We start from the raw sequence: 57,671 nt of genomic DNA on the forward strand, positions 1-57,671 counted from the left end.
TTTAAGGCCGGCGCCGTCGATGTACTGGGCAGCCCCATCAAGCACGACTGACCCGTTTTTCAACATTCACCAAACCTGCCCCAAGCACCAACCCCATTCATAAAATCTATGCGAGTCGCCACTATCCCCGCAGCCCTTTAAATATCGCCAGTGTGTTTTTTTGATAATCAAGGGGCCAATCTGTCAACCCCAAAATATAGAAAAAAAATCAAAAAAAACGCCATATATGGTGTGTCAAGGTCTAGCCTAACACTAGATATAGGTATTATTATCTCACCCGTACTAGCCACCACGCACATCCACCACATAACAAAGACAATATTCTCTGGGAGTTAAAATGAGTCAGGATCTCGCCGCACCCGAAGCAACAACAAGAACAAAAATCGCTTTCCAGGATGCCTCCATGGATATCTGGGATAAAAAATACCGCCTTAAGGACAAGCGCAACAATCCCGTTGACGAGACCCTGGCAGCTACCTACTCTCGAGTGGCCAAAGCTCTGGCTTCCGTAGAAAAGGGCAAGAAGAACCAGAATCTCTGGTTTGAAAAATTTCAGTGGGCTCTGGAAAACGGCGCCATTCCCGCAGGCCGTATTATTTCCAACGCCGGTGCCGAAGCGCACAAGCCTGCGACCTCCACCATTAATTGCACCGTATCAGGCACCATTCCGGATTCCATGAAAGGCATTCTGGAAAAGAACGTGGAAGCTGGCCTGACTCTGAAAGCAGGTTGTGGTATCGGTTACGAATTCTCCACCCTACGTCCCAAAGGCGCTTACGTATCCGGTGCGGGTGCGCACACCTCTGGCCCGCTGTCGTTTATGGATATCTTCGACAAGATGTGTTTCACCGTGTCCTCTGCCGGTGGCCGCCGTGGTGCCCAGATGGCGACCTTTGATGTCAGCCACCCGGACGTGCTGGAATTTATCCGCGCCAAGCGTGAAGACGGTCGTCTGCGCCAGTTCAACCTGTCGCTGCTGATCACCAACGAATTTATTGATGCGGTTCGCAATGAGCAGGATTGGCCGCTGTCGTTCCCGATGACCCAGAAAGATCTGGAGAGCTGCGATGTGGATCTGGATAACCCCGAGCAGGTGATCTGGCGCGAAGTGCCCAACCCCGAAGGCTACATCAATAACGATGAGGGCCTAAGTGCCTGTCGCATCTACAAAACCATTCCGGCCCGTCGCCTGTGGGATGTGATCATGTCCTCCACCTACGACTTCGCCGAGCCGGGTTTTATCCTGATCGATCAGGTTAACGAGATGAACAACAACTGGTTCTGCGAACAGATCCGCGCCACCAACCCCTGTGGTGAACAGCCTCTGCCTCCTTATGGCAGCTGCCTGCTGGGTTCCGTGAACCTGACCCTGTTCGTTGACAAGCCATTTACTCCGGAAGCCCAGTTCAACTGGGACAAGTACCGCGAAGTGGTATCCATCTTTACCCGTATGCTTGACAACGTGGTGGAGATCAATGGCCTGGCTCTGCCAGAGCAGCGCGCGGAAATCGCCAACAAGCGTCGTCACGGCATGGGCTTTTTGGGTCTGGGCTCTACCATGACTCTGCTGGGTATTCCCTATGGCAGCTCCGCATCCATTGCGTTCACCGAGCAGATCAGCCGCGAGCTGGCCATCACCGGCTGGAAAACCGGTCTGGAACTGTCCAAGGAAAAAGGCGCCGCACCGGTAATGGATCAGGAATTTGAAGTGACCCCGAGCATGCTGCGTCACCGCCCGGAAATGGTCGACGATGGCATCAAGGTCGGCGACAAGGTGCTGGGTAAGGTATTGCACGCCAAGTACAGCCGCTACATGCAGAAAGTGGCTGAGGAAGAGCCGGAACTGGTAGCCGAGCTGGCCGAAGTGGGCTGTCGCTTTACCCACCACTCGTCCATTGCCCCGACCGGTACCATCTCCCTGTCTCTGGCCAACAACGCCAGTAACGGTATCGAGCCAAGTTTTGCGCACCACTACGCCCGTAACGTGATTCGTGAAGGCCGCAAAACCAAAGAAAAAGTGGATGTATTCTCTTACGAGCTGCTGGCCTATCGCCATCTGGTGGACGAAAGCGCCATGCCGGGCAACCTGCCCGACTACTTCACCACCACCGACGATGTGGAACCGAAGCAGCACGTGGATGTACAGGCCGCGGCACAGAAATGGGTGGACTCCTCCATTTCCAAAACCATTAACGTGCCGACCCAGATCGACTACGACGCCTTTAAAGGCATCTACCTTTACGCCCACGAAAGTGGTCTCAAGGGTTGCACCACCTTCCGCTTCAACCCGGAAGCCTTCCAGGGCGTTCTGGTACGTGAAGAAGATCTTGAGAACACCACCTACAAGTTCAACCTGGACGACGGCACCGTGCTGGAACTGAAAGGTAATGAGGAAGTTGAATACGACGGTGAGATTCACACCGCCGCCAACCTCTACGACGCATTGAAAGAAGGCTACTACGGTAAGTTATAAACCGGGCAAGCTATAAAGCTTGTCCCTGCTAACACTTGCGAACACACACGTAGAGCACCAGAACAAGAGACTAAGACAATGTCAGTAAAAATCGATAAGAAGATCACCGGCTTTGCCGTTAAAAATGAGGCGGATGACGCCGCCAAAGCTGCCGAGGCCGAAGCCGCAGCAGCCAAAGAAATTGAGCACATGCATGAAAATGTAGGCCGCCCCGACGTATTGATCGGCTCCACCTACAAGATCAAGCCGCCCATGTCCGACCACGCGCTGTACATCACCATCAACGACATCGTATTGAATCCGGACACCGACCACGAAATGCGTCGCCCCTACGAGATCTTCCTGAACTCGAAGAACATGGATTACTTCCAGTGGGTAGTTGCCCTGACTCGCGTAATCTCCGCGGTATTCCGCAAAGGTGGCGACGTTACCTTCCTGGTGGAAGAAATGAAGAACGTATTTGATCCAAAAGGCGGTTACTTCAAGCCCGGCGGTCGCTTTATGCCATCACTGGTGGCTGAGATGGGTTACGCCATTGAGACCCACATGAAGACCATCGGTCTGCTGCAAAGCGAGGATATGAGCGAGCATCAGCGCCAGATCCTCGACGAAAAGCGTGATGAATACCTGGAGAAGAAAGGTGAAACTGCCAAAGACGGCGACTTTCCAGAATCCGCCCAGCTGTGCATGAAGTGTCACACCAAAGCCGTGATTCTGATGGATGGCTGCATGACCTGTCTGAACTGTGGCGACTCCAAGTGTGGTTAATCGTCTCTTAGACGCTTAACTCGAAAAAAGGCAGCACTCGCTGCCTTTTTTTATTTATATTTCACAAATAATCCAGCACCATACAAATAGCAGCAGCCAAGGAAACTCAGTACTCTAAAGACTTAAACATAGCCAGACTCTTCTCATATTATGAAAAGCAAACAAAAAAGTGTCTATGCGGTTTATGCGCTCTCCTTAGTAACCAATCTTCTGATTGTTTACGTTATCTATGCTCAATTTAATGGGGTGCAGTCCCTCACCCGCTTATGGAATGATAATGCGACCGGCAACCTGACCAGCGCCACCACTCTGGCTGAAATTGAGCGCAACCTTGGTTATGTCGGCTTTATTCACCACTTCAAAAATTATGTCATCCGGGGCACAGAGGAATACTACGAAAAAGCCGAGCTTAGCTATCAACACACCAGCAATGCCATCACCGCCTTCAAACAGCTCCCCATCAATGACGACGAACATCAAGTCATTGCAATTATTGAGAAAACTCTCAACGACTACCATCAGAAACTGCAACTGATTCACTCTGTCAGTGACGAATTTTCAATCACCGAGCTGGATCAAAAGGTTAAAATTGATGACGCTCCGGCAGAACAGGCACTGAATACATTGCGTTCACACATTCTGCCAAGGCTCAAACAACAGCAGGCGATCGCCGATGACATGGCTGTCGGGCTCAACATCAAAAGTATCTATCTGGCGAGTCTGCTGATTCCAACGATCCTGATTTCCAGCCTTATCACCATTCGTGTTTTTCGTCGCCTCGACGCCACAAGCAAAGAACTCGTCACCATTTTCGACTTGTCACCTGACGCCATCATCTACACGGATATTGATGGCAATATACTCAAGGCGAACAAAGCCACAGCCAATATGTTTGGCTACACCATCGAGGAAATTCAGTCGTTACAACTCGAAGACCTAATCGAAGAACACCTGCGCGACAAACACAGATCCCTTAGAACTGGCTTCAGTCAAAAGGAACAGTCCAGACCCATGGCAGGACGCGAACTCAAGATTCAAGGGGTCCGCAAAGATCAATCACTGATAGAGCTAAGCATAGACATTGCAGCCAAAACCATTGATGGCGATATTCGAAGTGTCTGTGTTGTCAAAGATATCACCCATCAAAATCAGCTTAAAATGGCCGCTGAGAAGGACCACCTGACACAACTGGGTAACCGCCGCTTTTTCGATCAAACACTCAACACCGAACTGAGCCGCAAGCACCGTGAAAGAACGCCACTGTCGCTGCTGATGATCGATCTGGATCATTTCAAACTACTCAATGACAACGAGGGGCACGTAGCCGGTGACATCGCTCTGAAAAAAGTAGCGGACTATCTGCAGCAACAAACCCGCTCCTACGACCACCTGGCTCGCTGGGGTGGCGATGAATTTGTACTGCTTTGCCCTGGATTATCCCGAGAAGATGCCATCCATCATGCCGAACGAATTCGTGCCGGATTTGAAGGCATGCCGATGGACGGCAATATCCGGCTGACCCTCAGTATCGGTGTTGCCAGCGCGTGTGAAGAATCCAGCACCACGTCAGAAGATCTGCTGAATTCAGCCGATAAGGCGGTTTACAACGTTAAAAACAATGGCAGAAATCACGTTAAGCATCACGATCATATCTAGGCTGATATAAGACGCAAACTACGATCAGATCAAAAATCCTTCCCTGTAAATAATTCTATACTGGGCGTATAAGCAATAATGACCGAGGGATTTATGAGCAAACCAACCGAAGCAGAATACAAACAAGCCATGGCTGAAGTAGCCCGTATGCGGGAAGCCGGAGAAGACCCGGAGCATGTAGCCAAGACACTGCTCAATCTCGACTATCGCTTTAAACATCTTGAACACGTCTATGAAGCCCTGGAGCACTGGCTCAATTCCGGTCAGGCGGCCAATTAGCACACCAATCTGATGATGGCACTGGAAAAGTACCGCAGCATCAATCACGTGCTGGGCGAGCGACGAGATGACTATGTTGGTTAATAAGTGCCGGCTAACAGGGATCCCTCGCGGTCGCCCGGGATGACAAATTTGAATTGATGTTATTCTGACGACCCCAGAAAGGAAGAATCTCTGTCTATCCCTGACGATACTCACTGGGGCTCTTGCCGCACCAGCTTTTAAAAGCACTGGAAAAAGAGCTTTGATCACCGTAGCCCAACAGGAAAGCAATGTCGGTAATACCCAGATGCTGATCGGCAAGATAATTAAAAGCCAACTCCGAACGAACCGTCTGTAAAACCTGGGAAAACGGGCTGTCGCGCTCCCCCAACCGTCGCTGCAGGGTGCGGCGGGACACTCCCAACTCTTTTGCCACCGCATCAATTCCGGTCTCACCGGTAGGCAACAATTTCATCAGGCAACTCTTCAGCTCAAGCAGGAACTGGTCACCATCGTCGCCCTCGGACCTAAAGAGATGTTGCACCTGATGGCTTACCGCCTGATTCAGATCGAAACCGGTTTTGGTCAACGGGTAATCAAGTGACTGACTATCGTAGTACAGGCAGCTGAAAGGCTGATCGAAGTGCAAATTGTCACCAAACAGAGTCTTTAACAAACCTGTATCGGCTGGCTTTGGGTAGGTAAAACAGGCCTTCTCAACCCGTATTGGCTGAACGCACAGGGTATCGATAATATAAGCCGAATTGGCCAATACCATGTCGCTCAAAAATCGATGTGAGCGGCTCTCTTGTGAGAGAGGAACCCAGTTGAGGCAAATCACCTCACCCTGCCGCTTCACCTTGACCTCACCGATATCACCGGCAAAGCGCAACAGACTGGGCATCAGATTCAGGTACTCCCGAAACGTACGACAGATGGTCCCCATATACAATTGCAGATTGAGTCCATTGGTGTAAAACACCCTACCCGTATAAAGACCAACATCATCGCTGGCGGATTCCCTCACCAACAGATCATAAAATTCAAATACGCCAGTAATGGGTATGCGGCTCTCTGGGTCCTGTAACTGCGAAGATTCGATACCCACTTGCTGCAACAGATCTTTGGTCGGCAAACCCAACATATTGGCCACCTGAACCAGACTGTTGACGGTAGCGGCATAAACGGACCATTGCGGATTGGGGACAGGCATCGAAAACCCAAAATTGTGACAGGAGGCTGAATTCTAAACCAACGACTGAGGTTCAAGAAGAACAAAATGCCACAGAATCCGGGATTCAAATGTCACTATCCCGCCGAGGTCGCCCATGTCACAGGCCCTATCAAATTTGTGCGTTGCCGGTCTGATGCTATTGCTGGCATCAGTCACAACCGCTGGTGAGCAAGAATCACCTTCGCGCAGCCAAAAACTGGAGGTCTACAGTAAAATGCAAACCCTCTGCGACCGTTGGAGCCGTTGGTACAAACGCGATCGCAGTGAAAATGCCCGGATCAATATGAACATCTCCTGCCGTGATGCCGCCCGCTATGCCAGCAATGAACTGGCCATGACCGTCGCCACTCCCAAACATATTGCGGCCAAGCCCAGCAAACCCAGAAACACCAAACCCAATGCCAGATTACTCAGCGCCCGAAAACTCGAGCGCGATTACACCGGCAAACCGAAATGCAGTCGCTGGCAGGAACAAGTCGATAATATCCAACGCAAACTGCGCGGCGGCTACAGAGAACCCCAGGGCAACAAATTGCGGGAAAAAAGACGCAATCTGTGGCGCCTGCTGCGGGATAATTGTTAAGCCAGCTTAACTATTCGCGTTTTTAGCCGATAACCTGATACCAGTAGCAATGAGTATCAATGGCAGGAACGAACATGAGCCTTTCGAAGCGGCAAAAAGCGTTATTTGGATTCCTATTTATGGCAGCGCTTGTCACTAACGTTTTCGCCATCTATGCCTACGCAACCCACCATACTCCGTCCACGGCAACAGCAACAAAAGCCATGGTCACCACGCCCTTTCACACCACAAAAAAGGCTGCCAACCAGCTCACCATGAACGAGTACACCTTTATTGATGCCGAACAGGACTGTCTGACAAAAGTAAGGGATGGACGCGCCATTGATCAAAGGGCCGCTCTCTATGTGGATTCACGTTCCACCATCAGCGAGCCACGCTTTTCCCGGTATCGGGTTTACATAAAAGACAGTCAGCAGATCAATGACATCTATGAATGCTATGCGGACTTAACCGACAACCGGGTTACCGTGGGCCACATCCGCTCTACCCTTGGCAGTTAATTCCCTACAAGCCCCGCTGCCATTCCTGCCTCAGAGGGATGACACCCGGGCGTTCAATGGCAGTTTGAACCTGATCGAGCAGTGCTTGCTTGTCCTTGCCCAAAACGCCTTTAAGTACCAGATAATTAGAGGCGTGATCACTGCGAAAGATGGTCTTATTCAATTCCAGTTCCGTCAGTAGCACCTGCATTTCACGAAACAACTCCATCTGTTCCAGCTTGCGCCAACGACCATTGAAGGGGGCGGCAAAGCGCTCACTGCCCATGGGAAACTCAACCACCAGCGTCGACAGATAATCCGGTTGCGCGGCGTTCATCAGCCGCGCCGAATTGCGGGCATGCTGCTCACTCAGCTCCGGCCCGCCCAGACCATTAAGAATCATCACCGAGCTCTTCATGCCCGCCTGCTTGATCTTGCTCAGCGCATCGAGAGAGCTCTGGAAGGTTTCACCTTTCTCAATCAACTCGAGCAACTCATCATCGCCGGTTTCACAGCCGACATACATCAGGCTCAATCCCAGATTTTGCAGGACCTGCAAGTCTGCTACGGATTTGTTTTTGAGGTTGCGAGGCAAACAATAGGAGGAAATGCGTTGCACATCGGGAAAGTAGTCATTGATGAGATGCAGAATCTCTTCCAGACGGCGCACGGATAAAGTCATTGCATCGCCATCAGCCAGAAATACCCGTTTTACAGGGTAGCCCGCCTCGGCCAGCGCTTTGAGCTCCTTTTCCAGCTCCGCAATGGGCTTGGGACGAAAGCGCTTCTGTTCCGCCGTGTACATATCGCAAAAGGTGCACTTATTCCACGAACAGCCGTTGGTCACCTGAAGAATCAGGGAGCGGGCTTCACTGGGCGGTCTGAAAACGGGCTCAATATAATGCAAGGGGTACATGCTCGGGTCTCCTGAATCGGCCGGGCGACATGATACAGGATAGCGCGGCTATTTTGCCTTGGATGCCAGTACAAAAGCCTCAAATTTTTTATCGACACCATAGATGTGACGCGTCAGCCACTCCGACAGAAACAGGGATAATGAGGCTCTGAGGGTATCGTCAAAATCCCGGTGGCTGGCCACCATCTGGTCCAGCTCTACCCGAAACTTATTGTGGGCCTCAATGTGAGCGACTCTGTCAGGGTAATCCAGTATCTCCATGTAGGTCTCTTCCAGAGCGAAATGATTCTCGGCGTACTGCTGCAACCGGGCGAAGACCCGGCCATCACCGGCACAGGTTTCAATCTGATCAATCAGGTCAAACAACTGCTGATGCTGGGCTTCCTGCCAGATCAGATCACTGGTTTTTCTGCGTGAGACCATAATGACGCCCTAAAGCATAAACCACTCTTTATCAGTCTAGACCTTCAGGTCATGCCCGGATACAACAACAGCCATGACGCTGGTTTAAGGCAAATCCACGGCAGCACAGCCACTTGATAGACAAGTCATAAAAATGGATAATACTGTACATATATACAGGTATTTTATTGTGACTGCTATTTCCATAATTTCCGAACACGAAGCCAGAGAAGCGCTCAGCCTGCCCTGCTATGGCACCCGGGTACCCGCAGGCTTCCCGAGCCCGGCCGATGACTATATGCCGCGCAAACTCGACCTGAATGAGTATTTGATTCAACACCCGGCGGCCACTTTCTACTGCCGGGTAAACGGCGAATCCATGCAGGATCTGGGCATTATGGACGGTTGTTTGCTGATCGTAGATCGCGCCGAACAGTATCAGAACGGCTCGATCGTTCTGGCCGCGATTAACGGGGACATCACCTGCAAAATTCTCGACACCGGGCAACGCAAACTGCGCAGTGGCAACCCAAAATTCCCCGCCATAGACATTCCGGAAGAACTGGATGTCATTATTGAGGGCGTCGTGATCCACGCCATTAACAGCTATGCTGGCACTGGTCGACTGTAATTCCTTCTATGCCAGCTGCGAGCAGGTATTCCGTCCGGAGCTGCGCGGCAAACCGGTGGTGGTTCTGAGCAATAACGACTGCTTTGTGGTGGCTCGATCACAGCAGGCCAAAGAATTGGGAATCGGCGATCTGGTCAATTTTTTCAAGGTTGAACATATTCTGCGTGCCCATCAGGTAGCCATTTTCAGCAGTAACTACCCCCTATACGGCGACATATCGAGCCGGGTCATGCAGATCCTCAACACCTTTTCCCCCCGTCTTGAGGTGTACTCGATCGATGAAATGTTTCTCGATCTGCAGGGGCTGCAAGACAATCTTATTAACTACGGCCACAGCATCAGGCAAACGATCTGGAAGCAAACCCGCATCCCGGTGGGGGTTGGCATAGCCCCCACCAAAACTCTGGCCAAGCTGGCCAACCACGTCGCCAAGAAACACCGTCAGGCAACCGGAGTCTGCTTGCTCGACACCCCCGACAAATGGCAATGGGTACTCAGACGCCTGCCCGTCAACAAGGTATGGGGGGTCGGATCTAGACTCAGTAAGCGTCTGGCGGAACTGGCCATCTACTCGGCCTGGGATCTGGCCACGGCGGATACCGCACAAGTGGGACGCCATACCAGCATCAATCTGGAGAGAACCATTGCCGAGCTCAACGGCGTTTCCTGTCTGGATCTGGAGGAACTGCCACCGGCCAAAAAACAGATTTACTGCTCGCGCGGGTTTGGCCAGAAACTGAACCAACTCGACCAGATTCTGCAGGCCGTGTCACTTTATGCCCGCCGTGCAGCGGAAAAACTTCGAGGCCAGAGCCATCTGGCCCAAGGGCTTCAGGTATTTCTGCAACCGGTCACTTCCGACATCGGCCAGCCCGGTCGCAGTATGACCATTCGGCTCGAGTATCCGACGGATGACAGCCGCACCCTCACTCACGCCGCCAAACAAATCGTGCGGAACATTTATGCGCCCGGCTATCAGTACATAAAAGCCGGTGTCGGCCTGATTGACTTAATCGACAAAAAACATTTGCAGCAGGATTTTTGGCAGCCCGCCATGTCAGATCAGCTGATGCACGTGATCGACTCCGTCAACAGCCGCTATGGGAAAGGTACCTTGCATCTGGCCTCTGAGGGATTCAGCAAAAAATGGTATATGAAACAGCGCTATACCTCACCGGCCTACACCACGGAATGGCAAGACCTGCCCAGTATCCGGTGCTCCGATTAGCGCTGCGTCAACTGCCGCCGATATTGTCCGGGAGGCAAAACGCTGCCAAGAAAGATAAACCAGCGTGCCAGAAGCGACATTATGGGCCTTGAATAATAATGGCATCCGACCGCCACGCCGTATTACAATGTAATACATCAATTCCAAGGAGATGAGTTTATGAGTATAACCAGTGTCCGCCTGACTGATGATGTAGAACGTCCCCTTGAACACCTTTCAAAGAAAATGGACAGAAGCAAAAGTTATCTTATAAATCAGGCTGTTAGAGAGTTTTTGGCACGCCAATCTATCGAGGAGAGCCGCTGGGAGCAGACTCTTGAAGCAATTGATTCCATCAACAAGGGCAATGCTGTTGATGAAGACGACGTAAATGCCTGGCTAAATAGCTGGGGCACAGAACAGGTAATGGATTCGCCAAAAGTATGAAGTTGGAATATTCGCCTCAATCCATTTTGGATTTGCAGCGCCTCCATGATTTTGTTGCCGATAAAAACCCCTTAAGTGCACGCAAAATTGCTATTGAGATTCAGGAAGCCGCACAAAAACTGAAGAGTTTTCCCCAAATAGGCCTTCCTGTTTCACGTGCTGATGCCTCTAAAAACATTCGCGACCTCTATGCCGGAAATTACACAATAAGATATTTGGTTTCTACAGATGAGGTTATTTCAATTTTGCGCATTTGGCACAATAAAGAAGAGGAAAAGGATCTGTAAATAAGCGGTTACCTATCCATCAACTGTCGCCGATATTGTCCGGGAGGCAAACCGGTCCACTGCTTAAAAGCACGATTAAAAGTACTTTGTTCGGAATAGCCTAACAGCAGAGCAATCTCCACCAGACTCAAGCCCTGCTGCTGCAGATAGCGCGCCCCCAGGTTCTCCCGCAGCCCATCGAGCAGTAACTGATAGGATAAATTGAATTGCGCCAGACGTCGCTGCAGGGTTCTTGGCGACATACTCATGGCGCGAGCCACCTCATCAATCGTGGCGCTGGCTCTGGGGATCAGTCGCAACAACACCTCCTGCAACTGCTGTAAAAACGGCGTCCTGTCGGCCACCACTTCACTGAATGCCTGAGCCTGCTGAATCTGCATGGAGCGCAAACCCGACGGCAAGTCGCCCTGCTCGGTCTGACAGGCCTGTTGATAATCGATGCTGATACCGGGATTTTCCGAACCAAACTCAACCGGACAACCAAAAAAGGCCTCGAACGGAGCAACGTTCTCCGGTCTGGATTCGGTTAAAGCCACCTTTAATAAATTTATCCGGGTGGGAAAGCGCTGTCGGGAAAAACAAACCAGCGTGGCCAGAGCAACCCGGACAAACAAGCCATTGGCATCGCCCAGACGATCCGGCCAGGACAGGGTATAGCAGCCATCAGCAAGCTTCAGCTGACTGAAGCGCACGCCGTAAAAACGCTGCTCACAGCGACTGTAGGTTTGCAAAGCCTCGGCCGGTGTCTCACAGTTGAGTACCAGATAACCCAGCACCCCCACATTGGCCAGAGTGGCTCTGCCGCCAATTTCCAGCCCAAAGTGAGGCTCGTTACTGTAGACCTCCGCTCGCGCCAGCAGCGCTTTCCACTCTTCTACCGGCAGACTGTCACGCCGGGATGCCTGTACCAGATCATTGACCAGAGAAACGTCATTGATGGCTTGCTTATCCAGCCACTCTTTGAGGATCAACGTAAACGCCCCGGACACTCTGATGATCAAAACTACCCCTCCGCACCACAACAAAGTTGGCGTGATATGCCAATATTGGAAGATTCAGGTTGCCTACTATGCCTTAAACGCAACGCGGATTACCAACAACAATCACTCACTGTAACCCTCAAACCGAAACAAGAGACGACCCTATGAGCATTACCGTAACCCCATCAGGGCAGGCCTGTGGCGCCGAAGTGCGCGGCGTTGACCTGACCCAACCGCTGTCCGAAGAGCAGATCACCGAGATCAAACAGGCCTGGTCCGAGCACCATGTTTTGGTGTTTCCCGATCAGGATCTCAGCGATGATGATCTGGAATCATTTACCCGGTATTTTGGCAATCTCGACGATGACCCCTTCTTTCGTCCCATTGAGGGTCGCCGCTATATCGCCGCCATCCACCGTTACGCTAATGAGACCACTCCGATTTTTGCAGAATCCTGGCACGCCGACTGGAGCTTTAAAGAGCAACCACCCATCGGCACCTGCCTGATGGGCGTAAAAATTCCCCCCGAAGGCGGCGACACTCTGTTTGCCAATCAGCATCTGGCCTACAAAAATATGCCCGATGAACTGAAAGCAAAAATTGATGACCTGATTGCCATCCACTCAGCCAAACTCGCCTACTCCCCTGAAGGCCTGTATGGCAACCCGGACCCAGACGCCAGAAGCGGAATGAAACCGATCATCTCCGACGAAGCCTACAAGACTCAGAGTCACCCGCTGGTTATGACCCACCCCGAGAATGGCCAAAAAGCCATTTATGGCTGCATTGGTTATACCCTGGGCATTGAGGGCATGAGCCAGGAAGATGCGGCTGAATTACTGATGGAGCTGCACCAGTGGCAAACCAGCGAAGGTAATGTCTATCGCCATAAATGGCAGGAAAACATGCTGATCATGTGGGATAACCGCTCGGTACTGCACGCCGCCACCGGCGGTTTTGAAGGCCATGAGCGCCTGTTGCATCGCACCACCATCTGGCCGCAATAGGGAATCACGCCATGAGCAACGCCATAGCAGCGATCAGCAAGACCATTTCCGAACGTCGACCACTGCCGGACCTGTGCTGCGATACTCTGGAAGACGGTTATCGCATGCAAAAAGCGGTGACCGCCAGCATCAACGACAATCTCGCGAAAGACCTGAAGGCCGGCGTCACCAATGCCGCCATGCAACAGCAATTGGGGCTCTCTGCTCCCTTGCTGGGTACACTCTACCAGCGCGGCAAGCTTGCCAGCGGTTGTGCGGTGGCGGTAGTCAAAGGCCAGCAACTGGAATTTGAAATAGGTGTTATGGTTGACGATCAGGGGCAACCCACCCATCTGGTCCCCACGGTGGAAGTGGTGTATCTGGCCTTCGAAGATCCCAGCGACTTCAGTATCGCCAATGTCGTGGCCGCCAATCTGGGCGCGGATCGCCACATCATCGGCAATGCCATTCCCTGGCAGGAAACACTGAGTGACATTGTCATCACCGTTTATCGCGACGGTCAGGAAATCGCGACGGCCCGCAACGAGTATTCTTTTGGCACACCGGCTGATGGGGTTCGCTGGATGGTTAATGAAGCCCGGCAACGAGGCCTGTGGCCATCAGCCGATCAGAGACTGCTGATGCTGGGAACCTGCGGTCAGGCAATTGACGCAGAGGCTGGTGATTACCGGGTTAAATTTGAGAAACTCGGTGAGGTAAACTTTACCGTGACGGAGCAATAGAAAGGTGAGCACCGTAGCTAATTAATGAGGTAGATCCGGCCTTATGTGGAAGGATGGAATCATAAAAGTCTTTGGGTGCAAATCAACACCATCTGACAAAGTTTTTTGCTTAAATCATTGCTTAAAACGAAAAAAGGCTAGTAGGTGTTAACCTGCTAGCCTTTTCCTTATATGGCGCACTCGGAAGGATTCGAACCTTCGACCGCTCGGTTCGTAGCCGAGTACTCTATCCAGCTGAGCTACGAGTGCGTGATGGCGCGTATAATATGGATGCCCCCCGTTCAGGTCAAGCAGTAATTTCAAAAAAATGAAGTTTTTTTGAATACTGCCTAGATTCCATACAGACCGGGAGTAATACCACTACAACACGATGATTTTTTAAGCAATTCAATAAGTTAGGTGTATTGAGAACGGGTAGTGGAGGATGACTCATACACACATATCTGACTTATCAAACCTGATCCGCAATCCCCTCCCATCCGGATTTGATGGTTTTAATCAGCTCGATACATTCACTGAAAGCGCTGTTGTCTTCGTCCAGATTGCCGCGAATCAAACGCAGCTGGATGTATTCGTACAGCCGGTCGAGATTTTGCGGGATATCCGACTCCATCTCCATATTGAGTGACTCACGCAGACCTCCGACAATGCCCAGAGCTTTACTGAGAAAGGCACCTTTGGCCGAGATATCACCGCGCTCAGCACAGGCTTTGGCCTGAAGTAAACGCTCTATAGCGCCTTCAAACAACATCTGGATCAGCTCGTGGGGGGAAGCGTTAGCTACCTTGGTTTCCAATTCCAGAGAACGGTATTGCAGGGCTTGATTGTTTGGCATGACTATAGGTCCTGGTTAATCTTTCTTACTGTAGAGTGCGTTCAACACTTCAAATTGTTGCGCAATGTAATCCCGGGTTGAGTTCAGCTGCGATACCAAGATGTCGTTAAAAGCAAACTGTCGGGCCAGCTGAGTCTGAAAGGCCTCAATCCGGTCATCCAGAGCCTGACGATCCTCATCCAGTTCAGCCAGCTCATCCTGCAGGCCGCTTTGCTTGATCCCCAGACCGCCGTCGCTATCAAGGAAATCCTTGAGGAAATCCTCCAGTTGCGCGGCAATCCCTCGACCAAACTCAATTTCGCCCCGGTTACCCAGATTGCCACCCAAAACATTGATGCGCAGATCTTCAACGGGAGTTCCGGTAGCACCAACCAAACGCTGGCCACTGCCCAACGCGGCATAGCCACCGATGGTACCAGCGACACTGGTACCAGACTCGAAAGTAAAATCATCGTCGGTGGTTTCTACAAGCCCCAAACTGCTACTGGCAAAGTTATTGGGGCTCTTCACATGAAAGCTTACGTCATTACCAAAATCAATTTTAAAGCTGCCACCCTCAGTAGAACCGTCATAGGTCACAGTGGCCAGAGTCAGATCTTCACCCCGGACCAAGCCGGCCTCAATGCCAAAACCGTCCAGTGCGCCACTGCCGTCAAAACCGGAACTGTAGACCGCATCACCGGCAAACAGGTTGAGCGGATCCACCATATTTTTTACTTCCAGTGAGGCGCCGCTGCCCACTGTGTCGGAAGTAATGACACCATTTTTGCTGTTGCTCTGAAAGTAGAGATTGTTGGCTCCGTCCAGCTCAACGGTAATATCACCCGCGGCAAAATCACTGCTGGCATCCAGCGCGGCATCGATCTGCCCCTGAATGTAGGCCTGCACTTCCGATATGGTATCCCCTGCTGCGCCATCGGCGTCCAGAGTGATATCAAAGTCGGTACCGGCCATACTCAGAGTAAACGTCGACGTATTGGCTCCCGAAAAATCTTCGGTGCCGGTTAATGCGGTAGCCCCCAGCGCCGTTTTGGCGCCCGAACCATCGGCAACCACATTAAGCGTTTCAGTGGGTCCGGTAGCCACGGTTTTCAACACCAAACCGGTACCGGAACGATCGGCCACCAGATTACCGGCAAGCCCCGGCGTGGCATCAATCTGATCCTGTACGCTTTGCAAAATATCGTCGATGGCATCGGTATTGCCATCACCATCGATATCGGAGGCCGCCGTCCCATTGGCGTCGATCACCAGATCATAGCGGGTCCCATTGTACTCAACACCAAAGGCGCGGGGGTTCGCAGTAAAATCAATGGCGCCAGCGGTGATATCCACCGTACCAGCTCCGGTTTCAGCGCCTTTTCTGGCCGCAATAAAGTTGCTATCAGTGGCAATGGCCGTTTGTAAAGCCAACGCAATATCACTGCCATCATTACTGTTGATAGCCACCGATAAGGTATCAGACGTTACCCCGTTGGCTTCAATGGTAAATTCTGCCGTATCGTTGAGAGTTGAGCTCAACGCATCCGTTACTGATAAGGCGGACAGCTCTGTAAATTCACCGGAACCAGCGGACAGGCCAATGCTGGAGGCCATGGAAGATTCGGCGGCAGACACAATAAAACCCAACTGCCGACCATCGCCGTTTTTCTCAAAACTCATGGTCAGCTTGCCAGTTTCCAAATCGCCCTCAAAAGCGACATTGGCGGTCAAACCTTCCGCTTTGAAATTCGAGTCATCGTTAATGGCAGCCTGAATAGCCTGCGCCAGATCATCGCCACTGGAGTAGCTGCCATTGGCAATCTGGATACTGTTGGAGGTCACCCCATCCACACTCAGGGTAAAATCATCGTTGCCGCCGTTGATGGTCACCGCACTGGCAAAATCATCGGTGGTTTTTAACAGCGAAACGGTATCGCCTGAATGGCCACCCTGCTGCGGTTCACGCAGCCCTAACGTTAACGCGGTAGTGGTATCGGTACTGACAAACCCCAAATTGGAAGAGGCACCGTAACTGCCGGAAGTCAGTTCAAACCGCTGTTCTGCAGCGTTGTAATTCACCTCTACCGATTTACCGGCATCCTGAATATTAACGTCGGTATTGATGGCACTCTGTATGGCTTCAGCCAACTCATCACCCGTGTAGGTACCGCGTGCCAGAGTAATCTGATCGGAGTATTGGCTGTCTACCTGAACTTTGAAACCATCGTTGCCTGCATCAATAACAAAGGGCTCTCCGGAAGTCGACAGGCCAAGCAACTGAGCCTGTTCCGCCACACGGGAAATAACAATTTCGTAGTCACCGGCCTGAGTATCATTGGAGCTGCTGACGTAATCAATCAGCGAGTCTGTCGCGGTGGCACCAATGCCAAACAGGGTACTGAGTGACTCGGCATCGGACTGCAGGGCTGACTGAAACGTGCCACTGTCGAATATCAAAAGGCCGGTTTCACCGTTGGTGGAAATCCCCACCTCGGACATGGTCCTGAAGTCGGTACCATTGAGTGAACTGACCGCAGACGTCAGAATATTTTGCGAAGAAGTAATCAAGCGACGAATGGTATTATCACCGGTAAAAATACTGCCCAAGCCGGTATCGGGGTCAAAGGCAGTTAACCCATTCACGGTGGTTTTGAGTTCATTGTAAGCGTCTACCATGGTCTGCATCCGCTCGGTTACTGCCGCAGTATCCCGCTCTACTGTCAGGGTAACAGGGCCAGCACTGTCCTGCTTGAGGTTGAGCGTCAGACCATTAATTACCCCGGCCACCAGATTCGATTCACGGGTAATATCCAGACCATTCACTTTAAATTCGGCGTTCTTGGCATCCACCGTCTGTAACATGGTGGTTGAGTCGTCATCGAAAGACAGGCTGTCGAGACCATTGGATGGGTTGTTAACCGAGACCGTAAAACCGTTATTTTCACCGGTTTCTTCTGAGGTAAAGAGCAAACGATAGCCACTGCCGGTATCAACAATGGTGGCTTCGATTCCCATATCCGCGTTATTCACCGCATCGCGAATACCGGTAATGGTGTGGTTACTGGCGTCGATATTGAGCTTTCTGACAGCGGCCTCAGAATCGGCTGTAAACGAAAAGCTGGGTGTGCCGGAGTCGTAATCTACATCACCAAAGGTGAACACCAGCTCACCTTCTCCCAAAACGGCGTCGAGATCACCGTACTCGGCAGAGGCAATGGTTTGTGAACGAGCCAGCTGGCTGGTTTCAATGGTGTAAACGCCCGGGGAAGCCAGAGAACTGGCAGTTGCCGTTAAAGCTGAGTCATTGGTCGAGGAGGTGGTATTGGTCTGAAAAGACGAAGTCAGGGTCAGGGCATTGGCGGCGGCACGCAGGGACTCTGCCTGACTGGCGACATTGCCCAGCTCAGACACCTGAGTATCGAGATTTTCCTGCTCGGCATTGATGCGCTTGTCGGCTGATTCACGCTCTACCGCGACCAGGTCATCAATCAATTCGGAGGTTAAAACCCCGGAACCGATACCTACTGATGAAATTGAAGCCATTTAGACCACCACTTAATTAATGCAGCATCCATTACCGCTAAAACTGTTTGCCCCATTCAACTTGTTATCGGCCTACTTGGGGAAAACTTTACGGTTAATTTAGCCCGATGTTTTCACGAAAAATTGATACATATTGGCGAAAACATCGGGATTTTTTTCCTCAAAATCCTGCCAATTAGCCAAGTTTCTAACTCCTTCCACCCCAAACTGGCTATAAAATTTTTCCCTATAGTTTGGATTCTCAAGTGTCATGCCCAAAAAATCCAATTGATACTTTTTAAGTAAAGCCTCAATTTGAGGGATGGTGTAGCGGTGTTCCTGTGCATGAAACAACAAATCCCGGCAAGGGCTGGTAGCGTAAAAGTCACCAAAGCCTGTAACCAGCCTGCAATCAGGTCGGGCCTCTTCAGACATCAAAGCCTTCCTGACGTTCCGGATATTTTCCAGATCCGGCGACATGCCACTGTTAATGTAGGCATTCCTCACTGCCACAACACCTCGACGGGCCGTTTCACTGTAGAGCCCCAGCCGGATAGTCCCTCCAGGCCTGATTACCTCCAACAAAGCCTCCAGACCCGCCTCGGGATTTTCCATGTGATGCAAAACCCCGGCGCATTCAATGGCATCAAACTGCTTGCCAAGCAGGCCAACCTCCATCAAATCCATATGCAGCAGCTGAAGATTGTTTACTGAATACTCATCTGCCTTCATTTGAGCGTAAGCCAGACTCCTTCTGGAGATATCGATGGCTGTCACCTTGACATCGGTTTGCAGCGCGCACATCAGAGGATGCTTGCCGGTGCCACAACCGGCCACCAGAACCTCTTTAATCTTGCCAGAGCCTGCGACCCGCTCCTCCTCAGAGAGCACCTGCTCCATTCGCATAATGTAATCAACCCGCCCATCCGGAACAGACAATTGACGCCAACGTGGATAGGGGTTTTCCTCATACTGCTCCCTCACCTTGAGAGAGATGGAATCAGCAATACTGCCAACACTGGATAGGGATTTTAGACACGCCCGTTCTTTTTTCTCTTCAAGAATTGCCGTATAAAACATGCCATTCAGGCTCTCGGGCCACAAATCTTCGGTCAAGCTCGACAGGGTTTCGTAACTATCAAAATCCCTGACCGGCTTGTACATAGCAAGCAACAGCAGCAACCCCTCAACAACAATCGGCTTAAACCCTTGCTGTGCAACCTGTTCTTTCAGCAAGCCTTCCAGCTCAGCAATCAACTGAAGCTCATCAGACTCCACCACATGAACGTATTCGTTCCACTTATTCTGCCAGGCAATGGCCTGAACCAGAGGCACATAATCATCGGGAAAATCCATCTTAACCAGAGCATCAAAAAACACCTTTCTGCGCACCGCCACCAACACAGGCTCCAGCTTGGCGCTGCGGCAGTAATCTTTCTCCAGAACTTTTATCAGCAACTGATCAGACGCCAGTTCAACAATATCCGGCTCATTTTGCCCGCCATATTTGAGAGCCAGAAGCTGGGTACCCAGCTTGTGAACCTTGCCAGCCAAAAGCTCGTCGTCCCAAAACGACAAAACATCTTTTTCCACCATGGGCGAATAATTCAAGCAGTTCATTCTGTCCAGACAGTGACGAACGATATTTCTGATTGAATCGGACATCCTCAGCGGTTCCGCTAATTCGTGAGACCGCACATAAGCACTTGAAAGATCATTGTTTCGATGCGCCAGAATCACTTCGGCCATCAATACTTGCTGCCCTTCCAGGTCATTTGCGGCAAGGTTTCGGGTATCACTCAGGACACGTTCAGCATCCACGAGCCTGCCAGCATTAATCAGGCACTCGAGATATTGAATCGCATACACAAAACCCAATTCACTCTCAGGCCAGCCCTGCTCAAGAATTTGAGCCGCCTGCAGCCATTCTCTGGCTTGCGCCTTTACCGTTGCCTGCTCAAGCAAAAGCGCCGACGAAGAGCTGTGCTGGGTTAAATTTGTCATGCTTAAACCTCGAAAGGGACAGTGTCACATTAGAAACAAACAACAAAATGCAAATATTGGGCCACCAGACAAACAGGCAAAAAAAAGCCCGCTTTGTAAGCGGGCTTTCTGATTTGAGATTGGAATAGTTAACTTACTTTATTCCATTAAGCTTGCGCACTAAACAATCTCAATGGCTCTTCTTCGTTTAGCCTGGCCGCGAGTGTCAGGGCCACCTCATTGGGAATCTGCCTTACAACTTCTTCAGTATTTCTGTCGACAACCGTAACGACTGTCTTACTTACCGAATCATCGTAGGCAAAATACAAATCCCTCTGAGTTGATTGCACGTAATCATTTAGCTTAGATACGGCTTCATCAACTTTGGCCTGATTCACATCAACCTGATCAACCTGGGCTGCCGCTTCAGTTTCCTGTTGCGGCAACTGATTGCCGGTTGCCTTCTCAACAGCAGCAGACTTGCTCTGATTCAGAGCTGAAGAAGCAGTTCTCACACCGGCTGTCAGTGCGTTGCTTGAATTAACTTCATTCATAACTCTTTCCTCTGCTGGTTGCTGGAGGGGCTTGGTTTCAACATTATAGCCTCAACCTTAACCTCTCCATTTTACCCTTCTCTATCACGTTTGTGGAACCCGGTTCTCACCGGGCCCACTGTTTCTGCTGATTATTACTGCAGTAGTGACAGAGCCTGCTGAGGCAAGGCATTGGCCTGTGCCAGTACGGAGATACCAGCCTGCTGCAGCACCTGCGAACGGGACAGGGCAGCGGTTTCAGCCGCAAAGTCCGCATCCTGGATTCGACTGTTTGCAGCAGTCAGGTTCTCAGAAGTGATCGCCAGGTTAGAGATGGTAGATTCAAAGCGGTTTTGAATCGCACCCAAGTTGGCTCGCTCACCGGAGATAGATTGCAGCGCGTTGTCGATTGCAGTCAGGGCTTCGTTAGCACCTTCGAGAGTGGAGATATCGATTTCATCGATAAAGATACCACGCTCGGTCGCACCGAAGGAGCCCTGAGCAAAGCTCAGACCAGCCAGTGCGGAAGCACCGTTACTACCCGCTTCTACTTCAATCTCACCAGAGCTGCTCAGCTGCACTGAAGAGTAGGTAGTAGCCGCAGTATTGGCGTAATTCAAAGAAGCATTATTGCTGATATCGGCTTCGTTGATGCCGTCCTGACCAGCACTCAGACCGATGGCATTACCAAAGTTGGCCACACCTTCGTTGTCGATCGCTACAGAGATGTTACGACCATCTTCAGCAGTCAGGGTAATGCTCACACCGTTATCTTCAGCAGTTACACCGGTTTGACCCGATACAGCGTTGATGGCATCGATGGCAGAACCACGGTCCTGATCGGCATCACCGGTCAGAACAACACCGTTGGTCTGTACACCGTTGATGTAAACGCTACCGGAAGAACCTGCGGCAGCCACTGCGCCTGTTCCGTCACCACCAGTTACCACAGTTTCGTTAACTGTAGCAGTCACACCAGTACTGTCGCTGGCACGGTTGATGGCCGCAGCAACTGCGATACCGGAGGCAGACGCGTCACTGGACTCGGCGGTGGTATCGGATGCTGTGTCATCAGATGCCAAAGAGGCACCAATGGCTGTTCCGTTAATAACCAGGTCACCATCATCCAGGCTATCCACAGTTACCGCACCGGCTTGGGCTTCACTGCCGTCTACCGCAGAACCACTTACGGCGAAAGTACCGTCAGTCAGACGAATCTGGCTACCGGAACCAGTGGCTTCGTCAGTAAAGGTCAGGGTGCCATCGGCATTTGCCACAACGGTGGAGGCATCAAACGCTGCACCAATGGCTTGTACCTGATCTTCAATTTCAGCGGCCAGGTCGGCCAGAGTGTTATAGCTGCCATCAGAAATGGTGATGGTGTTCTCGGTAGTGCCACCGTCAGCAGAGTAGGTAAAGGTGTTATTACCTTGCGCTGCGCTGATCGACAGAGGATCGGCATTACCGTTGGAGTCAACAAAGGTACCTGCAGCCAGTGTTCCGCTGCCGTCAGCCACACTGAAGGCACCGGTTGTTGCAGTACCTGCAGTCGCAGCACCGTTAACACCAGCGGTTGAGGTCGCAGTCAGATCATCATCAGCCGCCACAATTTCATCAGCGGTAGCGGTAGACAACTCAACGGTACCACCGGAATTAGAGCTGATTACAACCTGATCACCAACAGCTGTGGCAGTAATGCCGGAACCAGCCAGAGAAGTATCCGCGGCGTACTGGATAACGGCGGCCAGTTCTGCAGCGTTAGTTGGTGGGTTGGCTGATGCAGGATAGCCACCATCGGCAACCGCGGCAGCAGAATCCAATTCCAGATCGGCTGCGCCAGCACCATCCACATCAATACCAATGGTATCGGCACCACCGGCACCGGCAGTCAGAGAGAAGCCAGACAGGAAGGCTGACACATCGGTAATAACGCTATCGCCGTTGGCCAGTTGCTGTACTGAATTACCCTGATTAGCTACCTCAATGGTGTTGGCACCAGTTGAGGAGTCGGCCACCACTACGCTACTGGCAGCACCAGTGCTCTGGGAAGTCAGCAGCACATTCAGGCCATCTTCGGAGACCGAAGCTTCAACGGTACCCGCCAGACTGGTAGAACCAATCGCGGTATTCAAGGCCGCAGCAAAAGTAGCCGCATCGGTATAGGTCGCACCACCAATGGTGATGTCCACCGCCGAATTACCATCAACAGCAATACTTAGCTCATCCAGGTTGTTACCGGTATCAGACACCAACGCGTTAACGCCGTCGAAGGTAAAATCAATGGTTGCAACACCGGCCGTACCGTTATCCGCCGCAGAACCACCATCGGTAGTCGTTACAGCAGTTGGGATGGCAATGTTACCGGAAGAACCGGTTCTTACAGACACAGAAGACGCATCACCGGTAGTTGCCGAGGTGAAGGTCAAGCCACCGGAACCGTTATCGGAAGCAGTCACCAGACCGTTCAGAGCACTGCCGGAAATGGCGTTATTCACCGCATCAGCCAATTGGGCCGCGTCGTCGTACTCACCCGCGCCGGAGCCGGCATCGTAGGTAGAGCTCAGCTGAACCTGAACAAAAGAAGCACCATCGACAGAAATTTCGAAGGTGTTATTGGTGGCATTCACCACGGTGTTGGCAGCAATATTCATGTCACCGGTAGTAAAAGTACCGGAAGTGGCGGCTGTCAGAGAGCCAGCTTCAACACTGCGCGCAGAACTGTTAACCAGGGCTTGACCGGCTTGGTAGTCGCCTACGGTCAGACCTGCGTTGGCAATATCATCATTACCGGTTCCATCACCACCACTGACACTGATGGTACCTTCACCACTCAGAGTGAAACCACCGTAGCTGGTACCTTCAGACAGACCAGTAGCCGCTTCAAAATCTGCAGAAGTACCGGACAAACCGCTGAAGCTAACGTCGATATTACGACCATCAGCCGCCTTCAGAATCACACCGCTGGACTGACCACCATCTTCAGCGATCACACCGGTTTGATCCGACTTGGCATTAACCGCAGAGATAACCGCATTACGGTCATCGTCAGAACTTGCACCACCCGTGGAGATATTAATGTCTACACCGTTCAGGGTTACGGTACCGCTCTCTGCACCCGCTGTCATGGCAGAACCGGTAGCAACGGTTTCGTTTACCGTAGCAGTCACACCGGTTTCATCAGAAGAACGGTTGATCGCTGCCGCCTTGGCGATGGCAGAGGATGCCGCATCAACGGTAGAAGCGTTGTCATCCTGAGAGCTGGATGGGGTAATCGCCACACCATTGATGATCAGGTCACCGTTGCTGATGGCAGAAGAAGTACCGATAGCACTTACGCCAGCAGTTTCAGAAGAACCGAGAGTGTCAGCGGTCATCTTGCCAACGGCAACTTCAATGGTTTCACCGGAGTTAGCACCAATCTGGAATTGAGAGGTGAAAGAACCGTCCAGCAGGTTACGTCCGTTAAAGTTGGTCTGTTCAGCAGTACGGGTGATCTCGGAGATCAGCTGCTGGGCCTCAGCGTTCAGAGCCTCACGGTCGGAGTCACTGTTGGTGCCGTTAGCAGACTGCAGTGCCAGCTCACGGATACGCTGCATGTTGTCAGTCATCGAACCCAGAGCACCCTCGGCGGTTTGCGCCAGAGAGATACCGTCACCGGCGTTACGAATAGCCACTGCCAGACCCTTGGTTTGAGATGTGAAACGAGTTGAAATCGCCAGACCCGCCGCATCGTCCTTCGCACTGTTAATACGCAGACCAGAGGACAAACGCTCCAGCGCTTGAGCTTGGTCAGACTGCGACGTATTCAAGTTACGTTGAGCCGTCAGCGAGCTGATATTAGTGTTAATAATCTGAGGCATGATAAATGCTCCCTGTTGGTTTTTAGCGTCGGGCCCTGGCGAATGCACAGGACTCGTTTTTTCTGTTCTACAAACGGGTTAACGGCAGGGTATGGAGGGGCTTTAGGTTTTTTTTAAGAAAAATTGCTTAAAAATCGACTCTATTGCTTTTTTTATGAGAAAGAGCCCATCAGGGAAACATAAACAACTGTTTTCAAAAACATTTTTAAATAGCCGGCTTTATGGCAACGGCCTTATCCTTGAAAAAATCAACGCTTATATAAATAAGAAGAAAGAAAATTTAACCAATAATTTCCTAAAGCCTGCCCCCCATCAGTCGATAAGCTGTTTATCTTGGATAACACCTTATAAAACTCAGGAGACTGTCCCTATGTACCGACAAAACGCCATGCAGCAGTACCGTCATGCCCAGGCATCGGCAGCCATTGACAGCTCTCCTTATAAGGTCATTTCCATGCTTATGCAGGGCGCTCTGGATCGCATGGTTTCAGCCAAAGGCTGTATCGCCAACAACGATATTGCCGGTCGCAATCATTTTATTGGCAAAGCCGCCGACATTATTGACTGCCTGAAAAACTCACTGGAACACAAGCACGACGAAGAGATGACCAACAACCTGGACAATCTCTACGATTACATGGCTCGCCGCCTGTTTCATGCTAATTTGAAGAACTGCCCGGACACTATTGATGAAGTTTATGGTCTATTGGATACTATTTACGATGGCTGGAAAGAGCTGGAAGACAAGCTTCCGGATGCCGGTGTCAGTGTCGCCAGCGTCGAGCGCCAACCACTCCCATTGAGCAAGTGAGAACGTAGCCATGATTGGTGAACTGACCGAACAACTCGAAACCGCGACCCAATCGAAAGACTGGCAGCAGGTTGCAGACCTCGACCAAAATCTCAAGCGCAACGTTGGTCGCAAGGTTGAGTTGTGCAAAACCCCTGAGGAAGCGAAAGCTCTGATGGATGATTTGCAAAAACTGATGTACGCCTATCATCTCAGTATTGAGGCCTGCGAGAAGGACAGTGCTGAACTTAAGCAGGATAATCAGAGCCTGCACCGTGGACTCCAAGCCAGCAAGCAGTATCTTTCTATTTAGCGCTTTGGGATTAACAGATCCTTCGCTACGCTCAGAATGACATGGCTCTGGTTTCCCGGATCCCTGTCTTTCTGGCGACCACAGGGAGGAAGAATCTATCTCCATCCAGTCAAAAAAGCGGCAACTCTTTTCCCCTCTCCTCCAAATCGCTCAACATAATATTCTCAACACACTGATTTAAAACAACTTTTCCCATCTGGCCCGATCTATGCATTTTACCGCTTGGATAATTTTCTCAAGCGGATAGAGCCATGAATACTCAACACGCAGCAGCGTTAACATCAACTGAAACTCCTGTAACGCTGGGCAAGAAAGAACAACTACAAATCGCGCAACTACTCAGCGACGCCATCAACCTGTATCAGGAAACCCGATCTGAAAAGTTGAGCGTATCGGAAGTAGCGGATCTGCAGGAACGCAGTATTGATTTAGCCGAAGAAGTATTCGCTCTCGACCCGACCAATATCGAAGCACTCAATGTTCTCGCCAGAGTCCGTCTGGACCAAAATCATCTGGTATTGGCGGAAACGATTGCTCAGGCCGCGCTTGCCATTGATAAAAACTCAGCCACATCCTGGTACAGCTATGGTCAGGTGCAACTTGCCATGGGTAATCTCAACAACGCTGAGCAGGCATTTGTAAAATGCATCAGTCTTGATGCCACTTTCTTCAGGGCTCATACCTCCTATGCATTCACCAAACTGAATAAAGGCGAGATAGCCGCGGCTTTCCAGCACTACACCAAGCTGGCCAAAATCAAACCGGAAGATGATCACATCCGCTCCAAACTGTTTGAGTGCATGAAACAACTCAAAGCAGATTACGACAACGAGCATTTAGGTAAAGCTCTGGTTGATTACCTGAACTGGAAAGACGTTAACTATCAGGACCTAAGTAATATCATCGAGTCTCTGTTAGTGCATCGCTACAAACTGGATTCCAGTGAAGCACAGGTGGACTTATCAAAGCTGTGTCAGGACAAACTTTACAACGAAGGTTTACGTAAACTCTTTTTCTGCAACCCCAAAATTGAAGAGCTCAATCGTGATCTGCGTGGTTACTTCCTGACCCTCGATAATCAACTGGCTGGCCCGGACGAGATTCACTTGATGTCTTCTCTGGTTTATCAGCTCTATAACAATGAATACGTACTGAGTTATACCGAGAGTGAAGCAGCCCAACTGGAGATCATTTGCCAACAATTAAGCAAAGCCGATCTGGACAGCCTGCAACAGCAGCAGACAAATCTGCTGAAGGCCCTGCTCTACCGACCACTGAAGAGCACCTTGTCGCGGATGCAAATCATAGAACTGCTGTCACGTAGGGATAAATGTTGGCAACCAGAAATATTCCAGCTAATCACCTGGCTCGACAAACAGGAAGACGGGGAGTCAACTGCAGGTATTCTGGTTCATGAAGACATCACCAACCAGACGTCCAAAGCGGTAAAAGCCCAGTATGAAATCAACCCCTACCCTCGCTGGTTGAGCCTGGATTTTCTGACGCCCACCACTTACGGTGTGGCACTGGAAAAAGCTTTGCCTTTGCATAAGGCGGACAAACACTTTTTCTCCGATTCGCTGGATATCCTGATCGCTGGATGCGGCACAGGCCGCCACGCCATTCAGGTAGCCCGCTACTTCCGTGGCGTTAATGTCACCGCCATCGATGTCAGCATGCACAGTTTGTCCTATGCCAACACCATGGCAAAAAAATACAAGCTGGATAATATCGAGTTTATTCAGGCGGACATTCTCAATCTCGGCAACTTTGATAAGCGTTTCGATATCATCGAATGTTCCGGTGTATTACACCATATGGCGGACCCTCTCGAAGGCGCTCAAATATTAAAGAACCTGCTCAAGACACACGGCCTGTTAAAGGTTGGCCTGTACAGTGAGCGGGCACGCTCCGAAGTGGTTGGCTGCCGTAATTTGATCAGTGAGCTCTATCCGGAAACCAACAGCCGGGTCATCAGAGACTTTCGACGGGAGGTACTAAAGAATGCCAACGGCTTTCCGCAAATTGTACAATCAGCCGACTTCTACAGCATGAGCGGTTGTCGAGACCTGTTGTTCCATGTTCAGGAACACCGCTTTACCCCAACCTCGTTAAAGCAACTTATTGATAATCTGGGGATGGAATTCCTTGGCTTTGTTCAGGTGCAGAGTGACTACCTGAAGGCCTACGATGAGCGCTTCCCTCTCGATCAGGCCCGTACCGATTTGGCCAACTGGGAGCAGCTTGAGGATGATATTCCGCAAATTTTCTCTGCCATGTATCAGTTTTACTTGAAAAACCAATAAGAGTGGAACTATATTTCAATCGATTTGTCATAAAAGGGACACACAAATCGAGTAATGTCGATAAGGATAGTTAAGAAAGAGGTAAAGAAAATGGAAGATTATTTAGAAGATCTGTTAGAAGAGAGTGAAGTAGACTTTGACGATGAATCTTACGTAGATGATTATTCGGAAGTCTGAGTAAACTCAGGAAGAAACAAAGCCGGGAAACAGTCCCGGCTTTTTATTGTCTTCAATTTGTGTACCTGGAGAGAGATCCTTCACATTCGTTTATTGTCATCCAGACCCAACATCCGTCCACGCCACAAAAAATATCATTCTGACGACCGAAGGAAGGATGAATCTCTCACTTACAGGCTATTAAACAACGACAACCCACTGATCCGGGCATAGCTTTGCTGTGCCGCTTCCAGCACAAAACTTTCAAAAGTCAGCTGACTGACCGCCTCGGCATAATCCAGATCACGCAACGTTGACAACAGTTCCGTGGTGACAATTTCCACTTCTTCATGAAGTGCCTGAGTCGAATCAATGGTATTGAGGCGTGCACCAATTTGAGAGCGCGTTTCCAATATCGACGTTTGAGCATGATCAAGATTGGCAATGGTGGTGCTGATCAGGTTTTGATAGCTCTCCTGATCATCAGGTGACAGAGTCAGACTGCGCATGCCATCAAGAAAACGGTTAACCGTTGTCAGAATATCCTGAGTATCTTTGGACTCCACAAGATAGCTGTCTCCCGTAGCCGGGACACCAGACAATTTGATGCTGATACCATTAAACTGAATGTCACGACCGCTGGTGTAAGGGACATTGGATTCTATTACGCGACCATCTGACTTCTGAATAATGTTGTAATTCAGCGACGGCGATTTGCCGAGCAGGGTCATATCATCCGGGTTTTGAAACTCGATAATATAATCTTCCGGATAAAACTGATTGAATTCTTCCTGGTCGTAAACGAATCCCGTAGAAATAGTCGCTGGTGGATTGCCTCGATTATTGGGATTATCAAAGGCCTGAAACGTTGGATCCGCACTGGAAACATTGACGAACACTTCCTTACCCGAATCGTTACTTGGAATGTATGTACTCGCAGCAACCTGTACAAATCGTTGTCCTTCATCACCCTGATAAGTGTAGTTGCCACTGCCGTTATCCAGAAAAGGAACCGTACTGCCCTTGAAACCGGAAAACAAATATTCGTTACTGGCATCTTTGGTATTCATCAAATCCGCCAGTTCAGTCATCCGGACTTCCACTTCAGCGGCAATAGCCCGACGATCATCGACGGTCAATGCACCATTATTCGCCTGAATCGCCAGTTCGCGAATCCGGATAATGGTATCATTAGCACTGTCGAGGACACTTTCTTCCAGTTCCAACCGGCTATTGAGCAGGTTGATGTTGTCCATATATTGTTCACGAATATTGTTTTCCTGATTCAGTTTTTGAATCTGGCTGGATGCCACCGGATCATCCGAAGGCGTCAATATTCGGGTACCTCTGGAAATTTGTTCCTGGGTTTTATTAACCTGACCAGACAAGTCAATAATCTGCGAGGTACCAGTTACAAATGATTGCAAGGATGAAATACGCATAAAAATTTCTCCTTAGAATGCCGCCAACAGAGTATCGAACAGATCTCTGGCAACACTGATAATTCTTGATGAGGCGTTATACGCCAGCTCATAGCGAATCAAATTGGCCGCTTCTTCATCGAGGTTGACCCCGGCAATGGAATTTCTTAATGCATTGGACTGCTCGAGAATTTCACCCGCCGCTTCACGATTGATATTGGATTCCGCGGTAATGGTGCCAACAAATTCAACCAGATTACTGTAGGACTCCTGAAACGATGCATTACCCCCAATTAACTGCATCGATTCCACTTCAACAAACTTCAATGCATTGCGGTTATCACTGACACCATCTTCATTAAAATTGACAAAGAACTCATCCCCCACATCCGGATTACCACTGATATCAAAGGTGTAACCAAGATAATTGGAAACCGCCTCTGTTCCGGGGCGAAAAACATTGCCGGCATCGATGGCATCGGTGGTCATGGAAAAGTTTTCTTCCAGTGTCACATTGACTTCACCGGATATGGTTACACCATTGACCATGCCGAAATCTTCACCGCGAACCACACCTTGCAGCTCAGCCACCTGCATACCCAGTGGATCACTGCCCTGAATATTGTTTACCTGAATTTGGGCCCGTTCCATATTGACAGCATCGGGCCCGGTAATGGCAAAGCTGCCATTACCCAATCTAACCTGGCTGCCCAGCCCGCTATTGGAATCGGTAATCAACAGAGACGAGCCTGACACCTCAACACTGACATCAGAGCCCGTGGCGCCATCGATTGCCGCTGCAAAACCAATCAGGTTGCTATAGGTTCCTGCCGGGATCTGATAAGTGGTAAACGTAGTTCCGCCATCAACCGAAATTTCAAAACTGTCATTAACTCCGGTAACGACAGTCAAGGGCGCAGGATTACCATAGGCATCTTCAAAGTTACCAATATGATCAACATTGAAAGAACTGGTTGTAGCGGTGCCCGATGTTGCCGGCGGAAATGGTACAGAAGTAACCGGGCCAGAACTGCCCATATTGGTATTGGCCGCAAGCGGTGTCGTACTGTCGGTAGTAATCAGTACGGATCCCAACGGATTTGACGAGGCAATGATAATTTGCCCACCATCTTCAAAAGCTGTAACGCCTGACCCAGCCGGTGACGCCGCAAAGCTGGCATTCAACAGGGATACCAGCTCAGCGGTATTGGTTGGTGGATTACCTGGGCCATTAACGTATCCCGGTGCATCAAAATCCAGTGGCAAAGGTAAGGTGCCGACACCATCTACATTGAGACCAATATTTTCATCATCGGCAATACCCAACCCGATAAAACCAGCCGGATCGGTAATCACCGCGGTGCGCCCCAGATGAGTCACCAAATCATCCTGAGGATTGGCCTGAATGGGGTTGACAGCCCCCGGTCCAAATATCAGTGCTTCACCCAGATTGTCGGCCGTTACCAGCACACTGCGTCCATCATCACTGACGGTGGCAGTCGCATCGTAGGCAACCAGCGCAGTATTCAGTGCCGCGGCAAATAACGTTGGCGAGGCATAGCTGCCACTGGGAACGGTAATATCGGCGATTGGAGAAGCGTTAACACTGATGGCAAACGTGTTGGCACCCGGCGCAACAACCAAAGGCAGCGCCCCATCAAATTCAAAGTCCACCTCGGCCTGATCAAATGACAGCGGACTGGGCGCCGTACCATCAGTGAAGCTGTAATTATTGGAAATACTCAAGCCGCCGGTACTGGAATCAGCCAAATAGGTGTAGTTGGTAATCTCCAACCGGCCCTCAGAGGAGACACTGGCAATGACTTTATCGGCACCATAAAAGGCATCCAACTGACTTTGCACCACATCCACAATGTCCTGAGGATCGGTGTAGACACCACTGAGGTTAATGGTCACCGGATTATTGGCACCAAAAACTCCGTCATTCAAATCAACGTCGAAGCTGTGAGGGCCGCCGACTGAAAAGTCAGCACCATTGGCAATATTGACACCGGCTGTAACCGAAGGAAATTGATAAGCGCCGTCAAGCCTCACAATATCACTGGGCTGAACCACACCTTGCAATGCGGCCGCTGACAACCCGAGGGGATCGCTACCGACCAGATTACCAATCTGCATTTTTGCCAAGGGGCCATTATCATTATTGACAAACTGCAAGGTGCCATCATCGCGGAATTCAACACTCACTTTACCCGGCACATCAAAAGCGATATCGATTTGATTTTCCAGATAACTGATCAATTCTTCCGGTGTTTGAAAAATTCCGGACAGCTCTATTGTCTTGGGGTTACTTAAACCATTTGGTCCATCAAATAAATCGATATCAAAACTGCTGAAACCACCGGCACTGAGATCCACGCCACCGGTAACCACTCCCGTGGTCAGAAGGGTCGGTTTCTGATCGCCTTTTATTTCAACAAAATCACCTTCCGCTCCCTGCATCTCAAACTTCAGATCCGCACCGGTAGACGCTTTGATTGTAATGCTGTCACCATTACTGACCGCAGTAATATTCTGCTGCTGAAGAGCCCCGCTGAAATTGATGGCATCGGCAATCATGTCGTTGGTAACCGGGGTTGGCACAGCACTTGGCGAAAACAGCAGTCCCAGCTCATTGCGCAAATTGACGCCATTCAGCAGTAAATTAAAATCCTGTAATTGGCCCGGTCCATTGTCGGATACCCTGATCTGGGTTTCCGTAGAAGCAATGGCCGTGACGCCATCTCGCGACGATAACTGAAAGGCTATTTCTTCAGCAGAATCGCCGGCATTAACCACCACATTGGGCTGATCAACCCTAACGCCAGTAACAGGGTCGGTATAGGTGACGGTTATTTCTTCCGCTAAATAGGTATTGGGGATGCTGATCCCGGCTGTTCCGAACACCACCTCGGATTGGCTGGGAATACGATTGGCATTAAAGCCATCGCTCACCATCACCGTCTGACCGGGTTCCGTTGGAAATATCTGATTGGTTTGCCCCGGAATAAAGGTTTGCCCCTCAAAAGGAGGCGTCAAACTTTTGGGGTTGTTGGGATCACTGACATCCAGCACATCATAGGTTGTTGGTGAAGTAAACTTCACCATAACCGGTGGATTCAGAGCACCATCAACCGAAAAAGCAGGTAAACGCTCTCCCGTTAAAGGGTCAATGGTTTGCAGCACATCACCTTGAGAAATCTTGCCGGTCCCGGTATTGGCCAGGTTGTTGACTGTGGATACCGGTGAAGCAAATGCCAGCACTTCAGGGGACGTTGCCACCACATCAACATTTTGTGAGGCAAAACGGGTGGGCATTATGCGGTAGCGATCACCGTCCTGAAACGAACCCTGTTCCAGAGTGATGGAAAACCCTTCGTACTCGATACTGGTAGGTCTTTGCGCCGACAGACCGCCAGATTGAACCAGCTCACCGTCGGAGTTCCTGACCAGCTCGTAACCGTCGGGACCGGAGCCGGTCAAACTGAGTGTATAATCGCTGTTGCCCAAGGCCGTCGCATCGGTAATCGCCACACTGACAACCCGATCCGGCGGATTGGCATTCAGACTGCTTGGGACGGCGCGATCCAATGTCGCCTGTCTTAAATTGATATCATCAAACAACGGCACACCGTAGTTGCCATTCAGATCCAACCCCACCGATTGTTGATAATTCATGGCTTCGGTAAAGGTCAAAGCGATTCGACCCAGTTCATTAAAGGATCGATCGAGCACTTCATTACGGTAGTTCAGCAGCCCACCAAGACGACCACCAGTTATGCTGTCTGTGACAATTTGACTGGAGCCATCATTCACAAACACCAGATCATAGCGGGTCGGATCGGTTTCACCATTCACCGCCTGCATTTCACTGGCGACCTGACCCACAACCAGTGGCTGGCCATTACCGATAAAGACATTCACCGCCCCATCGGCTTGCTCAAAGGTGGTTACTGATACCAACTCGGACAGCTGGCGCAAAGTTTCATCACGTTCATCCAGCAAATCATTGGGAGGATTACCCGCCCCCTGAGAAGTGGCATTGACAATCGCCTTATTCAGACCAGCCAGACCATTGGCCAGCGAGGTAACCATACTGGCGGTGGCTTTTAGCTCCTGATTAACAATATCATTGGTTTCATCAAAGCGACCGTACAAACTGGAAAAGCGCTGTGCCAAAACCTCGGACTGCGCCAACACCAACTGCCTGACGGGGATGGACGTCGGATCGTCCGTTGCGGCTTGCAAAGAACCAAAAAAGTTACTCAAACCATCCGATAAACCAATGGCTTCGTTGGACAACAGGTTATCGATTTCACCCACCTTTTGGGCAAATGCATCTAACTCGTTAAACGCGGTGGAATCAAGGCGTATTTGTGACGTGAGAAATTCATTGGCAATGCGTTCAATGGACTGAACATTAACCCCGGTGCCCACATAACCAGAACCGGAATAAATGGCCGGATTGGTACCCACATCAACACGCTGACGTGAATAACCTTCCTGATTGGCATTAGTGATGTTATGGCCGGTGGTACTGATTTGCGCTTGGCTGGTTTTTAAACCGGATACCGCAATACCTAATAAGTCCGCACCCATGGGGGTTTCTCTCTTTGCAAAGTTTTTGCTGCGTCAAATAAACAGCGAAATCATTTCTTCAAATGAAAATTGCAAAAAGTGCGCCAAGAATAATTATAGGTTTATCATTCTGATGACTTTCTAAATACTATCATTCTGATGACCGAAGGGAAGAAGAATCTCCAAAAGATCCTTCACATACGTTCAGGATGACATGCAGGAATTATCACAAACTCGCTAAATTGACAGTTTTGCCATGAAAGATATTGGTAATCTTTTTAGCGTAAGCCGGGTCTGTGGCATAACCGGCATCTTGCAGCCCCTGAATGTACTCTAAGGGTTCGGATGCCTTTTGCAACGCATCTTTATATCTTGGATTAGACTGCAGAAAATCAACGTAATCGGCAAAACTTTGCCCGTAAGATTCATAGCGGCGAAATGCTGCCACCTCAGGTTTGGGCAAACCATTGCGATATTCCAAGGTACGCACCTGAACACTGTCGCCATCCCATCGACTGTCAGCCTTGATGTTAAACAGGTTAAAACTGTTTTCACCACGGGTATTGTGGATCACATGCTTGCCCCAGCCGGTTTCCAGAGCCGCCTGAGCCACCAGAATCTTGGGATTAACACCGAGTTCCTCTGCGGCTTTTTTAGCGTGGGGCATGACCGCCTTAACAAACTCTTCCGGTGTCTCAGCCAGAGGGGCTTTGATTCCAACCGAGGTAACCTCTTGCAAATACTTCTTGGCTTTAAATGGTTCGTCAAGCTGCCCCAGCTCACCATTATTTTTCGCCTGATCAGCAGAACCGTAATTGCGTCTTAACTGGCGAACCAATGCATCAGCCAGTCCGACACCCTTGCCTTCGCTTAATGAAAGCGCCAATTGGTGATCGAGCATATCGCGATGAAAATTCATCTCGGAGCTATTGAAGATACTGTCTTTTTCAAAGACGGCATTGGCCTGGCGCATACTCTTGAGCATGCTGTGCATTAAAATGGATTCGAACTGCTTGGCAATCTGTTCAAGGGCCGCATCTTTATCTTTGGCACCAAGACGTCGAATTCCCTGCAGACTGTTGAGGTCCGTATAGTTGGATTGTGCCTGCTGCAGGGCCATACCTGCTTTTTGATCCATCATAATAATTCCAACGTCGGGAATGGCCTTTCGCAAACCCTGGGCAGACTCCGCCTCTGTATTCGAAGCCTGGCCAGGGGTGCGAAAAACGTTGTTAAACTACTGAATTGCTATATCACTATCAACTCGGCCTGTAAGGCGCCGGCCTGTTTCATGGCCTCCAGGATGGCCATCAAATCGCCGGGCGCCGCGCCAACCAGATTCACCGCCCGGACAATATCATCCAGCGTTGGACCCGGTGAAAACTTGAACATGGGGTTCTTCTCTTCATCAATCCCCACATTGCTTTCCGGTAACACCACCGTTGTACCATCTGCCAGAGCATCCGGTTGACTGACTTGCACCGCTTCATCCACGGTTACCGTCAGGCTGCCATGAGTAACGGCTACGGGTTTAACCCGGACATTCTGCCCCACCACGATGGTACCGGTGCGGGAATTGATAATAACCTTGGCAGCCTCTTCGCCGGGATCTACTTCGATGTTTTCCAGCAGTGACAGAAAATTAACCTTGTGGGCCGGGTTAACAGGGGCATCGACCATAATGGAAGTTGAATCCATGGGCCGTGCCACATCGGGGCCTAGCAATTCATTAATGCTTTGAGCAACACGTTTGGCCGTCGTAAAATCCGAGCGGTGCAAATTAAAGACAATGGGTTTGCCATTGGAAAAATTATCGGGCACCGAGCGCTCTACCACGGCACCATTGGGAATGCGACCAACACTGGGGACATTGACCGTAATTTTGGAACCGTCAGCACCCTCGGCACCAAAGCCACCCACAATCAAATTACCCTGAGCAATGGCGTAGGTATTACCATCAATCCCTTTTAAAGGTGCCATCAACAAACTGCCGCCACGCAGGCTTTTGGCGTTACCGATGGACGAGATGGTCACGTCAATTTCCTGACCAGGTTTGGCAAAAGGCGGCAGTTCAGCATGCAGAGAAACCGCCGCAACGTTTTTAAGCTGCATCCGGGCACCCTCGGGAATGGTGATGCCAAATTGCTTCATCATGCTGTTAAAAGACTGGGTCGTAAACGGCGTCTGATTGGTTTGATCACCACTGCCATCCAGTCCAACCACCAGGCCATAGCCCACCAGCTGATTGGATCGAACACCGGCAATGGATGCCAAATCTTTGATACGCTCTGACATGGCCGGTGTACTCATCAGCCCCAGAGCAATTGAGACAATCGTCAGAATTTTTTTCATCTTCACACACTCACTTCCGACAAATTAGAACGGCCAAATTGGGCTGTTAAAGAATCGGGTTAACCACCCTGCTGCTGTATTGTCAGCCAATTGTCCGGTGCCACTGTAGGTAATGCGCGCATTGGCAAGTTTGGTAGACATAATCTCATTATCCGGAGAAATATCATCAGGGCGAATGATGCCGCTGATGCGGATGTATTCATCACCACGATTCAACGTCATCCACTTTTCTCCGCGAACGACCAAGTTACCATTCACCAGTACTTCGGAAACCGTCACAGTGATACTGCCATCGAGCTGGTTACTCTGATCGGCGTCTGCCTCTCCGGTAAATTCCCGGTTCTGTTCCAGATTGGTAGCCAAACCTAAATTGCTGAACGTAGGATTGGAACCCAGCAAGGTATTGCCTGCACTGTTTTCATTAAAATCCAGTTCACTTTCCTTGGTCATGGATACATTGGTTGTCTTGGTCGAGGAGGTTCTTTCATTGAGAACAATGGTAATAATGTCCCCTACTCTGTGTGCCTTACGATCTTCAAACAGCGACATGCCGTAATCCGGCCTATAAATAGCACCTTCATTGGCTCTGGGAACCGCCATGGCAGGGTCATAAACCGGAGCGTAGCGCGGGTCACCCGGAACCGGAGGTTGCTGAATCACACAGGCACTCAGTGATGCTACCGCACCCACGACTGCCAGATTTTTAAATAATTTGGAGAGCATATCTATTACCTCTAACGCTTCAGCAACCGGTTACATCATTACAGGGTTTGGGTAATAAACTGCAACATGGAATCGGCCGTCGATACGACTTTCGAGTTGAGCTCGTAAACCCGCTGGGTGGTGATCATATTCACCATCTCTTCAACAATATCCACATTGGAATTTTCCAGTGTGCCCTGCAGGATTTCGCCCATGCCATTTTCACCGGGCGTACCATTGATGGGATCACCACTGGCGGCTGTTTCCAGAAACAGGTTGCCACCGACACTTTGCAGACCGGAAGGATTAATAAAATCCACCAAATCAAACTGACCGATTTGCGTCGGGTTTGGATCACCTTCCTGATAGGCGTTGACGATGCCATCGGTACCAATGGTAATTTTGTTGGTGCCTTCCGGTACATTGATGTTGGGTTCCATCAACAGGCCACTGGAGTTCACCAGATCGCCATCGGAATTAATTTGCAACTGACCATTACGGGTGTAAGCGGTATCGCCATTGGGCAACAACACCTGCAAGAAGCCGCGACCATCAATCGCCAAATCCAGCGCTTGCTCGGTGACCTGCAAAGTCCCTTCGGTAAACTGTTTATTGGTACCCGCCACACGCACACCCACACCCAGCTGCAAACCGGAGGGTAATTCATTGTCGCGGTTGGTCTGACCACCCGGTTGGCGCTGAATCTGATACAGCAGGTCTTCAAACACCGCCCTATCGCGTTTAAAACCCACCGTCGAGGCATTGGCCAGGTTGTTGGAAATGGTGCTCAGCTGTTTGTCCTGAGCGCTTAACCCGGTTTTACTGACATATAGTGCGGCGTGCATAGGTTCACCTCATCAAGTGAAAATTAGGATTGAGAAAGCAACTTGGAGGAAGATTCCGAGTTCTTCTCAACCGTCTGCATCATTTTTAATTGCATTTCGTATTGGCGTGACAGGCTCAACACCTCGGTAAATTCATGGATGGTGTTGACGTTACTGCCCTCCACAAATCCCGGCGCCACAGTGACATTGACATCCACCGGCGCAATGCCACCATCTTTCAGGCGAATCAGGCCGTCCTCGCCCTTTTCAATATCTTCCCAAACCGGACGGACCAGTTTGATCTGATCTACCTGAGCCAATTCTTCCGGTCCATCACCGAGAATCTGAACACTGACAATACCGTCGTTGGAGATCATTATTTTCTGATCCGGTGGAATCGAGATTGGACCTCCCGTGCCAATAATGGGCAGGCCTGTGCTGGTTCGCAGAATACCGTTGGCGTCTACCGACAAATCACCGACTCGGGTGTAGGCTTCCTGGCCCGCGCGATCCTGAACGGCAATCAGACCCTCCCCTTCAATGGCAATATCCAGATCACGGCCGGTTTCAATCAACGGCCCGGGTACAAAATTGGTGGCCGGATTTTCGGTCATGGCGTAGGCGCGGGTAGGATGCCCGTCGCCGTAATAAACCCCCATACTGCGTGCCTGAGCAAAGTCAGCACGGAAACCCGTGGTATTGGCGTTGGCCAGATTATTTGAGTGCGCTGCCTGGGCCATCATGTTGTTCTTGGCCCCGGTCATTGAGATATATAGCGCTTTATCCATGACGATCTCCGGTTCAAATTTTCAGGTGCCGGTTTATTGTCACCTGAGAGTTCTACACAGAGAAAATGCAAGGGATGTGCCAGAAACAATCGATAGAAAAGGGAGGATAAAGGGTAAGAGATCCTTCACTTCGTTCAGGATGACATGGCGCCACTTCGTTCAGGATGACATGGCGTCACTTGATTCAGGGTGACACGGATTTGCGCCACCATAAACCTGACATCCTCCCTGTCATCATGACGACCGCTGCTAACGTCATCCTGACGACCAAAGGGAGGAAGGATCTCTATTTATTAACGAAGATTAATAATGGTCTGGGTAGTCTGGTTAGCCGTCTCAATGGTCTTCGAGTTTGCCTGGAAGTTACGCTGGGCAATAATCAAATTCACCAATTGTTCGGACAGATCCACGTTGGACTCTTCCACCGCGCCAGACTGAATCACACCCAGTGCCGCCGTGCCGGGTGTACCAATGTTCGGCACACCGGATTCAAAGTTCTCAGCCCACATGGTATCACCCACCGGCTGTAGACCCTGAGAGTTGGCAAATTCAGCCAAGGCAATCTGTCCCAGCGTCTGGGCCTCACCATTGGTAAAGCGGGCAAAGATGATACCGTCGTCATCAATGCTGATGCCGGACAAACGACCGGTAGTAAAGCCGTTTTGGTCCACATCATTCACGGCAAAGTCGCTACCGAACTGTGTGGTGCCCATCAGATCAATGGCAAAGTTGGAACTGCTTGGAGGCTCAGGGATGGGCAAAGTACCTCCCTGCAATTGATTCTGTGGACCCAGGGCACCATTCGGCTGACCATCAGCATCCAGTGGTTCCCAGTTGGAGATCAACACCTCATCGGACAACAGCGTATTGGCGGTACCATCCTGGTTAAAGAACAGGTTAAAGGTCGCGCGAGTCGGCAGAGTATTGTCTGGTGGCGGCAGGGTGGTGATTGGATCACCCACATCGGCACCGTCAATCAACACATGCATCTGCCAGTGGTTCTGCGATGTGGTTGGATCGGCCGGATCGTAAGGTTGTTTCACAAAATACTGGGTCGCGATATGGGAGTTACCCAGACTGTCGTAAATGGTAACCGAAGTCGCATGGTTGTAGGTGGTCTGATCGTTCGGATCAAACTGGTTGATCACGAATGGCTGGAAAGTGGTTGCCGTAAACGGACCAAACAAACCAATGGCCGGAGGCGTCGGATCGGTAGCGGTATAGCCCTCATCCAAGACAATATCGATGGCGCCACCGACAATCACCGCACTGGGGTTGCCATTCACGCCTTCGGCGCGGTTATTGGCACCATCTGCGCCCTGATACAGCGTGCCCACCAGATTAGGCACCGTATTCAAACCCAACACATCGTTGGTGACATTGGTAATCCGTACCGAGTGGTTGATACCGGGTTGTCCGGTTTCAAAATAGATCTGGTTGGTAGCCGCATCCAGAGCCACAGTCACATTACCAACACCGGCGGCGGTATCCACTGCAGCCTGAACGGCCGCCAGAGTTGTAGCTGGATCAGGAGCAGCACCCAGATCGGCAGCGCCACCCATGGCCGTTTGAATCGTCAGCAGATTGAGAGTATCCAAACCACCCCCCACATTGTCCAACAGAATACTGCCGGCGACACCCGTGGTTGCGGTCGAGAAACTCAAGGCAAAATTGGTGGGATCCATATTAACGATCACATCACCAGGCGCTACCGTTGCGGCGTCTACGGCTGCCTGAATCTGAGCTTGCAATTGGGCTGGCGTCACCGCTGAGCCATCAACAAAACCGGTCAAATCGACGTTGGCCACTGCTGGGCCCTGGATGGTTAAATCAAAAGTCGTGGTCATGGCGGTTGACAGGACAGTGTCCAGAGTCGTACCAGCCACGGGGGTACTGCCGTTCAGAATCAAATCGTTATTAATACCACCGAGGTCCACCGTAACAAAACCCTGACCATCGACGGACAGATCCAGAGTCGGCGACGGAACTTGAGTCCACCAGTTTTCAGAACCGGTCACAACGGTACTGGCATTCGGGGTCTGAGCAACAGTGGCCGTTGCCGTGCCATTGTTAAGAGGATCAGCCTCCAAAATACTGCCAACGGTGGAGGTATCCCCCTGAATGGCAATGGAGTCGCCGTCGTCCGTACTGCTGAATTCAAACACCAGATCATCACCCACAGAGGATTCCACGGCCAACGTACCGGTTGCAGCATCAAAAGTGGCCGAGACACCGGGCAAGGTAGAAGTGGTCAGCGCATTGATTTGGGTTTCCAGATCCTGCAGCGTGTCACCAGTCAGGGCAACATTATTCAGTGTAACCACACTGTTACCGTTGATGTTGGTAAAGCTGGAGAGAGTTGCCATGGTAGTGGCCGTAGCCGAAACACCGGACAGTGCATTCATCTCGGAGGCCGTTTCCGCTGCAGAGTTACCCTCAACGGCGCTGTAAGTCACCACGTTGCCATCGGGATCCGTGATATCGATTGATTGCAAAGGGTAGCCATTGTCTACGGCTGCCTGACCACTGCTGTCGGAAATACGCCCACCGCCTACAGGCAAACCCAGAACCGAGGCTGCATCACCACCTCGATACAAGGCATTGACCAGATTAGGTGAACCACTGGCGCCCTGCAGCCCCAGAATATCGGTGTTTACTACCTGTGTAATTTGAATGGTATTGGTGGCACCGTCGTTGTTGGTTTCAAAGTAAACCCGGCCGGTAGCGGCATCAACGTGAACGTCCGCCAGATCGGAACCCACTGCGGTATCCAAACGCGCATTCAATTGAGCTTCCAGCTGCGCCAAAGTCGCCTGCGGCCCAATATCGCCAATAATGACCCGAACCGGAGCGGTGCCATTTACAGAGATTTCAAAACCGGCACCGTCGCTGCCGGTATTCTGCAGACCCAATGGCGTAGTCAAACCGAGAGAATCCGTACCCGCCAGACTGTCAATGGATAGAGTCTGGGTAGCACCGGTAGCAATCGTCTCAAAGCTGATGGAACCTGAACCCGCCGGGAAGTTATTGTTGACCGCCTGAATCTGACCGGCCAGAGCGGAACCGCCAATCAGGACATTCAGTTGGGTAACCAACTGGTTTACGTCATCGTTATTCAGACCCGGGGTTACCGCATCGGCAGCAATGGCTGCCGCTTCGATATCCAGAGTTACCTGAGTACCATTGGCACTCAGAGTCACCGTGCTGGCACCACCGCCAGCAATGGTGGAAACCACAGTGGCATCAACCGTGGCCGAACCCGACGCAGAAGCCGGTGCCGGTGGGTCAATTGCGGTGAAATCCGGTGTTGGTACTGTAAACACGGTAGCGGCCTGATCGGTGACAGCCGGTGAATTGGTATTACCGTTAGTGACACTCACTTGAGAGGACTCACCGGAAACCAGCGCTTGAAATTCCAGGTGGTAATCACCGCCACCGTCATCCACAGCAACCGCAATCACATCAATAGGATCTTGCGAGGAGTTAACCGTTGGTGAAAACAGCTGAGAGTTAATCACACCAGCCAGCGTGCGCAGGTCATTAAAGGTATTAATGGCAGCCGGCGCACCAGCCGCATTATCCAGCTGTACCGAGACGGTACCATTATTTGATGTGGCACCACTGAGCTGCACATCGAAGGTGATTGGGGTCTGGGTAAAATCGTTAACCAGTGGCAGGTTAAAACTGCCTGACAGCAAAGTAGAGGTGGTGTCATTGAGCAGTCCCACCTGACTGACACCAATGGCATTGCCGTCGGTGACAAAGGTGGTGCCGGAGCGCTGCAGTACTTCCTCGGTTGCATCCAGGTTCAGGGTGGATTCAACCAATGTGGTTTGTCTTGGCGGTTGGTTGCCCGTCTGAATCTGCAGATCGCCCAGCACGCCCCCGACTACACCGTTGGCATCCGCCTGAAAACCCTGCAAATTAGCGCCAACGTTATTGACGATAAAGCCGTCTTTATCCAATCCAAGCGTACCGGCGCGGCTGAATACCTGATCACCACCATTATCCAGAACAAAGAAGCCGCTACCACTGATCGCCAGATCCAGAGAGTTTTCGGTAAAGGAAATATTGCCCTGAGTAAATTGTTGGGCAACGTCCTGCAGCCGGACACCACTACCGATGGTGTTGCTGCCAGCCCCCAGAATCGTGGTGGCATAAACATCACCAAATTCAGCCCGTGAGGCCTTAAAACCGACCGTTGAAGCATTGGCAATGTTATTACCGGTGATCTTCAAGTCGGCATTTGACGCCCGAATACCACTGAGTGCTGTATTAAATGGCATGTTACTCTCCTGCTTCTTGTTTTATCGATGCAAGCTCTGGCTGCACCTCACAAATTCTTTCTATGTCATCCTGAGCACAGCGAAGGATCTCCTGAAGACTCTTCCGCCCTGCGGTTGTCAGAATGACATTGTTGAATACTTCACTAATTAAATTGCTTGATTTGCGCCATGCTAACCGGGCCGACACCCGCCAGATTCAGGGTCAAATCACCGCTGTCTTCTAACGTCACGCTGTTGACGTTGTGGCTCAAAGCCATATCCAGTTGCGTCATATCGCCGCCAAGGTTTGCTGAAGCCTCAAAGGTATAGGTACCCGCTGGAAGCCCCTCTTCATGACTGGACTGCCAATCGATCAATTCACCGTTGACCTCCATGTTGTAGCCGTCCCAACGGAACAACATGTCGCCCTTGGGCTGGAACCCAAGAGGTACAGACTCAACCAGAGATCCTGCGTCACTGTAGATATTCAACGTCATGTCGGTGGTGGAGGCAGGCAATTCAACACTGCCGGATACCACATTATTCAGTCCCAGACTGGCGGTATCACCGGGAACCGTCACCGCGCGACCAACCAGTGAAGTGGCCTGTAAGGTTTGCCCGGACATCAGGTTATTGCTCAGTTCTTCAAAACTGTTGGCTAACTGATCCAGATTTTCTACCTGAGAAAACTGAGCCAGTTCCGCCACCATGGCACTGTTTTCCTTGGGGCTCAGCGGGTCCTGGTTTTCCATCTGCGCCAACATTAATTCCAGAAAAGCATCTTTACCCAGCTCATTGCTTTTGGGAGCTTCTTTGGTTTTGGAATCAATGGTGAGATTTTCAAAACCACTGATGGCACTGATATCTGTCATGACTCAAACTCTCCGTTATTGACCCAGGGTCAGCACTCGCTGAACCATTTGCTTGGCGTTATTCATCACTTCCACATTCACCTGAAAAGATCGGGAGGCGGAAATCATGTCTGTCATTTCTTCCACTACGTTGACATTGGGGTAATAGACATAACCCTCTTCATTGGCCATTGGGTGATGAGGTTCATAGCGTGGCTGCAAAGGGGCATCGCTTTCCACAATCCCCATGACTCGAACACCGGCTTCACTGTCAGCATTAACCTGAGGCGCACCGAGATCCATAGCCTTGTTGTAAGTCGCTGCAAACACTGGCTTACGGGCCCGGTAGGTTTCATCGATACTCGAACTGGCGGTTTGGGCATTGGCCAGATTACTGGCCGTGGTATTGATGCGCACACTTTGAGCGCTCATACCCGAACCTGCGATATTGAATACATTTCCAAGTGCCATTGTGTAATCCTCTTAATGCCCTGCTGTTAATCTTTATTCGCCACGCAGGGCAGTTTTAAGCCCTTTGAACTTGCTGTTAAGCAACGTGAAACTGGTTTGAAAATCCAGAGAGTTTTCCATGAACTTGGCGTGTTCTACGTGCTCTTCCACTGTGTTGCCATCGATGGCTGGCTGCTCTGGCGTGCGATACAACAGACCACCATCATCTTCCAGCAGTCCTTTGGCTTCGCGGTGACTGTTATGAGTCGTAGCCAGCTCCAGCGGTTTGCCATGAGCATTCATCTTGTTATCCAACGCGGTTTTAAAATCCATATCACGCGCCTTGTAGTTAGGCGTATCCACATTGGCCAGGTTATTGGCAAGGATGGAAGCTCGTTTGGCACGAAAGCGCATAGCGTCTTCGTGAATACCCAAAGCATTTTCAAAATTGATAGCCATTTTTCTGTCGCTTGAACCCTAAAGTTTTCGTTTCAGGACAAGAAGCAACAGCTATGCCAAAAAAATAAAAGAACCGTAACAGGCTGTTTTAAAAAGAAATTAACGATCTTATCGAGATCAGCCAAAGCGGCAAACGATTGCCGCTTTCGCTGGCAACAGTAACGTCAATCAAGGGAATACAGCGAGCGGCAAACGATTGCCGCCCAACAGCACGAGGTGAAAAAGTTTGAAGAAAAACTTTCAGAAAAGAACGCCAACTACTTGGCGCGATACATGATTCCAGGCTTGCAATGAACCATTTCAAACAACTCAGCCGCACCGGCCAAGCCTTCAGATGAACCCAGAATCAACATACCTCCGGGCTTCAGAATTTGATGCATACGCCGCAGAATATCTTCTTTCAGTTCCGCCGAAAAATAGATCAATACATTGCGGCAGAAAATCATGTCGAATTTGCCCAGGGTACTGAAAGAATCCTGCAAATTGAGTGAGCGAAACTGAACCCGGTTTTTCACTGCCGGCTTCACTCGCCACATATCATTGGGCAATTTATCGAAAAAAGCATCGAGGCGTTCCGGCGTCAGACCTCGCAGCACCGACATCTTGTCATACTCGGCAGATTTAGCCTGCTGCAGGATGGCACTGGATAAATCGGTGGCAACAATATCAACCTGCCGCGGCAAATTCCCCATGGACTGCCGCCTGAATTCCTCTACCGTCATACTGATGGAATAGGGTTCCTGACCGGATGAACAAGCTGCCGACCATATTTTGACAGGTCCAATCCCCTTCTCTGCCATAACCTCTTTCAGCAGAGTAGATTTCAAATAATCATAGGGGTAGGTATCACGAAACCAGAAGGTTTCGTTGGTCGTCATGGCATCAATAACCTGCTGTTTGAGCGCTGCATTGCGGTAGCCACCCATCATGGTTACCAGCTCGCCCAAACTGGCGATATTGTTGTCAGACAGAATTCGGCGAATCCGTGTGGTTACCAGATATTGTTTATTTTCAGCGAGAGAGATGCCACAGGCATCCTTGAGAAACCGACGAAACTGCTCAAACTCAGCGGGATTGAGATTGCCTCCGATGGCACTCGAAGTGGATCGAGCAGTTGCCTTAAAATCTGTGGCCATGAAACCCCGCAAACAATATCAGATACGATACAGAAACATCTAAGAGATCCCTCGCTAAGGCTCGGGACGTTATTGCCGGGCTGTTAGCACGACAATAGCGATTATAAAGCTTTTTTAAGCTTTACTCTTCCTCTTCTTCCACAATCGCCTCACCCGTCATTTCCAATACGCGCTGATTCACTCGTTTGGCCAATTCATCGGGATTAAATTTAGCGAGAAATTCATCAGCGCCTACTTTTTTGACCATGGACTCATTGAATACCCCGCTCAGTGACGTATGCAGCACAATGTACAAATCCTTGAGTCTGGCATCATTGCGAACCTCAGAGGTCAGGGTATAGCCATCCATCTCCGGCATCTCAATATCGGAAATAACCATAATCAACTCAGAGTAAGGGTCTTTGCCATCTTCGACCATTCCCTGCAGATACTCCAGAGCCTCACGACCATCCTTTTTCACCGTGGTCTGGATTCCCAGACTTTCAACCACACGCTGAATCTGTTTGCGGGCAATCGTGGAATCGTCAGCGATAAGAATATGACGCTTCACAACGCGCTCTGCGATACCGTCCTCAATCAATTCCTCACTGACTTCTTCATTGATCGGGCTAACTTCAGCCAGAATCTTTTCAACATCGATAATTTCTACCAGATTGCCATCCACCTCTGTCACCGCCGTCAGGTAGTTCTCTCTGCCAGCACCACGTGGTGGTGGATGAATATCGCCCCAGTTCATATTGACGATCCGCTCAACACCACTGACCAGAAAACCCTGAGTAGAACGGTTGTATTCGGTAATAATGACAAAACAGCTTTCTAAAGCCTCTAGCGGCTGACGCCCTATGGCCAAATTCATATCCATAATGGATATGGTCCCGCCGCGGATATGGGCCACCCCTCTTACCACAGGGCTGCGTTTCGGAATTTCATTCAAAGGTGGGCACTGCAGTACCTCCTTCACCTTAAAAACGTTAATCCCATAAATTTGCTTACCACCCAATCGAAACAGCAATAGTTCCAGGCGGTTTTCACCCACTAATTGTGTTCGCTGGTTAACGTTGTCTAATACGCCAGCCATGCATCTCCCCTCTACCGTATTTAAAACCTGCCTGATTTTGTCGGCACGCTGTTTGCTTAATCAGTTTCAACCTAAGTTAGCGGCCAATAGATCTTGCGCTTTAGCATATCCTAACAAGTGCCGCCAAATTCATCAGAAGCTTTAAATAGCATAGGCCAAATAAGATGAGAATAAGTAATTTTTGCCGTTTATTGGTTTTCAGCCTGTTTGTGGCTGTAAACGCCGGTGCACAAGGCCTTCAGGACCTCAACCAAATCAGCTTCAATGTTAAGCAGAAACTGTTGCGGGAACTGTCAAACCGATACCCGCAGGCAAAATTTGATATCGAAGTCAGTCGCCTTGATCCCAGATTAAGACTGGCACAATGTGACGAACCTTTGACACTCAACAACAAATCAAGAAGTCAAAACGCCAGTAACATGACAGTTCAGGTGGTCTGCCATGGCTCAACGCCCTGGAGCCTTTACATCAGCAGCCGGATACAACAATGGATGCCTGTGGTTATCAGCCGTCGCGATCTGATCAAAGGGGTACACCTGACCGAGGCAGACCTGACAACTGAAGTGCGTGACATTCGTCGTATGAACTCCGGCTTTATTACAGACAAGAACCAGATTATCGGCATGCAGGTCAGGCGTCCACTGAAAGCCGGTGAAGGTCTGCGCTCCAGCAGCCTGGCCCCGCCGCTTCTGGTAGAAAAGGGGGATCAGGTAACCGTGATCGCCTCGAGTGGTAATTTCTCCGTTAAAATTGCCGGCATTGCCCTCACCAAAGGTAAACTGGGCGACCAGATTCGCGTACAAAACACCGCAACGGAGAAAGTTATAAAAGCCAGAGTCATAGAAAAAGGACAGGTTAGCGTCACCCTGTAGGCTTTTTAGACAATTCCTGTTCAGAAAAGCAGCAATTCAATCAATATGGCAAAAACCGGAAAAAAAACCGAAAAAATATTAAAGTTATACCTATAGGTGCCGACAACCTCTATGAGGGTACCTGTAACTTAAGCGAACAGGCTGCAAGGATCCTATATGGATCAACACAAAAACTGGGAAACGAAAGACTATGATTATTGACTCCAACTCGGGCATCTACTCCTCTGGAGGAGGCGCCAAAAACAGAACCAATGCCGCGGCCAGTGGCAAAGATGGATCCACCAGCGCTCCAAAGCCTGCGGCATCTGCCCCAGCTAAGGACGTATCTCTGAGCAGTGAGGCTCATACATTGAATCGCCTGGAAGCACAAATAAATGCATCACCGGATATTGATGCCTCTCGCGTAGCCCAAATCAAGCAAGCCATTGCCGATGGTACGTTTGAAATCAACGCCGAACGCATTGCAGAGAAGATGCTGAATCAGGACGACTTACTCGGCAGCTAAGCCCTGCCCACTGTTTGTTATTGTTATTGCCTTCTGTTGGCTCAGGAATTGGCGGTAAATCCCAGTACCGCAGCAGCCCACAACCAACAGAACAGGACTGAGATAGAGCATCTCAGAACCAGAAACTGGAGGTACCCATGTCCAAGACCCCAAATTGCCGGGAAGTACAGACCCTGATTGCTCAGGACTGGCAAATTGCCCAACAATTGCAGCAACTCCTTTGTGAAGAGCATCAAGCCCTGACCAACCGCGATCAGCAAGCCATTGATCAATTACTGGCTGATAAGCAGCAACTGATGCAAACTCTGGAATCCAGTTCCGCAACACGCCGGCAGTGGCTGCAGGCGCAACACCCGGATTTGGGTAACTCCCAGGAACAGCAAACCGAGCTGTGGGAAAACTTTATCAGCCAACTGGGCGGGCCTGCACTGCTTGAACAATGGCAGCGCTTCAAGAAAACCATTAGCCTGTGCAAACAGGAAAATGAAAAGAACGGCAAAATCATTGCCCGCAGCCATCAGACCGTCAAGCAGCTGCTCAACATCATCCGCGGCCAACGAGTTGATGCGCCACGTCTCTATACTGCCAAAGGCGACACCCGGGTTCAGCACTATAGCCAATCCGTTATCAAAGCATGACCCCAGCTCCTCCAGATGACTCCAGCGGAGAAGCCGGCGAACTGCTGGGCGAAACCACTGAAATATACAGAACGCTGCGAGCGCTGCAGCTTTCCCGCAGTCTGGTCACTTTGAGAATCGAAGGCGACAGTCAAATTTACAGCACCATGATCCTGCTGTGCGATCTGGATAATCGTCAATTCATCATGGATGCCATTCGCCCCGAATCAGGCAATCAGCGACTTCAACAGGGTGTCAGTTTTGCTCTGACAGGTTTTTATGAAGGCATTCAGGTCGTCTGTAAAGACAACCGAATTTCCACAACCAACCCCGAGCAACTGGACAACGCATTCAGCGTGCCATTTCCGAAGTTCGTTTACAGAAAGCAGCGACGTCAAGCTTATCGAACTCATCTTCCCGGTCACCTTGTTCGGGAAATTCATCTCAGCGGCCAACACCGCGAAAAGCCTCTGACAGGGCAAATTACCGATATATCCAGCACGGGCATCGGGTGCGAGTTCAGTGGGAACATAAAACCGGAATTAAAAACCGGAGAGATCTTTGACAATGCCACCATCAATATCAATGGTGAACTGATATTGTCCTGTTGCTTGATCGTCCGCCAACCCCGTCACATTGCCCGAGCCGAAATCACTCAATGTGGCTTGGCCTTTGACAATCTAACTGGTCCAGAACAAAAAAAAGTGGAGCGCTATATAGCCCAACTGCAGCGTCAGGCACGCAGGCGGGAGAGAGAATCATAGAGGACGCTACCCAAAACCAACTCCGCCTCGGGCGCACCTAAAAAATCACTGAGGTCCTGAGGCCGGTCGATATCCCCCAATGCCGGCATCAATTGATACGGCCAAGCCAGTTGCTGCAGTCGCTCCAGAGTTTGATCCAGCACCCGATCAGTACCCCACTCAATGCCTTGAAACAGGCTTGCACTGAATCGCCGTAAAGCAATCAACACGTAACCGCCGTCATGAGCTGGCGTCAGAACAACCTCAGAACCTTTAAGCAAATAATCAGCAACTTGCTGTAAATGCCCAACACTGAAGTAAGGGCAATCACTGCCAATCAAAATCACCTGCTCGTACCGCTCGAGCAGGGTTTCAAAACAATGGCTCATGCGCTGACCAAGATCATCACCCTGTTGCAGTTGAGCACCTTCATAAAAATCTGACACCGGATCCTGAGGCAAGGATTTTTCACTGAACCACAACTGATAATCCCAATCACGGGTGGCTGACAGAGTTGACCGGGTAAATTCCAGTAAGCGAATGTGTAATTGCACGCTTTCCTGCTCTGACAAGTCAGGTTGCATCCGGGTTTTAACACGGCCGGGAACCGGCCTTTTTGCAAATTGAACAACGCAACTGGAAGTCATAATACCATTCTATTAACGATAACTTTTTTTGAGTTCGGCCGGATCTGCGCCCCAATAAAACCGCCAGCGCAGCCACCACATCAGCCTAATCGTTTTGAAAATACCGTTTTCCTCCCAACGTCGACTGGATGTTGTAACCCGGTGACGCGCCACAAATGGCCGCCTTGACTTCAGGCGCCGGCACAGATCGATATCTTCCATCAACGGGATCTCTGCAAAACCCTGCAATTCCATCCAGACATCGCGGCGAACAAACAGGCACTGATCCCCGGTAGCAATCGCGGAGATCTGAGAACGACGATTCATAAACCAGGCCACCACTGTCAACATCCAGTGCGAACCTGAAAGACTGACCGGAAAAAATCCCCAGGGTGCCTGCTTTGACTGCCAGTCGGCATAATCCACTAAAAACTGGTCCGGCAACCGGGTGTCCGCATGAAGAAATAACAGATACTCACCTGACGCCATACGGGCACCGGCATTCATCTGCAAAGCCCTGCCAGGGGGACTCAAAAAAATCTGATCTGCCAATCCCGACGCCTTACTTACGGTGTCATCCGCACTGCCACCATCAACCACCACAACCTCAACGCCGCTGATCCTTAATGGCTGCAACAAAATCAGGGTGGATTCAATACCATCGGCTTCATTCAAACAGGGAACAATAATACTTAAACTCACGCGGACAGAGCCCCACCACAACTGCTTCCCTGCCCGGCAGTACAACCATAACAATGCTCGCCCACCACAATCGGCATACCCTCAAGATCGCGTTCCATCAAATCCCGTAAATGAATACGTCGGCTATCCGATGCGATCAGCTGATCCACTTCCGTCAACTGCATGGGCCAGTGCAACATCTGATTGAAATCGCAATCATAGACATGCCCCTGCCAGTCCACACTTAATAGTGAGCGGCACATAACACTGCTCATATTGTCTGCGCTGTAGTTGTTCTTCAACAGCGTCAGATAATCATCAAACTGATCGTGGGCCAGCAGCACACTGCCAAATCGGCTTATAGGCATATTGGTGATGGTCAGCAGTTCATGGAATATAATGTCATAACGCTGCGCCAACTGTTGTTTATAGTCTTTTTGCAGCTGCTCTTGTGGAGGCGGCAAAAAAGGTCCGCCGGGATTGTAAACCAAATCCAGGACCAACTCGCTGTCTCGACCATACCCCAAAGCATTGAGCCGCTGCAGCGCTTCAATCGAAGCTTGATAAACCCCCTTGCCACGCTGCTGATTGACATTATCCTCTTCGTAACACGGCAAGGATGCGACAATCCTGACTTGCTGTTGCGCCAGAAAATCGGCCATGCCCTCATACCCCGGTTCCAGTAGAACCGTTAGGTTACAGCGGTCAATAACCTCACAGCCTCTCTTTCTGGCCTCCGCAACCAGATACTGAAAATGGGGATTCATCTCTGGTGCCCCACCGGTCAAATCCAGCGAACGGATTCCCTGCCGATCTATAAATTCCAGCACCAAATCAATGGTGGTCTTATCCATCAATTCAGTGCGTTTGGGACCGGCATTAACATGACAGTGAGTGCAACTTAGATTGCACAGATACCCGAGATTCACTTGCAAAGCCGTCAGACGATCACGTCGCAGTCGAGGAAAATCGCTACTGCGCAACAACGGTTCGGTATCTCTCATGATATTTCCTGTCAGACAATTGAATCTTTATTGGTTGTAGAGTCTACCCGAGCAGAGTCGTTCAGAAAATCCATTCGGCAGTTCACAAGGGGATCTGCTACAATGCCCCGCCATTGGCGTCAGCCAGACTTTCATGCCAACGCAAAGGATGTCATTGCGCCAGCATGCAAGTAGATGTGCAAGCAAGAGCGCATAAAAAAGTCCCCGTAGCTCAGCTGGATAGAGCAAGCGCCTCCTAAGCGCTAGGTCGGACGTTCGAATCGTCTCGGGGACGCCACTCACTCTAATAACTCGCCGATTCCAATGAACCTGTTACTGCTGACACCAGAAGATCTTTGCCCATCCCGGGGCATTCATCCCATGGCCAAAATACAGGACCGGCGAGCACGGCACCTGATACAAACCAATCGAGTCGAATGTGGTGACACCGTCAAAGCCGGGATGATCAATGGCGATATGGGGATTGCCACCATAGTAAGCATTGACGGTACTTGCCTGTCACTGGAGCTCAATCTCAATAAAGCGCCACCACCACCGCTGCCGGTGACGCTGATCATGGCATTACCTCGCCCGAAAATGCTCAAGCGCACTCTGCAAACCATTGCCACCATGGGCGTGAAAAAACTCTACTTCATCAACAGTTACCGCGTAGAAAAGAGTTATTGGCAAAGTCCCTGGCTGGATGCCATAAAGATTCAGGAGCAATTGATTCTGGGGCTGGAACAAGGCTGTGATACCCAGCTGCCACAAGTCATACTGAACAAGCGTTTCAAGCCCTTTGTAGAAGATGACATGCCGGCCTTGTGCCAAGACCGCCGGGCCCTGGTGGCCCACCCATATACAACCACACCCTGCCCCGCGGCTTCTTTAGAGGATACGCTGTTGGTCATCGGGCCGGAAGGTGGCTTTATCCCCTATGAGGTGGATAAATTACAACAGGCAGGTTGCGAGGCCATCCATCTCGGGGACAGAATCCTGCGCGTTGAAACGGCAGTGCCGGTGTTACTGGCCAAACTCTTCCCCTGACCGTCAAACCTCTTTTAAACCGTCAGCTTGTGACTGCAATAGCGCCTGAAAGTCTTGTTTAGGAATTGGCCGCGAGAAGAGGAAGCCCTGATAATAGTTGCAACCAAAGCCATCCAGGATAGCCAGTTGTCCCTCGGTCTCAACACCTTCGGCGATCACATTAAGGTCGAGCATCGCCCCCATCGCCACAATCATCTCAACCAGAGAGCGATCGTTGAAATCTTCTTCGATATCCCGCACAAAGCTGTAATCAATCTTCAGGTTTTCAACCGGTAGACGCTTGAGATAGCTGATGGAAGAGTAACCGGTACCAAAATCATCCAGTGAAAAACTGATATTAAGATCCATCAGTTTCTGCATGGTCTCAATAGAGTTCTCAATATTGTCGATGGCAACGCTTTCAGTCACTTCAAAATCGAGCATCTGTCCATCAATGCTTTCTTCTTTCAGTATGCGCTCAACACTCTCGGTAAAGTTGGCATCCAGTAACTGACGTGGACTGATGTTGACACTCAGGCGCATGCCCTCATGCCACAACCCGTGACTCTGCAACATTTTGATGGTCCGGCAACCTTCCTGAATAACCCAATAACCAACATCAAACATCAACCCCGAAGATTCCAACTGGGGAATAAATTCCCCGGGTGATACCATGCCCCGCTCCGGATGTTGCCAGCGGATCAGGGCCTCTGCACCTTTGATATTTTTGCTCATGGCACAATATTTTGGCTGAAAAAACAAAACAAATTCGGAGTTTTCGTAAGCTTTATGCAGTTCGGCCTCCAGCACCAACTGGCGACTGACTTTTTCCGACATGGCCACATTAAAGAACTCGACCGCATTACGCCCCCGTCCTTTGACCTGATACATGGCCGTATCGGCAAAACGCAACAACTCATCGGCCGACGTCTTGTCTTCTTCGTAGATCTTTACCCCGATACTGCAGGAAACGTGCAAGCGTATGTCTTCATGGGGATAGGGCTCACTGACGCTGAGCCGCAACTTTTCGGCAACTTCACCGGCTTTCAGGCAAGCTGTTTCAAAATCATCATCAAGGACCGTCAATACCACCACGAATTCATCACCACTCAGGCGTGACACCACATCTTCTTCACGAACGCCGGCGCGTAAACGGGCAGCTACCTGTTTCAGCAGCTCATCACCAACGGCGTGCCCCAAGGAGTCATTGATACTTTTGAAATGATCGAGATCAATAAACAGTACCGCACCAAAATAATGATGCCGCCGCGAGCGCATGATTTCATTTTCAAGTCGCTCCACCAGATTTCTGCGATTGGGAAGCCCGGTCAGAATATCGTGGTAGGCCATATAGGCCATGCGCTCTTCCACTTCACGGCGGTCGGAAATATCATTGAGCACCATCAGGATATAGCGCTGTCCCGACATGGTAATGGGCGTCGAGTGACACTGCAGATACAACACCTTACCCCCGTGACTGGAGAAGTAACCATCAAACTCCATGGCGGCGGGTGAATCCTTAAGACTGTTGTCCAGTAACTGACGCTTCAGCTCCTGTTGCTTGTCGAAAAAGAAATCGAAGTCGGAAGTAAACAGGTTCTTACTGGTTATCTCATCGGCAGAAAAGCCGCAAAACTGCTCAAAACTGGGATTGGCATAGGTAATGTCCCCTTGAATAGTCCGCACCGCAATCATGGCGGGCATTTCATGAAACATTTTGCGCACCAGCTCTTCACTTTCTCGCAGGTTTTGCTCAGCCTCAATACGCTTATCCAGAGTAATTTCGACGGAATCCATCAGGTCATTGACCGCCTTAGACAGACGGGTCAGTTCGTTCGGGCTTTGCGGATCAACAATGGTCAGGCGCTTTTCACCTGGATGATCGGGCTGAATCTCGCTGATTTCCTGACTCATTTGCACCAGCGGTTTTGCCAGCAAACGGTAGAAGGCAAAGAACATCAAAAATACCAGCACGAAATTCCGGAAAATACCCGAGATCAACACCAACACTGATCGATCATAAAATCCGGCCAGTGCCAAATCCACATCGACGTGAAAAATCACCTGACCAACTGCCCCTCTGCCGTAATCAGGTATATTCAAATCCGCGGTGTAAATCCGCTTGTTGTCCTGCTGAAGAATGTTGGTGAGCCAACCGGTTGAAGACTGCTGCCGGGGTTTGGTCCCCGATGCCAGGGTATTACCCAGTTCATCTTTGATGGCCACCTGATAGACAAAATCATAAGCCAACAAACTGTTCACCACTTCCAGAGACAGATCGTCATCCAAAGTATGTACGGCACGCGAAGCCGGTGGTTCAATCACTTCGGCAACCCGATCAAGCACCAGATCAAGGTTATCGGACTGAGCAATGTAATCGAAATACAGCTGGATAAAGCTCATGCTCAAACCCAGCACAAAGGCCAAAGCCACGCCAACCTTGGCCAACCGAAACGAAATCCCCGATAAACGTCTACTCACCTAGTGTGTCTCTGTCTGTTTGTTTGATGTGCTGCCACTTTATTAATTATTGTTCGCAAACAACCAACTTAAAGGATAGCAGTGTTCAGTGATTGTGCTTTTCCATCGTTTGTATCGCATCGCGGTAAAGCTCCGCCATGTCCCTGGCAAAGCAACAGAAGATTACGTCAATATTGGCGTTTTCTTCGAGAAAAATCTGTACAGTGGTTACCGCCACAGTAACCGCCTGATCAGCCGGGTAACCGTAAACCCCACAACTTATGGCAGGAAACGCAATGGATTGAAAGCCTTGTCGCGCTGCCAGCTCAAGACTTTTGCGATAACAACTGGCCAGTAATTCAGGCTCCTGTGACATACCGCCCTGCCAGACCGGCCCAACCGTGTGATAAATGGCGTTGGCCGATAACTCAAAACCGGGCGTTGCTTTGACATCGCCGGTGTCACAGCGGCCAAGATTCCGACAGGCCTGAGGTAAATGGGGACCTGCCGCTCGATGAATGGCGCCATCAACGCCACCACCACCGGCCAGAGCGTTGTTAGCGGCATTGACAATAACATCCACATGCAACCGGGTGATATCACCTTCAACAACTCGCATTCCCATCATCTCGCCTCTTTATTATTGATGTGCTGGCATAACTGTCAGGAACAGGCTTTGCATCACTTAGTGCAGGGTGCGCAAATTTTGACTCAGAATCGCACCAGACAAAGTAACTCAACAGGTTATCAATTATAGCTTGAGTATCTTGTTAAATGGGGCCTCTAACCCACTAAATTCAAAAAGAAATTGGATTTGTATCAAAAAAACAACTACACCAATAAGGAAAGAGGCCGACAACCTGTAAAGAGGCCCTGCACGGATGCCCGTAGACCATCGACTTTGGATACGGAGTACAGGGGAGACTCCCCTGAAGACAAATTGTCGAAATGCGGGCCCCTTATTGATCAATGAGGTAAACAGCCATGGGGATTTGTGCTGAAGAATTGCGAGCCTATGTTGTAGCTCCATGCCTTGAACACCTGGGGGAATGGTCCAAAGCGGCAGAAAACCTGCTTCTGGGCACCGCAGCCCTGGAATCGTCTATGGGGTTTCATCTCCATAACCATGGACAGAGAGGTGTTGGCCTGTTTCAGATCCTGCCAGAACGCCACACTGAAATCTGGGATCACTTCCTGATCGGCGATGCAGATATGGCCTCAAAAGTCAGAGGTCTGGCCAGCCAAAGAGAGTTTCTGGTTCACCCCCACGCGGAACTCGCCACCAACCTCAGCTACGCCACTGCCATTGCCTGGATGATCTATAAATACAATCGAATCACTCTGCCCGATGCCTCAGACACCGAAGGGCTGGCAAAAGCCTGGATCAAGGGCTACCACAATGGCGATGCAGAAGAAACTACGTCCTGTCACCTGTTTGTCAACGCCTACCAACGTCACGTCAGCAGCACGGCTTCAGCAGCCTGAGCTCAAGCTAATGGCATCAATGTTTGCTGTTGTTATCGGAGGTTCGACGACCACAGTTGGCCCGCCGATCAGGCTGGATAGAGGAGCCTCGATACTCACTGCGGCGATCCAGATTAAGACGACGTTCATTATGGCGACGCTCATGATGAGCACCATCTTCAGACATTTTCTGAATCCAGCAAACGCCACCGGAATCTTTTATGGCCTTTTCATAGCGCTCGGCCTCTTCGAGGTCGACCCCTTTCTTGATGACGACGGGTTTGCCACAGGACAAACTCTGCAACACCCCATCAGACATATGAAATCGCTGCTGTAACTGCTTCCTAGCAATTTCCGCTTCAACAATATCGGTAAACTTGTCGATATAGACAACTTCGTAGCGGCTATCCATGAACATGGCCTCTTTAATTAATCCCATCCTTATGGAATAGCATTA

Annotated in this window: 50 protein-coding genes and 2 tRNA genes (1 of these 52 only partly in view); 23 read left to right on the plus strand and 29 right to left on the minus strand. The window is 50.4% G+C overall.

Annotation, left to right across the window (positions count from 1 at the left end):
- The 5 genes from ACPXV9_RS06035 to ACPXV9_RS06055 form a co-directional block, all read left to right on the plus strand.
- A protein-coding gene (locus ACPXV9_RS06035; RefSeq protein ID WP_423895479.1) for an ATP-binding cassette domain-containing protein crosses the window boundary here: on the plus strand, positions 1-51 show its 3' portion. Its footprint begins 993 nt before the window's first position; the window shows 51 of its 1,044 coding nt (coding positions 994-1,044); its start codon lies off the left edge, out of view; its stop codon occupies positions 49-51.
- Between the two features lie 286 nt (positions 52-337).
- The gene (locus tag ACPXV9_RS06040; protein ID WP_423895481.1) at positions 338-2,473 is read left to right on the plus strand and encodes an adenosylcobalamin-dependent ribonucleoside-diphosphate reductase; all 2,136 of its coding nucleotides are present in this window, start codon (positions 338-340) and stop codon (positions 2,471-2,473) included.
- 78 nt (positions 2,474-2,551) lie between these two features.
- Positions 2,552-3,241, plus strand: coding sequence for an NrdJb (locus tag ACPXV9_RS06045; protein ID WP_423895483.1), 690 nt, complete (start codon positions 2,552-2,554; stop codon positions 3,239-3,241).
- A 150-nt stretch (positions 3,242-3,391) separates the two neighbouring features.
- Positions 3,392-4,897, plus strand: coding sequence for a GGDEF domain-containing protein (locus ACPXV9_RS06050; protein WP_423895485.1), 1,506 nt, complete (start codon positions 3,392-3,394; stop codon positions 4,895-4,897).
- A 93-nt stretch (positions 4,898-4,990) separates the two neighbouring features.
- Positions 4,991-5,176, plus strand: a complete 186-nt coding sequence (locus ACPXV9_RS06055) for a hypothetical protein (protein ID WP_423895487.1) — start codon at positions 4,991-4,993, stop codon at positions 5,174-5,176.
- A gap of 178 nt (positions 5,177-5,354) precedes the next feature.
- On the opposite strand, the gene ACPXV9_RS06060 is transcribed toward ACPXV9_RS06055, so the two are convergent.
- Positions 5,355-6,371, minus strand: coding sequence for an AraC family transcriptional regulator ligand-binding domain-containing protein (locus ACPXV9_RS06060; protein WP_423895489.1), 1,017 nt, complete (start codon positions 6,369-6,371; stop codon positions 5,355-5,357).
- 115 nt (positions 6,372-6,486) lie between these two features.
- On the opposite strand from ACPXV9_RS06060, the gene ACPXV9_RS06065 reads away from it, so the two are divergent.
- Together ACPXV9_RS06065 and ACPXV9_RS06070 are read left to right on the plus strand one after the other, a co-directional pair.
- On the plus strand, positions 6,487-6,975 hold the full coding sequence (locus ACPXV9_RS06065) for a hypothetical protein (RefSeq protein ID WP_423895490.1): 489 nt from the start codon (positions 6,487-6,489) through the stop codon (positions 6,973-6,975).
- 119 nt (positions 6,976-7,094) lie between these two features.
- Positions 7,095-7,475 carry a hypothetical protein gene (locus ACPXV9_RS06070; protein ID WP_423895492.1) on the plus strand — a complete coding sequence of 127 codons (381 nt, stop codon included), beginning with the start codon at positions 7,095-7,097 and terminating at the stop codon, positions 7,473-7,475.
- A gap of 4 nt (positions 7,476-7,479) precedes the next feature.
- Here the strand turns inward: ACPXV9_RS06070 and ACPXV9_RS06075 are convergent, their stop codons facing one another.
- Both ACPXV9_RS06075 and ACPXV9_RS06080 read right to left on the minus strand, forming a co-directional pair.
- Positions 7,480-8,370: a radical SAM protein gene (locus tag ACPXV9_RS06075; protein ID WP_423895494.1), complete on the minus strand. Its 891-nt coding sequence runs from the start codon at positions 8,368-8,370 to the stop codon at positions 7,480-7,482.
- 48 nt (positions 8,371-8,418) lie between these two features.
- Positions 8,419-8,793, minus strand: coding sequence for a hemerythrin family protein (locus tag ACPXV9_RS06080; protein WP_423895496.1), 375 nt, complete (start codon positions 8,791-8,793; stop codon positions 8,419-8,421).
- Positions 8,794-8,962: 169 nt separating this feature from the next.
- On the opposite strand from ACPXV9_RS06080, the gene ACPXV9_RS06085 reads away from it, so the two are divergent.
- The 4 genes from ACPXV9_RS06085 to ACPXV9_RS06100 all read left to right on the plus strand — a co-directional run bounded on the left by ACPXV9_RS06085 (position 8,963) and on the right by ACPXV9_RS06100 (position 11,344).
- The gene (locus tag ACPXV9_RS06085; protein ID WP_423895498.1) at positions 8,963-9,403 is read left to right on the plus strand and encodes a LexA family protein; all 441 of its coding nucleotides are present in this window, start codon (positions 8,963-8,965) and stop codon (positions 9,401-9,403) included.
- Entirely contained in the window at positions 9,381-10,631 is a 1,251-nt protein-coding gene (locus ACPXV9_RS06090; RefSeq protein WP_423895500.1) for a Y-family DNA polymerase, read from the plus strand. The genes ACPXV9_RS06085 and ACPXV9_RS06090 overlap by 23 nt, the downstream gene beginning before the upstream one ends.
- 159 nt (positions 10,632-10,790) lie before the next feature.
- On the plus strand, positions 10,791-11,057 hold the full coding sequence (locus tag ACPXV9_RS06095; protein ID WP_423895501.1) for a CopG family ribbon-helix-helix protein: 267 nt from the start codon (positions 10,791-10,793) through the stop codon (positions 11,055-11,057).
- Positions 11,054-11,344, plus strand: a complete 291-nt coding sequence (locus tag ACPXV9_RS06100; protein WP_423895503.1) for a type II toxin-antitoxin system RelE/ParE family toxin — start codon at positions 11,054-11,056, stop codon at positions 11,342-11,344. Before ACPXV9_RS06095 ends, ACPXV9_RS06100 begins: the two co-directional genes overlap by 4 nt.
- Positions 11,345-11,352: 8 nt before the next feature.
- On the opposite strand, the gene ACPXV9_RS06105 is transcribed toward ACPXV9_RS06100, so the two are convergent.
- Entirely contained in the window at positions 11,353-12,345 is a 993-nt protein-coding gene (locus tag ACPXV9_RS06105) for an AraC family transcriptional regulator ligand-binding domain-containing protein (RefSeq protein ID WP_423895505.1), read from the minus strand.
- Positions 12,346-12,488: 143 nt separating this feature from the next.
- Between ACPXV9_RS06105 and ACPXV9_RS06110 the strand changes: the two genes are divergently transcribed.
- Positions 12,489-13,331: a TauD/TfdA dioxygenase family protein gene (locus ACPXV9_RS06110; RefSeq protein ID WP_423895507.1), complete on the plus strand. Its 843-nt coding sequence runs from the start codon at positions 12,489-12,491 to the stop codon at positions 13,329-13,331.
- An 11-nt stretch (positions 13,332-13,342) separates the two neighbouring features.
- A complete protein-coding gene (locus ACPXV9_RS06115; RefSeq protein ID WP_423895509.1) occupies positions 13,343-14,053 on the plus strand; it encodes a hypothetical protein in 711 nt (236 codons plus the stop codon).
- 172 nt (positions 14,054-14,225) lie between these two features.
- On the opposite strand, the gene ACPXV9_RS06120 is transcribed toward ACPXV9_RS06115, so the two are convergent.
- The 6 genes from ACPXV9_RS06120 to ACPXV9_RS06145 all read right to left on the minus strand — a co-directional run bounded on the left by ACPXV9_RS06120 (position 14,226) and on the right by ACPXV9_RS06145 (position 24,768).
- Positions 14,226-14,302 (minus strand) — tRNA-Arg (locus tag ACPXV9_RS06120).
- Between the two features lie 202 nt (positions 14,303-14,504).
- Positions 14,505-14,888 (minus strand): flagellar export chaperone FliS, encoded by a 384-nt coding sequence (gene fliS / locus ACPXV9_RS06125; protein ID WP_423895510.1) that lies wholly within the window; start codon positions 14,886-14,888, stop codon positions 14,505-14,507.
- 15 nt (positions 14,889-14,903) lie between these two features.
- A complete protein-coding gene (gene fliD, locus ACPXV9_RS06130; RefSeq protein ID WP_423895512.1) occupies positions 14,904-18,413 on the minus strand; it encodes a flagellar filament capping protein FliD in 3,510 nt (1,169 codons plus the stop codon).
- A 99-nt stretch (positions 18,414-18,512) separates the two neighbouring features.
- Positions 18,513-20,396 (minus strand): class I SAM-dependent methyltransferase, encoded by a 1,884-nt coding sequence (locus tag ACPXV9_RS06135; RefSeq protein WP_423895514.1) that lies wholly within the window; start codon positions 20,394-20,396, stop codon positions 18,513-18,515.
- Positions 20,397-20,542: 146 nt separating this feature from the next.
- Complete coding sequence (locus ACPXV9_RS06140; RefSeq protein WP_423895515.1) at positions 20,543-20,929, minus strand: flagellar protein FlaG; 387 nt, start codon at positions 20,927-20,929, stop codon at positions 20,543-20,545.
- Positions 20,930-21,063: 134 nt separating this feature from the next.
- A complete protein-coding gene (locus ACPXV9_RS06145; RefSeq protein WP_423895517.1) occupies positions 21,064-24,768 on the minus strand; it encodes a flagellin in 3,705 nt (1,234 codons plus the stop codon).
- Between the two features lie 370 nt (positions 24,769-25,138).
- On the opposite strand from ACPXV9_RS06145, the gene fliS (ACPXV9_RS06150) reads away from it, so the two are divergent.
- The 3 genes from fliS (ACPXV9_RS06150) (at position 25,139) to ACPXV9_RS06160 (ending at position 28,177) form a co-directional block, all read left to right on the plus strand.
- Positions 25,139-25,579 (plus strand): flagellar export chaperone FliS, encoded by a 441-nt coding sequence (gene fliS / locus ACPXV9_RS06150; RefSeq protein WP_423895519.1) that lies wholly within the window; start codon positions 25,139-25,141, stop codon positions 25,577-25,579.
- Between the two features lie 10 nt (positions 25,580-25,589).
- Entirely contained in the window at positions 25,590-25,871 is a 282-nt protein-coding gene (locus ACPXV9_RS06155) for a hypothetical protein (protein WP_423895521.1), read from the plus strand.
- A gap of 251 nt (positions 25,872-26,122) precedes the next feature.
- The gene (locus tag ACPXV9_RS06160) at positions 26,123-28,177 is read left to right on the plus strand and encodes a methyltransferase domain-containing protein (RefSeq protein ID WP_423895523.1); all 2,055 of its coding nucleotides are present in this window, start codon (positions 26,123-26,125) and stop codon (positions 28,175-28,177) included.
- A 347-nt stretch (positions 28,178-28,524) separates the two neighbouring features.
- Here ACPXV9_RS06160 and flgL read toward each other — a convergent pair whose 3' ends face one another.
- The 13 genes from flgL to ACPXV9_RS06225 form a co-directional block, all read right to left on the minus strand.
- Positions 28,525-29,775, minus strand: coding sequence for a flagellar hook-associated protein FlgL (gene flgL / locus ACPXV9_RS06165; RefSeq protein WP_423895525.1), 1,251 nt, complete (start codon positions 29,773-29,775; stop codon positions 28,525-28,527).
- Between the two features lie 12 nt (positions 29,776-29,787).
- Positions 29,788-34,353 carry a flagellar hook-associated protein FlgK gene (gene flgK / locus ACPXV9_RS06170; protein WP_423895526.1) on the minus strand — a complete coding sequence of 1,522 codons (4,566 nt, stop codon included), beginning with the start codon at positions 34,351-34,353 and terminating at the stop codon, positions 29,788-29,790.
- A gap of 205 nt (positions 34,354-34,558) precedes the next feature.
- Positions 34,559-35,473, minus strand: a complete 915-nt coding sequence (flgJ, locus tag ACPXV9_RS06175; RefSeq protein WP_423895528.1) for a flagellar assembly peptidoglycan hydrolase FlgJ — start codon at positions 35,471-35,473, stop codon at positions 34,559-34,561.
- Positions 35,474-35,580: 107 nt separating this feature from the next.
- A complete protein-coding gene (locus ACPXV9_RS06180; protein WP_423895704.1) occupies positions 35,581-36,684 on the minus strand; it encodes a flagellar basal body P-ring protein FlgI in 1,104 nt (367 codons plus the stop codon).
- 24 nt (positions 36,685-36,708) lie between these two features.
- A complete protein-coding gene (flgH, locus tag ACPXV9_RS06185; RefSeq protein WP_423895530.1) occupies positions 36,709-37,407 on the minus strand; it encodes a flagellar basal body L-ring protein FlgH in 699 nt (232 codons plus the stop codon).
- 38 nt (positions 37,408-37,445) lie between these two features.
- Positions 37,446-38,231 carry a flagellar basal-body rod protein FlgG gene (gene flgG, locus ACPXV9_RS06190; protein ID WP_423895531.1) on the minus strand — a complete coding sequence of 262 codons (786 nt, stop codon included), beginning with the start codon at positions 38,229-38,231 and terminating at the stop codon, positions 37,446-37,448.
- A gap of 23 nt (positions 38,232-38,254) precedes the next feature.
- Positions 38,255-38,998 (minus strand): flagellar basal body rod protein FlgF, encoded by a 744-nt coding sequence (locus tag ACPXV9_RS06195; protein WP_423895532.1) that lies wholly within the window; start codon positions 38,996-38,998, stop codon positions 38,255-38,257.
- A gap of 293 nt (positions 38,999-39,291) precedes the next feature.
- Entirely contained in the window at positions 39,292-43,284 is a 3,993-nt protein-coding gene (locus tag ACPXV9_RS06200; protein WP_423895534.1) for a flagellar hook-basal body complex protein, read from the minus strand.
- Between the two features lie 143 nt (positions 43,285-43,427).
- The gene (locus ACPXV9_RS06205; protein WP_423895535.1) at positions 43,428-44,135 is read right to left on the minus strand and encodes a flagellar hook assembly protein FlgD; all 708 of its coding nucleotides are present in this window, start codon (positions 44,133-44,135) and stop codon (positions 43,428-43,430) included.
- Between the two features lie 15 nt (positions 44,136-44,150).
- Positions 44,151-44,585: a flagellar basal body rod protein FlgC gene (gene flgC, locus ACPXV9_RS06210; protein ID WP_423895537.1), complete on the minus strand. Its 435-nt coding sequence runs from the start codon at positions 44,583-44,585 to the stop codon at positions 44,151-44,153.
- A gap of 33 nt (positions 44,586-44,618) precedes the next feature.
- Positions 44,619-45,023 (minus strand): flagellar basal body rod protein FlgB, encoded by a 405-nt coding sequence (gene flgB, locus ACPXV9_RS06215; RefSeq protein WP_423895538.1) that lies wholly within the window; start codon positions 45,021-45,023, stop codon positions 44,619-44,621.
- Positions 45,024-45,280: 257 nt separating this feature from the next.
- Positions 45,281-46,159 carry a CheR family methyltransferase gene (locus ACPXV9_RS06220; RefSeq protein ID WP_423895539.1) on the minus strand — a complete coding sequence of 293 codons (879 nt, stop codon included), beginning with the start codon at positions 46,157-46,159 and terminating at the stop codon, positions 45,281-45,283.
- A gap of 121 nt (positions 46,160-46,280) precedes the next feature.
- Positions 46,281-47,237: a chemotaxis protein CheV gene (locus ACPXV9_RS06225; RefSeq protein ID WP_423895541.1), complete on the minus strand. Its 957-nt coding sequence runs from the start codon at positions 47,235-47,237 to the stop codon at positions 46,281-46,283.
- Positions 47,238-47,401: 164 nt separating this feature from the next.
- Here ACPXV9_RS06225 and flgA point away from each other — a divergent pair, with 164 nt between their 5' ends.
- The 4 genes from flgA (at position 47,402) to ACPXV9_RS06245 (ending at position 49,995) form a co-directional block, all read left to right on the plus strand.
- Entirely contained in the window at positions 47,402-48,109 is a 708-nt protein-coding gene (gene flgA, locus ACPXV9_RS06230; RefSeq protein WP_423895543.1) for a flagellar basal body P-ring formation chaperone FlgA, read from the plus strand.
- Positions 48,110-48,299: 190 nt separating this feature from the next.
- Positions 48,300-48,614: a flagellar biosynthesis anti-sigma factor FlgM gene (gene flgM / locus ACPXV9_RS06235; protein ID WP_423895545.1), complete on the plus strand. Its 315-nt coding sequence runs from the start codon at positions 48,300-48,302 to the stop codon at positions 48,612-48,614.
- A 137-nt stretch (positions 48,615-48,751) separates the two neighbouring features.
- Entirely contained in the window at positions 48,752-49,252 is a 501-nt protein-coding gene (locus ACPXV9_RS06240; RefSeq protein WP_423895547.1) for a flagella synthesis protein FlgN, read from the plus strand.
- Positions 49,249-49,995 carry a flagellar brake protein gene (locus ACPXV9_RS06245; protein WP_423895548.1) on the plus strand — a complete coding sequence of 249 codons (747 nt, stop codon included), beginning with the start codon at positions 49,249-49,251 and terminating at the stop codon, positions 49,993-49,995. Before ACPXV9_RS06240 ends, ACPXV9_RS06245 begins: the two co-directional genes overlap by 4 nt.
- On the opposite strand, the gene ACPXV9_RS06250 is transcribed toward ACPXV9_RS06245, so the two are convergent.
- The 3 genes from ACPXV9_RS06250 to arsS are packed head-to-tail and all read right to left on the minus strand — an operon-like array spanning position 49,965 to position 52,285.
- Positions 49,965-50,621, minus strand: a complete 657-nt coding sequence (locus tag ACPXV9_RS06250) for a TIGR04282 family arsenosugar biosynthesis glycosyltransferase (RefSeq protein ID WP_423895550.1) — start codon at positions 50,619-50,621, stop codon at positions 49,965-49,967. The genes ACPXV9_RS06245 and ACPXV9_RS06250 overlap by 31 nt on opposite strands.
- A gap of 12 nt (positions 50,622-50,633) precedes the next feature.
- Positions 50,634-51,302, minus strand: a complete 669-nt coding sequence (locus ACPXV9_RS06255; protein WP_423895551.1) for a TIGR04283 family arsenosugar biosynthesis glycosyltransferase — start codon at positions 51,300-51,302, stop codon at positions 50,634-50,636.
- Entirely contained in the window at positions 51,299-52,285 is a 987-nt protein-coding gene (gene arsS / locus ACPXV9_RS06260; RefSeq protein WP_423895553.1) for an arsenosugar biosynthesis radical SAM (seleno)protein ArsS, read from the minus strand. Before arsS ends, ACPXV9_RS06255 begins: the two co-directional genes overlap by 4 nt.
- A gap of 200 nt (positions 52,286-52,485) precedes the next feature.
- Here arsS and ACPXV9_RS06265 point away from each other — a divergent pair.
- Both ACPXV9_RS06265 and ACPXV9_RS06270 read left to right on the plus strand, forming a co-directional pair.
- A tRNA-Arg gene (locus tag ACPXV9_RS06265) sits at positions 52,486-52,562 on the plus strand.
- Between the two features lie 26 nt (positions 52,563-52,588).
- Entirely contained in the window at positions 52,589-53,311 is a 723-nt protein-coding gene (locus ACPXV9_RS06270; protein WP_423895555.1) for a 16S rRNA (uracil(1498)-N(3))-methyltransferase, read from the plus strand.
- A gap of 3 nt (positions 53,312-53,314) precedes the next feature.
- Here ACPXV9_RS06270 and ACPXV9_RS06275 read toward each other — a convergent pair whose 3' ends face one another.
- Entirely contained in the window at positions 53,315-55,771 is a 2,457-nt protein-coding gene (locus ACPXV9_RS06275; RefSeq protein WP_423895557.1) for a putative bifunctional diguanylate cyclase/phosphodiesterase, read from the minus strand.
- Between the two features lie 85 nt (positions 55,772-55,856).
- Positions 55,857-56,378 carry an O-acetyl-ADP-ribose deacetylase gene (locus ACPXV9_RS06280; protein WP_423895558.1) on the minus strand — a complete coding sequence of 174 codons (522 nt, stop codon included), beginning with the start codon at positions 56,376-56,378 and terminating at the stop codon, positions 55,857-55,859.
- A gap of 356 nt (positions 56,379-56,734) precedes the next feature.
- Here ACPXV9_RS06280 and ACPXV9_RS06285 point away from each other — a divergent pair, with 356 nt between their 5' ends.
- Positions 56,735-57,235, plus strand: coding sequence for a hypothetical protein (locus ACPXV9_RS06285; RefSeq protein ID WP_423895560.1), 501 nt, complete (start codon positions 56,735-56,737; stop codon positions 57,233-57,235).
- 16 nt (positions 57,236-57,251) lie between these two features.
- On the opposite strand, the gene ACPXV9_RS06290 is transcribed toward ACPXV9_RS06285, so the two are convergent.
- The gene (locus ACPXV9_RS06290; protein WP_423895562.1) at positions 57,252-57,626 is read right to left on the minus strand and encodes a hypothetical protein; all 375 of its coding nucleotides are present in this window, start codon (positions 57,624-57,626) and stop codon (positions 57,252-57,254) included.
- Between the last annotated feature and the right edge of the window lie 45 nt (positions 57,627-57,671).

It is taken from the genome of Candidatus Pelagadaptatus aseana (genome assembly GCF_040362265.1).
GTDB classification, from domain to species: domain Bacteria; phylum Pseudomonadota; class Gammaproteobacteria; order Pseudomonadales; family Cellvibrionaceae; genus Pelagadaptatus; species Pelagadaptatus aseana.

Coding starts and splice junctions, on each gene's coding strand:
- flgB (WP_423895538.1), bottom strand. CDS start 45,023: ATGGCTATCAATTTTGAAAATGCTTTGGGTATTCACGAAGACGCTATG.
- ACPXV9_RS06145 (WP_423895517.1), bottom strand. CDS start 24,768: ATGCCTCAGATTATTAACACTAATATCAGCTCGCTGACGGCTCAACGT.
- ACPXV9_RS06115 (WP_423895509.1), top strand. CDS start 13,343: ATGAGCAACGCCATAGCAGCGATCAGCAAGACCATTTCCGAACGTCGA.
- ACPXV9_RS06100 (WP_423895503.1), top strand. CDS start 11,054: ATGAAGTTGGAATATTCGCCTCAATCCATTTTGGATTTGCAGCGCCTC.
- ACPXV9_RS06280 (WP_423895558.1), bottom strand. CDS start 56,378: ATGATGGGAATGCGAGTTGTTGAAGGTGATATCACCCGGTTGCATGTG.
- arsS (WP_423895553.1), bottom strand. CDS start 52,285: ATGAGAGATACCGAACCGTTGTTGCGCAGTAGCGATTTTCCTCGACTG.
- fliS (WP_423895519.1), top strand. CDS start 25,139: ATGTACCGACAAAACGCCATGCAGCAGTACCGTCATGCCCAGGCATCG.
- ACPXV9_RS06110 (WP_423895507.1), top strand. CDS start 12,489: ATGAGCATTACCGTAACCCCATCAGGGCAGGCCTGTGGCGCCGAAGTG.
- ACPXV9_RS06250 (WP_423895550.1), bottom strand. CDS start 50,621: ATGACTTCCAGTTGCGTTGTTCAATTTGCAAAAAGGCCGGTTCCCGGC.
- fliS (WP_423895510.1), bottom strand. CDS start 14,888: ATGCCAAACAATCAAGCCCTGCAATACCGTTCTCTGGAATTGGAAACC.
- ACPXV9_RS06195 (WP_423895532.1), bottom strand. CDS start 38,998: ATGGATAAAGCGCTATATATCTCAATGACCGGGGCCAAGAACAACATG.
- ACPXV9_RS06075 (WP_423895494.1), bottom strand. CDS start 8,370: ATGTACCCCTTGCATTATATTGAGCCCGTTTTCAGACCGCCCAGTGAA.
- flgM (WP_423895545.1), top strand. CDS start 48,300: ATGATTATTGACTCCAACTCGGGCATCTACTCCTCTGGAGGAGGCGCC.
- flgK (WP_423895526.1), bottom strand. CDS start 34,353: ATGGGTGCGGACTTATTAGGTATTGCGGTATCCGGTTTAAAAACCAGC.
- ACPXV9_RS06270 (WP_423895555.1), top strand. CDS start 52,589: ATGAACCTGTTACTGCTGACACCAGAAGATCTTTGCCCATCCCGGGGC.
- ACPXV9_RS06060 (WP_423895489.1), bottom strand. CDS start 6,371: ATGCCTGTCCCCAATCCGCAATGGTCCGTTTATGCCGCTACCGTCAAC.
- ACPXV9_RS06285 (WP_423895560.1), top strand. CDS start 56,735: ATGGGGATTTGTGCTGAAGAATTGCGAGCCTATGTTGTAGCTCCATGC.
- ACPXV9_RS06160 (WP_423895523.1), top strand. CDS start 26,123: ATGAATACTCAACACGCAGCAGCGTTAACATCAACTGAAACTCCTGTA.
- ACPXV9_RS06245 (WP_423895548.1), top strand. CDS start 49,249: ATGACCCCAGCTCCTCCAGATGACTCCAGCGGAGAAGCCGGCGAACTG.
- ACPXV9_RS06220 (WP_423895539.1), bottom strand. CDS start 46,159: ATGGCCACAGATTTTAAGGCAACTGCTCGATCCACTTCGAGTGCCATC.
- flgJ (WP_423895528.1), bottom strand. CDS start 35,473: ATGATGGATCAAAAAGCAGGTATGGCCCTGCAGCAGGCACAATCCAAC.
- ACPXV9_RS06180 (WP_423895704.1), bottom strand. CDS start 36,684: ATGAAAAAAATTCTGACGATTGTCTCAATTGCTCTGGGGCTGATGAGT.
- ACPXV9_RS06205 (WP_423895535.1), bottom strand. CDS start 44,135: ATGACAGATATCAGTGCCATCAGTGGTTTTGAAAATCTCACCATTGAT.
- flgC (WP_423895537.1), bottom strand. CDS start 44,585: ATGGCACTTGGAAATGTATTCAATATCGCAGGTTCGGGTATGAGCGCT.
- ACPXV9_RS06080 (WP_423895496.1), bottom strand. CDS start 8,793: ATGGTCTCACGCAGAAAAACCAGTGATCTGATCTGGCAGGAAGCCCAG.
- fliD (WP_423895512.1), bottom strand. CDS start 18,413: ATGGCTTCAATTTCATCAGTAGGTATCGGTTCCGGGGTTTTAACCTCC.
- flgA (WP_423895543.1), top strand. CDS start 47,402: ATGAGAATAAGTAATTTTTGCCGTTTATTGGTTTTCAGCCTGTTTGTG.
- flgG (WP_423895531.1), bottom strand. CDS start 38,231: ATGCACGCCGCACTATATGTCAGTAAAACCGGGTTAAGCGCTCAGGAC.
- ACPXV9_RS06095 (WP_423895501.1), top strand. CDS start 10,791: ATGAGTATAACCAGTGTCCGCCTGACTGATGATGTAGAACGTCCCCTT.
- ACPXV9_RS06135 (WP_423895514.1), bottom strand. CDS start 20,396: ATGACAAATTTAACCCAGCACAGCTCTTCGTCGGCGCTTTTGCTTGAG.
- ACPXV9_RS06050 (WP_423895485.1), top strand. CDS start 3,392: ATGAAAAGCAAACAAAAAAGTGTCTATGCGGTTTATGCGCTCTCCTTA.
- ACPXV9_RS06065 (WP_423895490.1), top strand. CDS start 6,487: ATGTCACAGGCCCTATCAAATTTGTGCGTTGCCGGTCTGATGCTATTG.
- ACPXV9_RS06070 (WP_423895492.1), top strand. CDS start 7,095: ATGGCAGCGCTTGTCACTAACGTTTTCGCCATCTATGCCTACGCAACC.
- ACPXV9_RS06225 (WP_423895541.1), bottom strand. CDS start 47,237: ATGGCTGGCGTATTAGACAACGTTAACCAGCGAACACAATTAGTGGGT.
- ACPXV9_RS06155 (WP_423895521.1), top strand. CDS start 25,590: ATGATTGGTGAACTGACCGAACAACTCGAAACCGCGACCCAATCGAAA.
- ACPXV9_RS06200 (WP_423895534.1), bottom strand. CDS start 43,284: ATGCCATTTAATACAGCACTCAGTGGTATTCGGGCGTCAAATGCCGAC.
- ACPXV9_RS06290 (WP_423895562.1), bottom strand. CDS start 57,626: ATGGATAGCCGCTACGAAGTTGTCTATATCGACAAGTTTACCGATATT.
- flgH (WP_423895530.1), bottom strand. CDS start 37,407: ATGCTCTCCAAATTATTTAAAAATCTGGCAGTCGTGGGTGCGGTAGCA.
- ACPXV9_RS06055 (WP_423895487.1), top strand. CDS start 4,991: ATGAGCAAACCAACCGAAGCAGAATACAAACAAGCCATGGCTGAAGTA.
- ACPXV9_RS06090 (WP_423895500.1), top strand. CDS start 9,381: ATGCTGGCACTGGTCGACTGTAATTCCTTCTATGCCAGCTGCGAGCAG.
- ACPXV9_RS06240 (WP_423895547.1), top strand. CDS start 48,752: ATGTCCAAGACCCCAAATTGCCGGGAAGTACAGACCCTGATTGCTCAG.
- ACPXV9_RS06045 (WP_423895483.1), top strand. CDS start 2,552: ATGTCAGTAAAAATCGATAAGAAGATCACCGGCTTTGCCGTTAAAAAT.
- ACPXV9_RS06140 (WP_423895515.1), bottom strand. CDS start 20,929: ATGAATGAAGTTAATTCAAGCAACGCACTGACAGCCGGTGTGAGAACT.
- ACPXV9_RS06040 (WP_423895481.1), top strand. CDS start 338: ATGAGTCAGGATCTCGCCGCACCCGAAGCAACAACAAGAACAAAAATC.
- flgL (WP_423895525.1), bottom strand. CDS start 29,775: ATGCGTATTTCATCCTTGCAATCATTTGTAACTGGTACCTCGCAGATT.